Origin of the sequence: Synechocystis sp. PCC 6714, assembly GCF_000478825.2 — a bacterium.
Classification (GTDB): Bacteria; Cyanobacteriota; Cyanobacteriia; order Cyanobacteriales; family Microcystaceae; genus Synechocystis.
In genome coordinates, this window is sequence record NZ_CP007542.1 from 1211104 (window position 1) to 1268774 (window position 57671).

A 57671-nucleotide genomic window follows, 5' to 3' on the forward strand; every position below is an offset into this window, starting at 1 on the left:
TTCATGCCCACGTTGCCGCCAAACCAAGGAGTTTGCACTTTACCGGTAACTTTAATTTGGGTGAAACCATCTTCGGCCGGTTCGGTCACTCCCCGCTCCGGGATCAATTTCAGATTTTGGCACTCTTCCCGGAAAAAGCGGAGCACATTCTCTTTGCCAACAATGGGGCGTTGGAAAGGAGGCTGGAGGGCGCCGTCGGAGGTGAATAATTCAATTAAGGTATCGAAATCGTTGGCATTGAGGTTGTCCATGTAGTTCAGGACGGTGGCATTGGTTACCCCCTCAATGGTGACTTTGGTGCGGCTGGCGGTGTCCTGGGGGGGGACAACGGGTTCAGCAATGCGCTTAATATCTTTACCGACAGTGAAGCCCATATCCACCACGGCGTTTCGCAATACGGTAATCTGTTGACCGGACTCTAAACCTTGGATGGTGGCCAGTACGGCGTTGGCGTTGGCAGAAAGTTGGTACCCAGCGGGAATAGGAGCCACAAGGCCCTGCTCCATCAATTCCCCTAAACGATACCAGAAGCCTAATTTGATGTTGGGAGACCAACTAGCGTAGGTGCGGCACAGGGGAGTATCAGCCCGGTTAGCCAAGTCACACATGGCCTGGGTCTGTTGTAGGGGAGTCATGCCTTGAATTTCTTTGAGGGCATTTTCTGCTAGCTGCATACTGGCGGCCCCGGGGGCAGCAATGGTGAGGGTCTTGCCCATTTCTAGATAGGCAAACCAAATCAAAGCCAGCTGATCTTCGGCATTAAGCTGGGAAAAACGGGCAATGGTGGCAGGCACAACGTCTGCAGCTAGGGTGTTGGGGAAAATTCCACGGGCAGAGTCAATGGTGAATGGCATAGGTTTTATAGATGAATCAACTTTCCCCCGAATCTACCACGGTTTGGTGGGCCCCCTTGGGATCGGAAAACCGAATGATGACCCAGATTTTTACCAATGGTTTGTCCCAGATCAAGGACAATCAAGCCAAGTAATAGTGGTGAGATAATTATTACTTCGGCTACTATTGGTTAGGAAAATTAATTGATGGAATCAATGGATACAAATCAGATTGCCCCCTTTGTTGTTTTCTCTTAACTAACAGCGACCCCGGGATATAGGCAATAATTACCAAGGCGATCGCTCCCTGGGAATGTTTTCTTGCCGCTTGGACTTTTTCTCTAGCAATGCTTCTATGCTCTACCAATTGGTTGTTGACTCGCCTTCGTTTAAGAAGGTTATTCGTTTACAAAATTCCTGTTATTCCATTGGCCGTCATCCCAGCAATAGCATTGTTATCCCTTCCCCCCAAATTTCCCGTCGCCACGCCACCCTGATCAAGAAAATCAACCCTAACTTGGACATTTCTTTTCACATCATTGATGGAGATTTGGAAGGCCATCGCAGTCGTAATGGAGTGTGGGTCAACGGTGAATCTCATTTGGATTATGAGCTTGTCCATGGGGATGTCATCGCCCTATCGGAAGATATTCAAATTTTTTACCAGGCTATCCCCAGCGACCCCAAAGATAGCCTCTCCGGGTCCGGCGATCGCCAACGACTGACCCCGGATTTATCCGAGCATTTTCCCCAGGAACAATGGGACATCACCTTGATTGGCCAAGAAAATGATCTTTCTCAGCTGAGCCACGAACAACTAGCAAAACTGGCCGCCTGTATTGAATATAGTCCTTATCCCATGGTGGAGATTGATTACTTTGGTAATCTGACTTATTTGAACACAGCTACTAAAGAAAAATTTCCTTCCCTTCGGGAAGATTCCATGACCCATCCTCTTCTCAAGGATATTATTCCCCAGGGAGAAGATGCACCCATCTACTATCTCCGGACCAGGGAAGTACAAATAGGAGATAAATTCTATGAACAACATATTCATTACCCTGCCGAAAGCCAGTTTATTCGTAGTTATATTTTCGATATCACTGAGCGCAAAGTAATTGAACAATCGATTCATTATCAAGCTTTTTACGATCCGTTGACAGATTTACCCAACCGTTTTTTATTCAAGCAGGAACTAGGCAAAGTTTTAAGCAATGTTCAAAATCAAAACAGCGTTTTAGGATTGGTGCTTTTAGGTTTTCGAGAACTACAATCCTTAAATGATCTACTGGGGCATAGCGTTGCCGATGAAGTGCTAAAAATTATCACCGAAAGATTATCTGCCCATGTACGTTTGGAAGATTTACTTTGTCGTTGGCGGGGTGATACTTTTATTCTACTCATCCAATCTTGCCGTAATCTAGAAGAAATTGAGGTTTTTGTCCGGCGCTTGTTAGCCGTGCTCAAAAGACCTTTTTTCATTGCCAATAATCCCCTCTATCTCCAGGGCTATGCTGGCATTGCCTGTTATCCTCACCATGGCGATAACGTCGAAACATTACTAAATCGGGTGGGAGTGGCCTTAAACGAAGTCAAAGATATTGGTAGTAGGCAGTATTGCTTCTATGAAGAGTCCATGAACAGTGACCATCTAGAAAGAATTCAACTGGAGCACGCCCTACACCAGGCTTTGGAAAAAGACGAATTTTTGCTCTACTATCAGCCCATTATCGATGTGGAAGCAGGTCGTCTCTGTGGGGTGGAAGCTCTAATCCGTTGGCAACACCCAATCCAAGGTTTAGTTCCTCCAGCATTGTTTATTGGTTTGCTAGAAACCACTGGCTTGATTATTCCTGTTGGTGAGTGGATTATGCGTACGGCTTTTCAACATTTTCAGGGTTGGGCTCCGGCGGTGGACGATGATTTTCGCATTGCTATTAATCTCTCTCCTAAACAGTTCCAAGCACCGGATTTATTACCGACAATTTTACGGATCTTGGAGGAATCTTCCCTCCCTCCCCATCGCCTTGAGGTGGAAATAACAGAGAATATTGTCATGCAGAATGTGACCGCTACCCAAAATTTACTCAATGCCCTGCAATCCCATGGTATTCGCCTATCTATGGATGACTTTGGTACAGGTTACTCATCCCTTTCCTATCTGAAAACATTCCCTTTTAATACCCTAAAAATTGACCGTTCCTTTACCAAAGATATTTTACATACCCCTAAGGATGCAGCTATTATTCAGGCCATGTTGCTATTGGGCAATGGTTTTAACTTAAACATTATTGCCGAGGGCATAGAAGAGGAATCTCAGGCCCATCGTCTCCACGAATTAGGGTGCCGAGAAATGCAGGGCTATTGGTTCAGCCATCCCCTTTCCGAGGCGGAAATTACGGCTTTTCTGGCGGCTGGAAATTTCCAAAGATTTTGCCTTGGTTAGGGCACTTTGTTGATCAATGAAATTAGATCCATTTTTCTATGGCCACACTCTATTTAATACCAAAGTAAAAGCAGTGTGCTTGGCTAATTTTTATTTTCTCCATTGTCTCCATTGTTTTTGCCAGATTCTAACCGAAACAGCCAGCCCATCAGAGCTACCACCCCCAATTGCAAGGACAAATTGGGAAGAATTTCCCTGGGTTCATAACCGGCCAAAAGTCGGAGGCTGAAAATAAATACCCCAATCAGCCCAGAAGCCCCCAGGCCCAAGTAAATAAATTTGCGGAAACCTCGATAGGGAGCCTCGGCCTCGGCTTTTAAGCGTTCAAACTGTTTTTTATTGTCTGGCAAAGTTTTTCAGGAATTAGGGCAGAAAATTAGGATTTTAGAGCAATTTTTCAATATCCGCCGCAATTTCATCCGGTTTGGTCATGGAGCCATAGCGTTTGACTACTTTCCCCTGGCAATCAACCAAAAATTTGGTGAAATTCCATTTAATATCCGTTGCACTGCCCAAAAAGGGGATGGCCATGCCGGGGCTAGCTTCGGTCAGAAATCGAAATAGGGGATGGGCATTGGGGCCATTTACTTCCACCTTTGCAAATAGGGGAAAGGTCACACCATAACGGGTTTCACAAAAGCTTCTGATTTCCCCCGGACCACCGGGTTCCTGTTGTCCAAACTGATTGCAAGGGAAACCGAGTACGGTAAAACCCCGATCGCCAAATCTGTCCTGTAAAGCCTGGAGTCCTTGGTATTGGGGAGTAAAACCGCATTGGCTGGCGGTGTTCACAACTAACAGTACCTTCCCTTCAAAATTCCTTAGGGCGACGGGGGAACCATCCAAGGCATTGGCAGAAAAACCGTAGATTGTGTTATTGGCTTGGGCAGTCATAGAAATTAGTAAGGGAAAGATAGTGAAAGTGAGCTTATTTGCCTTGGCAAGTCTAATTGTGACCCATGTAGTCTAGCAAAAACCATGGCAGGGAGACGGAGGTCAATTGTAAGGGGTTTACGGGAAAGAGATTAGGCGCTGACCACATCCCCCATCAGTAATCCGGCAATTAAGAGTAATAGGAGAGCCACACAGAAATCTAAAATTTTCGGATCAAGTCTACGGGCAATCCAATAACCCAGGGAAACCCCCAATAGGCTGGTGGAAATGAGAGCCAAGGCTGAGCCGGCAAAAACTATCCAGGGGGCCTGGGACTCAGCGCTGATCAGTAGGGTACTCAGTTGGGTTTTGTCCCCCATTTCCGCTAGAAAGATGGTTAGAAAGGTGGAGAAGAATACCGGGCGAAAATAATTGGGGGAGGCGGAGTCAGGTTGCTCTTGGCTCACGGTGGTTAGTTTAACTTTAACTCAATTGCAATCACAGCAGTAGTCGGGACACGGAAGCTAATCGCCCCCACCCCTGTGGACAGCCTAACGGATTCAGGGGACAAGAAACATTTTTGATTCTTTACTGCGGCTTAGCTGTTCAAATCCAGTCTTCTTCCTCATCTACGGTATTATCTTCCTGGCTGACAGAGGAATTGGGGGCAGAATCAATTACCCGGTAAGGGGCGTCATAGACATTGCCTGTGGGGGGAGCGTTACTGGCTGATTCTTCATTTTTGCTTGCTTTAACCCCACTGGATCGGGCTGGGCGATATTGCTGAGAATAGATAGAGCCTTGCTGTGTGGTATTTCTAGGAGTTTGGGGCACTTCAAACTGGCGTAAATCCGGCAAAGGTTCCCTCGGAGGCGGGGGGGCAATTTTCTCCGGGGAAACAGGGGTAGGAGAAAAATCATTACTTTCGTTGTCCCCGGGAGTCACAGATTCCTTTGCTTCAGGTGGTTCCGGCGGCTCCGGAGAAAACGGCCTAACATTTCTGACAGTTTGACGAGGGGAGTTTTGGAGTTTCGGTTGGCTCCGGGCAGGGGGCTTGGCATCATTCCAATCGGCTAAATCTGGTTCCGGTTCATCCCAATCCCACTCTTCCTTCATGGTGGCTGGTTCCGGTGGTTGTTGGGGGCTAGGGGGAGTAGCCGGGGGGGGGCCAAAGGATTCCGGTGGCGATCGCCGGGGAGGATTGGAACGGAAATTTTGTGTTCTAGCTTTAGGCTGGCCGAGGGAGCTTAGGCCGTTAATCAAGACACTAGCCACAACGCCTAGGGTGAGAAATAGCACTACCCATAAACCCAGAGGCAGAGTGAAGCTAGCCAGGGCAGACTCGGCGGTGGTGCCGAAAAAGTTGAGTTGTATCGGTTGCCGATTTTGCAGGAAAAAAATTAATCCTGTTGCTATCAAAAAAATAAGTAGTAAACCTTGCATTGTTCACCAAATAATCGCCGGGCAATAACTCCAGCCTACAACTGGGGGGAGAGTTGCCGACTATTATCCTGCTCCACCAGCGTGGAAACCATGGCTGCCATTAACGTTTCTGGGGTAACGGTAAACGGTAAACGGTGAATGTCTGATTCAGGCAAGCAGGTAAAGTCCGCCGTTTGGCGCAATTCCTCAAGGGAAATTTGCCCTAGACCTAAATCTGCCAAGGTTTTGGGTAAACCGATCTGGTCGTAAAAGCTCAGTAATTGGCGGCGGGCGGTGGCGGCCAGTCGATTACCACTGGTCAATTCTTCCAACCGTAACTGCACCAAAATTCCGTAGGCAACTTTTTCCCCGTGGAGGGCATGGTGGGCCTGGGGCAATTGGGTCAAACCGTTGTGGACAGCATGGGCTGCGACGGTCCGGCAGTTAGCGCCCCCTAGACCACCGATAACTCCAGCCATCAGTAAGCTGGCATCTACCACTTCCCGCCAGGTTTCGCTACCTGGTTTGGCTAGGGCTTCAGCGGATTTCTGCAGCAAAATATCTCTTAGAATCCGGGCCTGTTGTACAGCGGCCACGGTGAAAGTGTCGCTGGATTGACCACTGCTGACGGAGGCTTCATACCATTTGGCGATCGCATCTCCAATGCCAGCAATTAGTAATCTCGGTTCAGCCCGTTGGATTAGTTCATAATCCACAATCAACAAATCTGGGCATCGGTCTAGGGCCACGTCATAGCGAAAAGCCCCCGCTTCGTTGTAAACATTGGCCAAGGCAGTCCAACCTGCACAGGTGGCGGCGGAGGTGGGCACAGTGGCGATCGCCAATTCTGTTTGCTGGGCTAACAATTTGGCCGTATCTAAGGCTTTGCCTCCCCCAATGCCCAAAATAAAATCCGGCTGTTCCTGACTGACTCGGCTCCGTAATTGCTCTAGGGAAGATTCCGCACAATCGGGCAGATAGCTTGCCACAGGAAAATTTAAGCCATGGTTTTTTTCCAGCATCCGCAACGGCTTTTCCACCAACTTTCCACTGTGGTTGCCCGTCACCACCAAACATTTACTGCCCAATTTTTGTAAAGCTGCCCCCGCTTCGGCCAAAGCACTACGGATCACCACCGTGGGGGCGATCGCCAGGGAAGACAACGGTTGAGGGGAGGACGACGTTAATGGGACCATGGTCAAAGGGGAATGGAAAATGCCCTGCAATCAAAGCATTACGGCTAAACCCGATGGCATTGATTAGGGAAAATCATTGATAGTAATTCGCTAAAAACTATTGTAAAGAAAAACAGAAAATTCTTGTGGCCTAGTCCCAGTTCTTCCCCCACTGACATCGACACAGCCCCAGGGGAGTTTTTTCTTTTCCCCAAGTTAAATCAATGGTTAAAACTGTTCCCAGACTATGGTTTCAGGGTATACCGTGAAGTTTTGTAACGGTTTTGTAAAGCTCTATTGCAACTTTGCCGTCCCAACGGCGATCGCCTACCCCTAAGCAAAAAGACCGTGATAGGATGCGATTCGTACTCGCTGACTTTGTTATAAGAAAAATTTAGGAGAAAGGCTTTGGTATTACGGGTAGCAGTCGTTGGAGGAGGCCCCGCTGGTTCTTCCGCCGCCGAAATTTTAGTAAAAGCCGGAATTGAAACCTACCTGTTTGAGCGTAAGCTAGACAACGCCAAACCCTGTGGTGGAGCAATTCCCCTCTGTATGGTGGACGAGTTCGACCTTCCCCCGGAAATTATTGACCGCCGGGTGCGGAAGATGAAGATGATCTCCCCTTCCAACATCGAGGTTAACATCGGCCAGACCCTCAAAGACGATGAATATATCGGTATGTGCCGTCGGGAAGTGCTAGATGGTTTTCTCCGGGAACGGGCAGAAAAACTAGGTACGAAAGTCATTAACGGCACCGTTTACAAATTAGATATTCCCAGCAAAGATAGCGACCCCTACACCCTCCACTACGCTGATCACAGTGTGGGCGGCACCACCGGGGAAATGAAAACCCTAAAAGTAGATGTGGTGATTGGGGCTGACGGCGCTAACTCCCGCATTGCCAAAGCCATTGACGCTGGGGATTACAACTATGCGATCGCCTTCCAAGAACGGATTCGTCTGCCGGAAGACAAAATGGCCTACTACGACGAGTTGGCTGAGATGTATGTGGGCGATGACGTTTCCCCTGACTTCTACGCCTGGGTATTCCCCAAATATGACCACGTAGCAGTGGGTACGGGCACCATGAAGGTGAACAAAGCCCGCATCAAAGACTTACAGGCTGGCATCCGCACCCGGGCTGCTAAAAAATTGGAAGGCGGTGAAATCATCAAAGTAGAAGCCCATCCCATTCCTGAACATCCCCGGCCCCGGCGGGTGGTTGGTCGGGTGGCCCTAGTGGGGGATGCCGCTGGTACCGTCACCAAATCCTCTGGGGAAGGCATTTACTTTGCCGCGAAATCAGCCCGCATGTGTGCGGAAACCATTGTCGCCACTAGCAATAATGGTCAACGGGTACCCACCGAAGCAGATTTGAAACAATACATCAAACAATGGGATAAACGCTACGGCGCTACCTATTTGGTATTGGATATTTTGCAACGGGTCTTTTACCGCACCGATGCCACCAGGGAAGCCTTTGTGGAAATGTGTTCCGACATCGACGTGCAAAAGCTAACTTTTGATAGTTACCTGTACAAAACCGTTGTGCCGGCTAATCCCTTGGTGCAGATGAAGATTACCGCTAAAACCATTGGTAGCCTGCTTCGGGGTAATGCCTTGGCTCCTTAATGCTAATGACTTGCTGATTTAACTAATTTTTCAATAAAGTAAAGAGGTGAGTTTCGGCTCACCTTTTTATTGTCTTATTTTTATGAAATTTTTAAGTTATGCGACTTAAGCCTAGAGATATTGAAATTAATCCTAATCTTCCTAAGTATCCTTTTGATAATGATCTGTTAGACCGCAAGGAAGAAATTGAAAACTTAACCCAGATTGTATGCAAAGTTGAAGACCCTTTTGTGTTAGCGATTGATGCTCCTTGGGGAACAGGAAAAACAACCTTTGTTAAGTTGTGGCACAACTATCTGGAAAATAAAAGTTTAAAAGTAATTTTTTTTAATGCCTGGGAAACAGACTTTGCTGAAGACCCTCTTATTGCTTTGATATCTAAACTAGATAAATGGGTACAATCTTTAGATGATGTATATCTCAAGCATGAAGTATGGCGTGATTTTAAACAAAAAATAGTACCTAAATTATTAAAACGATCTGCCATCGCGGGAGTGAAATTAGCTACTGCTGGTATTTTGGATATTGAAAAAGATTGTGAAAAAGTTTTGAGTGACTTATTTGGAGAAATTACGGGAGATTTAATAGATAAATTTAATGAAAAGTCTCAAGCAATTACGCAATTCAAAGATGTAATCAAAAAGGTGGTGGATAAGTTACCAGAGGAACAAAATAATCTAATTATTTTTGTTGATGAATTAGATCGTTGTCGCCCGACTTATGCCATTGAATTACTAGAAAGAATCAAGCATTTGTTCAGTACTGAGCGATTAATTTTTATCTTGTCAACAGATATGGAACAGCTTGCTCATAGCATTTGTGCTGTTTACGGAAATAATTTCAATTCTAAAAGATATTTGAATCGCTTTATTGACTTAGACTATTCTCTAAAAGAACCTGATTACAAAAAATATATTGAAAGTCAATTTACAAATTTGTTCATTGATGATTTTTATCAAAAAAGAAGAAATGGAGGTAATCAAAAGAAAGATTTAATTAATTTTACGCTATTTATGGCAAATACTTTTGATTTTAAGTTAAGAGACATTAATCTTTTGACGACAAGAGTAAAATTAGTATTGTCATCTACTCCTGATAGTACTTTTGTTCTCGCGCCAATTTTGATAACTCTCTTAACTTTAAGATACTACAATGAAAGACTCTACAGAGAGTATAAGCACAATCCTATACTCTTAGAACAAGTTATTGGTTTTATTTTTCGGGAATTAGAAAAATCGAGAAATAAATATATTGGATTCTCTGTTTTTATTCTGATTGATATAATTTCTTATTTGATTATTTTTGCTGATGACGCAGAAAAAGAACCAAAACTAATTACTCAATATGAATCATCCATTACATCTCATAGAAAAAACAATTCTAGTTATCCTAATTACCAACAAACTGCCGATACACAAGCGCTTTCTAATCGTATTAATGAAATAAGAGCAGAATTAAGATGGGGGAATAGCAGTGGTCGAAACTTTAGGAAGATAGTATTTGAACAAATCGAGCTATTACATCAATTTAATATTAATTGATTGTTTATTTTTAATAATTCAGTGACCAAAAATGCACAGCTTAGAATGGGTTGGAGACTCGTATTCCACTATAAAATCAATTTATATAATCTACTTTTTAAATGAGCAAATATGAAAAATTTTCAAGGAATTCTACAACAACAATTAGCTCATTTATAAACCATAAAAAGTGACCAATTACATTAAGTTCAAGAATTTAAGAATTTTCAAATAACCACTGAAACTGCCCTATTAAACATTGTCGAAAAACTTCGCAATGACCTAAAAATCGAGCTTTTACACTATGCTGAGTATTTAATGAATAAATCCTTAAATACACCTAAAAAGCCATTGGCAGGATCAATGAAAGGAACTTTTGTCTTGCCTCTGCCCTAAGACTTTGATGCTCCCTTAGAAGAATTTGATGAGTAGTGAACTCTCGATTAAGATTCAGCCCTGCCCTTTTATTTTGGCCAAAATTGTTGATGTTGTTAGCATTTTCCGTTTACGAGTTGAGTATTTCCTCAAACCATTCTTCCAGACGATCGCCATAGGCTGGTAGGGAATAACGGCGATCGGCCACTTGGCGGCAATGGCCACGGTCAATGGTGGCTATTTTTTCGACTGCGGCCACTAAACCTTGGACATCATCGGGGGTAACTAAAAAGCCCGTTTGCCCGGTTTCCACAATTTCTTTGGGGCCGCCCCGGTCATAGGAAATTACCGGCACCCCACAGGCAAGGGCCTCCAACGCCACTCGACCAAAAGCCTCCACCCATTTGTGGGTCATTAGTAGGGCTTGGCACTGACCCAAAGCCTGTTGGAATTCAGCAGTGGGCAAAAAGCCTTTATATTCCACCTGGGCTTGGGGATAATTTTGTTGGAGAGACTGCCAATATTGTTCATCTTGGAGATAACCAAAAACTTGCAAAGGCAGATTGGTTATTTGAGCCACCGCAAAGGCATCTTCTAAACCCTTTTCCGGGGAAATGCGACCGGCCCAAGCTAGAGTTTTGTCCGCTTTGGCTCTGAATTGGTACTGGTCTAAATCTATGCCACTGCTCAAAATCCGGAAAGAATCTGCCACTGAATAGGTTTCCGCCTGGGCGTGGGTGTGGGCTCCCAAAGTACCGGGACATAACTGGGCTACGCGGGCGATCGCCTGGTCCATGACGGCATTCCAGGAGCTAATGCAAACGTAGTGCAACACCGGCCGCTGTAAAAAGGGGGAGAGGTAAAAAGGTAGCCATTCGTAGCCAAAATCGACAATTAAGTCATAATTTTGCTCCACCTCCCTAACGTAGTCCCACATATGGGCCACCACTGCATCTTCCGGCATCAAGACTGGATCATGGTAGGTCGGCTCTGGAATTAACGGTTGCAATGCCCCGGTAATCTCTTGGATGGGCAAACCGGCGATCGCCGATCCAGTGGGGGCGACAATTTTAACTTCATGGCCACGGCTGACCATAGTGCGGGTGATGTTTTTTAAATTGAGAGCCACTCCCCCCAACCGTCCAGAGTTGAGGGAACTGACGGGACTAGAAACGAACAATAGGCGCATATTAATGTTCAATGTCCAAGGATTTAGGGAGCAACTCCCCTTATTCCTTTAGCTTTCCCCCTGCATAGCCCGAATTAATTCCTGCGCCACTTCGGGACGGGAGAATTCCGGCGGCGGCAATTGGCCATCCCGCAATAACGCCCTCACCTTAGTGCCGGAAAGATGGATACGATCTTCCGGGGCACTGGGGCTAGTTTTGGTGGTGGCCATTTGCAGGGTCTTTTTACAGTAGAAAGCGTGCTCGAACTTCATCGGCACAATGCCGAGGGCTTCCGGAGCAAACTCGTCAAAAATTTCCTGGGCATCGTAGGTGCCGTAATAGTCCCCCACCCCGGCATGGTCCCGACCAACGATGAAATGGGTACAACCGTAGTTTTTACGAATTAGGGCGTGGAAAATAGCTTCCCGGGGCCCGGCATAGCGCATGGCGGAGGGGTTAATACCCAGGATGACCCGCTCTTTGGGGAAATAATTTTCCAACATAATTTCATAGCAACGCATCCGCACATCGGCGGGAATGTCATCGCTTTTTGTTGCCCCCACGAGGGGATGGAGAAAGAGGCCATCCACCACTTCCAAAGCACATTTTTGAATATATTCATGGGCCCGATGGATGGGATTACGGGTTTGGAAGCCCACAATGGTTTTCCAGCCCCGCTCGGCAAATAACTGACGGGAAGCGGCGGGGTCAATTTGGTATTTGGGAAAGAGGGGATGGGGTTCCCGCTCCAGCAACCAGATAGGGCCAGCGAGGTTAACGGGGCCTTGGTCATAGACTACCTTTACCCCAGGATGGGCTTGGTCATCGGTGCGGTAAACGTTTTTGGCTTCGTGGGCTTTGTTGTAGTGGTATTTTTGGGTCAACTCCAACACACCGATAAACTTACCAGCGCTGTTGTCCAACCGCACCCAACTGCCTACTTCTAGAGGGGCGGCCACTTCCTCTGTAACCGATAAAGTCACCGGCACCGACCAAGGTAAACCATTGCTGAGTTTCATTTCTTCCACCACCAGCTCGTAGTCTTCCTGCTCCATAAAGCCCTTGAGGGGACTAAAACCGCCAATGGCAATCATAACCAAATCCGATGTGGCCCGTTCATCCAGTTGCACCCGGGGCAACTTATCGGCGATCGCCAAAAATTCCTGGCGTTCTGCTTCCGGGGCAAGGCGATTAATCAGTTGGCCGCCGTGGGGGGCAATGGCTGAGGGGGAGGTGGTCATGGTGGATTGGTAATGATTAGGGGAGGTTATCGGGAAAAATGTTAATTGGTTAAACCCCAGACTAGATTGCCATGGAGGGGCGACAAAACTCAACTCCATAAGAGCGATAGAGTTGATATTAGCTTGCATCGACTGCGGCGTACATTTTTAGTACTATCAGTATTGTTTTGTGACTAATCCTTTTTTAAATCTGACCTACGAACCTGCCTTAGAGTCCCTGGGCAACGATTTCTTCGATCCAGTGCCAGCGGCCACCTTTCCTGAACATAAACTAAGATTCCGCAACGATCGCCTGTTGCCCATGTTGGGTCTGGAACCGAGTCAGGTTAAGGATGATGATTTCGTTGAAGCTTTCGGTTTGTTCCATGGGGTAAGACCTTTTCTTGCTCTCCGCTACCACGGTTACCAGTTCGGGGAATATAACCCTAATTTGGGGGATGGGAGAGGTTTTCTCTACGGCCAGGTAAGGGGGATTAATGGAGAATTATTTGATTTTGGCACCAAAGGTTCGGGGCAGACTCCCTATTCCCGGGGGGGAGATGGACGTTTGACCCTCAAGGGGGGAGTGCGGGAGGTATTGGCCGCTGAAGCGTTACATCGTTTGGGGGTAAACACTTCCCGCTGTCTAAGTTTGGTGGAAACGGGGGATTCCCTCTGGCGGGGGGATGAACCTTCTCCCACTAGGGCTTCGGTGATGATCCGCTTTAGTCGTTCCCATATTCGCTTTGGTACTTTTGAGCGGCTCCATTACCATCATCAGACGGAACAAATTGCACAACTACTGGATCACGTAATCGCAACTTACTATCCAGAGGTTTCTGGCTCCAGCTCCGATGGGTCAGCCCATATCGTTTTTTTCCGAGCTTTAGTGGAAAGGGTGGCTAAACTGGCAGCCCAATGGATGGCAGCGGGATTTTGCCATGGCGTTTTGAACACGGACAATATGTCCATTACCGGGGAGAGCTTTGATTATGGCCCCTATGGCTTTATTCCCACCTACGATTTGAACTTCATTGCCGCCTATTTTGACTACGGTGGTCGTTATCGTTTTGGTAATCAACCCGCCATCTGTCGTTGGAATTTAGAACGCCTACAGGCGGCCCTAAGTTCAGTCATTCCCAGTAAAGCAATGACTGAAGTGTTAGCAGACTACGAAAATATTTATCTGCGCCATTACATTGATTTAATGACCCGGCGTCTGGGTTTTTCCTCCAACCTAGGCGATCGCCTAGACCCAGAATTACCGGAGAAATTAGTGGGTCAAACCCTCCAATGCCTAGCCGAAAGTCAATGGAGCTACCCAGACTTTTTTGCTTACCTACGTCGGTATTTCAGCCCCAGTTGGCGGGAGAATGCTGATTTGATTTTGGAAAATGTAGATTTACTCGGGGCAGATTGGTCCGCCTGGAGAGCAATTTATCAACGGGCATTAAAGCAACTCCCACCGGAATCCCTGGCGGAAGTACCCATCGTTCTTGAGCAGGCTAATCCCCTCACCGACCTACTCCGGCCCCGTATTGAAACCATCTGGGAGGCGATCGCCGAAGAGCACGATTGGCAACCATTTAACGAGTTGGTACAGAAACTGCAAACAGGAAATTAGTTTTCCCAATGGCAGAAATTTGCAGGATCACAACCTGGGACGGTTTGCCCCAAGGGACTGAAGCCCGATTTGGGTAAACCTTCAGAGTATGATGGGATGACGTTGTGACCATCCAGGAGCAAAAAATGTTTGGATTAGGTTGGCCAGAAATTCTGCTGATTTTAGGGGTAGTAATCATCATTTTTGGCCCTAAAAGAATCCCAGAACTGGGGGGAGCATTGGGTAAAACCCTACGGGGCTTTAAGGAAGAGTTACAAACCCAAGATGTGGATAGCACCGAGGTAGTGGACGTGGAACTAGGGGAGGGCGATCCTACGGCCAAGAAAAAATAATGAACTTTCTTTTTCTGCACCAAAATTTTCCTGGGCAATTTAAACATCTAGCCCCCGCTTTAGTAGCCCAAGGGCATCAGGTGGTGGCCATGGTCATGCAAAAAAACGTCCCCCAACAGTGGCAAGGGGTGAAGTTGATCAACTACTTTCCGGGCCGGGGCAGTACCCCCAACATTCATCCTTGGCTGGTGGATTTTGAAACGAAAACTATCCGGGCAGAATCGGTTTTCCATCAAGCCCGACAATTAAAACAAGAGGGTTTCAACCCCGACGTTATCATTTCTAACCCCGGTTGGGGGGAAAGTTTATTCGTCAAAGATGTGTGGCCCGAAACAAAATTGGGCATTTACTGCGAATTTTTCTACCATGCATCCGGCTACGACACCAGCTTTGACCCGGAATTTGCCAGCGTTGACGAAACAGAAGTTTGTCGCATTCGTTGGAAAAATCTTAACCATTATCTCCATTTTGACATTGCCGATGGCGGCTTGGCCCCCACCCAATGGCAAGCGGATTCCTTTCCCGAACCTTTTCGCTCCAAATTAACGGTTATCCACGATGGCATTGACACCAATGTTTTGCGCCCTAACGCCGATGCCAGCCTTACTTTTAACAATCAAATCACCCTCAACCGCAGTGACGAGATCATTACCTTCGTCAATCGCAACCTGGAGCCTTACCGGGGCTACCACAGTTTTATGCGCTCCCTGCCGGAAATTTTGGCTAACCGACCCCAGGCTAAGGTGCTAATTGTTGGGGGTAATGGGGTGAGTTATGGAGCCAAGCCCCCAGGCGATCGTTCCTGGCGGGATATTTTCCTCGACGAGGTTAAACCAAAACTAACGCCGGAGCAGTTAAATCGTCTCTATTTTCTCGGCACCATCCCCTATAGCTATTTCATCAATCTTCTGCAAATTTCCACTGTCCACGTTTATCTCAGCTATCCCTTTGTGTTGTCCTGGAGTTTACTAGAATCCATGGCCTGTGGCTGTGCGATCGCCGCCAGTAACACAGCTCCGGTGCGGGAAGTAATCGCCGATGGAGAAACGGGCCGGCTGGTGGACTTCTTTGACTATTCAGCCATTGCTAAAACCGTTTGTGAACTATTGGCCAATGCAGAGGAAAGGCAACGGTTGGGAAGGAATGCCCGCAATTTAATTGAGGCGAAGTACGACCTGAAAACGATCTGCTTACCCCAACAATTACAGTGGCTAGCAGACCTATAGTTGATTTAATTGAGAGTAAGACACTGACCGGCGCTAAAAGCGTCATTGGTAAAGACCCTAGTCGTCTCAATCTTACTTTGATTGACTATAGTTAATCCCAAGGGTTAGAGAGAACTCAAAAGAACTGAGTAATCCCACAGAAAAACCCCACCAATGTTGAGCAAAGGTGGGGCAGTTTTTACTTGTTTTAAAACAAAAAAAATGCGGATGGCGAGACTCGAACTCGCAAGGCAAAGCCACACGCCCCTCAAACGTGCGCGTATACCAATTCCGCCACATCCGCGTTAGTTCTAATAATATCACGGCAGTTCCCCCAGTTAAATACCCTCCAAGGGCAAATTTTTCTACCCAGCTTCAGTTTTAAGTCAGGTAATAATTGGTCACCATAGCGAAAAGAAAAACCGATAGCCCCACCAAGATTAGTAAATAGCTCAGGGGGCGCAATCTCAGGGTCACTAACCAAAGGCCGATGGTCTGTAAGTTGAAAATGCTCCCCAGTAATAGGAAACCAACCATAGATCCCCGCCACAGTTGGTCCGCCAAAGGTGTTAACAAGTCAGGATCACTAAAATTTCCCAGGGGCAAAATCAATGACCAACCCATCATCAGTATTGTTTGCCGCACCGGCCCCAGCCCAGCCCATTGCAGTAACCACTCCTGGGGTAAGAAAAGGGTAATGCCACAGGCGATCGCCGTACCGATAACTAAAACGCCGCCAAATTCCTGAAATTCCTCAATGATGTTACGGCCAAAAAGATATAACTTCTGAGGCCAAGAAAAATCCGCCACCGGGTTAACCCCACTGGCAAAAACCAATCCCCCCTGCCTTGGAGAAGTATCCATCGAAGACTCGAGCACAATTAAAGCTCCCGATCGCAATAGAGGGATATTCACCAGTGCCGTTTCCTCCTCCTCTGTCTGTTGACGGGCCAAACGGTAAGGACTAAACACCAAACCCATCACAATGGCCATTAACCAAGTAAAGGAAATACAGAGGAAAATCAAACCATACTGGGATTGGGGAGAAGACAAAATCCTGACAATGGCAAAAAAATTTAAAGTCGGCGCTGCCACCAAAAAACTGATGACCAGAGGAATGGGAGCTCCCTGCAACAATAACCTCCTCACCAAAGGCACACTGCCCACAGCCCCGAGGGGAAGCAACACGCCCAAGGCACTTCCCACCAAACTACTAAGCAGACGATTACGGGGAAAATTAGCCACCCATTTCTGCTCATCCGTCCAGATCAAAAAGGTACTGGAAATAATAATCCCCAGCAAAAGCCAGGGCAGAGACAGCAGGAGGGCACTGCCCAGCAAATTAAAAAAAAGATTAAATGAAGCCAAATTAGTCATCCGGGGGCAAAGGAAAAATCAAATTAACGCTCCCCTTGTTCCACTCCCCCATCGTGGGTCCCGTCGCCAGAGTCAACTTTCGTCAGCACCTCGAACATTGGCTCATGGATGGCAATCATTAAAGGGTCATCGTCCATTGCTACGATCGCCGGATCCAAATTGGCCTGATTCAGAGAAGGGTCCAAGGGTTTCCCCACAATACTAGAGTAGGCGGCCACCACCACAGCGGCGGCGGTCAGACTGCCCCAAAACCAAATTCCCCGCCAACGATTTTCCTGTTCTAGCTTGGCAAATACCTTTTGAGCTAATAGGTCAGCATCAATGGTCGGCGGCACCGGCACCAGGGGTAAGGCCTTTTGCAAACGAATCAAGCCTAGATAGGTCTGCTTAAACTCCGGATCATTATCGATCCAGCTTTGCACCAATTTTCTCTCCTGGGGAGTCACTTCCCCATCAATATAGGCACTCAAAAGCTCAAATCTCTCATCGAACCCAAAGTCCTCTTGCCCATCTTCAGCTTTATCCCAAAACTGCCGTGGGTAATCAAAGTCAAATTTTGAATTCATAGTAAACCTCTTCGGGGGAATCTCCACCGATAAGCAATAGTGAATTAGCTTTTTGTTAACTAACTTTGGCTGACTCACTCCTCACAAAGTTGGACACTCCCTGAACCCAAGGGTGATGGGACTAACACCAATAATCAAGACCATTACTGGTAGGGGAAAAATCAGGATTCAATGTTTGGGGTAGGCTCAGGAAACTAAATAGGGCTGTAGAAAAGTCTGTAGTTTTGCCCGGGCCCGAGCAATGCGGGATTTAACCGTTCCCAAGGAAACCCCGGTAATTTCAGCAATTTCTTCATAGGCCAAACCGTCAATCTCCCGCAGGATAATGGTGGTGCGGAAAGCTTCAGGTAAGTCCTTAATAGCCGAACGCAAACGCTCATAAAATTCAGCAGTGGATAAAGTTTCATCGGGGCTGGGATAGTCCGACTCAATGTCCCAATCAATTTCGCCGTCATCCATGCGCCGGGGAGCATCGAGGGAGATGGGATGGCTAACCCGTTTGCGCTTGCGTAACTCATCATAAAAAAGGTTAGTGGCAATGCGACTGAGCCAACCTTTGAATTTGACCGGCTCGTTTAGGCGGTGGATATTACGATAAACCCGAATCCAAACTTCCTGGGCTAGGTCGGCCCGGTCTTGCCAGTCGGGGGCTAGGTGATAGAGGATCTTATCCACATGGGACTGGTAGCGCCGGAGCAACTCATTAAACGCAGTGCTATCGGGGCGGGTCTTTTGCTGACAAAGTAGAATTAAGTCAACATTAGTCAACGATTCCGGGGAAAGGGCGCTTAATTTGCCTCCATCTCCTTCGATCGCCCAGTTGGCATTGATGGCTTGATTCATGGATTTACCCAACACGGCTGACTCCTCACATAGGCTAGTTGACGTAAGGATACCGTAAGAGTTTCTAGAATGACAGGCTTTTGCCAAAAAATTTAAAGGTTTTGTAAAGTTAGACCAATTTTCTTCCCGTTCAAGGTTTTCCAGTCAAATATTCGCAAAAAAATAACACCCAGTATCAAGGGTGTTAGTGATGCTATGGCAAAGAAATCTTTTATTCGATCGCGACGGGCCATGATTCTAGAGAAAATCAGCCCAGCGGCTAAAGAAGTAGCCCCAAATAAAGGTGGCAGTACCGATCGCCAGGAGAGTATTAGTGAAAAAGCGGCCTAATTCAGGACTGTTGCCCAACTGTTTATCTTCTTGCCCGGCAGTAAAGAACAAAGACCAGGCTTGGTTGCCGTTGATGGGGGCAAACTCGTTAAAATCTCTGCGGAAGACAACGGGGGCGAACAAATCTTTATTTTGATAAATATCGGTATCGGCGTTCATAGTTTTACCTCTTACTTTTTTTCACTTTTAGTGGGGGAAGGAGAGTCCTTCGGCGATCAGGGGGTTCCTGTAGGCGAGTCTGGCGTTGGCAAATCGCCTATGAAACTTAATCGGAAAATTGCAAAAAATTACAGGGACAGTAACCAACCCACAATGCCGTGGCCAGTAACCACTTCCATTGCCAGGAGGGAAATAAAGCCGATCATGGCAAAACGACCATTCATTTTCTCTGCATACTCAGTCCAGCCAGCCTGAACACTGCTGTCAACGTACACAGGGGGTTCAATGGCGAAGTTGTTGAGACGGTTGTCTTGATCCAGGCGAAATCCGCGGCTAGTCATAATTGTTTTCCCTATAGATTAGGAGATTGGTGTTTTGGTTTTGTAACCTTATGTAAATAAATGTAACGTATTGTTAAGATTTTTGTCAAGGTGATTGACCAAGAAGCTTTCTTGTGGATGGGCTTATCCCTTATTCCGTCTAAGTTTGGGCTTTTTATCTAAATTCTGAGAGGAGACATATTTTTAGCTACATTTACGTAACCTCAGCAATGTCCAGTCGGCAGCACCGGAGCTGATCCAGCAGAGAGAGGAGCAGCCCTTTGGAGGATGTTCTTTTTCTCTGGTTGGCTTCCTTTCCCCAGCATTTTTGCTATAAACTGACCAGAAGTGCGTCCCATTTCGTGTGCCAGGAGTCCGTCATAGTAATGCAGGCGACCCAACCGCTGCAAACCGTTTCCCAAGCTGTCCCAAAGCAATTTTTACAGGCGGACGGCGGCTTTAATCCCAACGTGGCCATGTTCGGGATAGCCATTCTCTTAATGCTCGTTAACATTTTTGGTTACTGGCAATGGGGACTCCCCCACTGGCTCTGTTTTAGTTGTTCGGTCTTGGCATTGCACCTTTCGGGCACAGTAATCCACGACGCTTCTCACAATGCTGCCCACCGTAACACTGTCGTTAATTCAGTACTGGGCCACGGTAGTGCCTTAATGTTAGGCTTTGCCTTCCCAGTGTTTACCCGGGTACATCTGCAACACCATGCCAACGTCAATGACCCGGAGAATGACCCAGACCATTTTGTTTCTACCGGTGGTCCCCTGTTTCTGATTGCGGCCCGGTTTTTCTACCACGAGATCTTTTTCTTTAAACGGCAACTATGGCGCAAATACGAGTTGCTGGAGTGGTTTCTAAGTCGTCTGGTGCTATTTACCATTGTTTTTCTCGGTATTCATTACGGCTTCATTGGCTTTGTCATGAACTACTGGTTCGTGCCAGCCTTGATTGTTGGTATTGCCCTGGGGCTGTTTTTTGATTACCTGCCCCATCGACCTTTCCAAGAGCGCAACCGCTGGAAAAATGCCAGAGTTTATCCCAGCCCCATTTTAAACTGGCTCATTTTCGGGCAAAACTATCACCTCATCCACCACCTTTGGCCTTCTATCCCCTGGTACCATTATCAGAACACCTACCGCATCACCAAGCCCATTTTGGATGAGAAGGGTTGTGAGCAGTCCCTAGGATTGCTGGAAGGGAAAAATTTCTGGAGTTTCCTATACGACGTTTTCCTTGGCATTCGTTTTCATGGCCATCAAAAGTCCCCATCCTCCGATAAATTCAGCTAGGCTGTTTGGCTTCTAAGGCCAATATTTCGGGAGAAAACCGGGTTATTAACTGCCAGCCAAGATAGGCCACTAGCCCCAGCATGTAGGAGACGAGGGAAAACCAAAGCAAATTGTTGCTCTGTTGCCAAATGGCTAGGCCCAGACAGGGTAGATAAATGAGTAGGAAAGAAAATAACACTGCGTTCCGCAGGGGTTGGGAAGCTTTGAGCCCAATAAAATAGCCTTCCAGCATAAAAGCTAGGGCGGTGGTTTCCAACAGGGGCAATAGCCAGATGGTGTATTGACGAACACTGTCGTTAATTTCTGCGTGGTTGGTTAAAATTCCGAATAGGGTTTCCGGAAAAATGATCGCCACGGCGGCAAATCCTAGGGCCATTACTAAGGTGGTACCAATGGCGGTGAGTAAAACCGGCAATAGTAGTTGATATTCCCCTTTACTTTTGAAATTACCAGTCAGGGTTTGGTTGGTCATGCCTACCCCCTGGATGGTGAATTGACTGAGTAGGGCAATTTGCAGGAGTAAACCGTTTTGGGCCAAGACTTCCGTGCCAAAACTTGAGCTGATATTGGTGAATAAAGAATAGGTGGTGATCAACACCACAAAGCGGATCAAAATATTTCCTTTCAGGGCAATGGTGGCCCGCAACGCTCCCCAATCCGACAATTTGGCGATCGCCGCTTTAAACTCTCCCTTCTCTTTTTCCCCTTGGGCTAGGACCACAATGGAGATCAAACCTATGGCCAGAGCTAAATACTGACTACTGGCAGTGGCCCAACCGGCCCCCGCACTAGCCCACCCCCAACGGTTAATCATCAAATAGTCCAGACCAACGTTGGAAAAATTAGCCACCAGGGAAATGAGCAAAACTAAACCATTGCGTTCTTGTCCCAATAGCCAGCCCAAGATGACAAAATTGAGCAGCACCGCCGGAGCCCCCCAAATCCGGCCGTAAAAATAATCCATTCCCGATTGTTCTACCCCTGGAGCGCCGGTTAACAGGGCAAAACCGAATTTCTGCAAGGGATATTGCAGGGCTAAAATGCCCAAACCCAACAATAGGGCTACCAAAGCACTCCTTAATCCCGCCACCCATATCTCCGCCTGGTCTTCTTCCCCCACTGCCTGGGCTGTGAGGGCTGTGGTGCTGGTGCGCAAGAATTTTAGGACCCGGTAGAGGTAATCAAACAAAATCGAGCCGAGGATCACCCCTGCTAAATAATCAATGTCTTCTAGATGGCCCAAAAAAGCTGTGTCCACTAACCCAGCTAAGGGCACCATCATATTGGAAAGAACAGCAATAGTGGCTAGGCGAAAAAAGCGGGGTAAGAATTGATACTGGCTAGGCAGGGCAAGATTCATAAAGACTTCTAAACTGGTCAGCGGCCAAGCAAAAATGCGGTCAAAATTCACGGGGCAGATTAGACTGCTCTTCTCACATTTTGCAACAGGCAAACCGTAACAACCTTTACCAGTGGCATGGATAGGACAAGAATCTTCTACCCCATAGTCCGGTGTTTACCCTTCTTTGATCAACAAAGCCACGCTGTAGGCGGCAATACCTTCCTCCCTTCCCGTGGGGCCCAAACGCTCGTTGGTAGTAGCTTTAATGCCAATTAAATCCGGATCAATGGTCAAAACTTTAGCTAAATTTTCCTTCATGGCCTGGATGTGGGGTTTAAGTTTGGGTTGTTCTGCCACAATCACATTATCCAGATTATTGATTCGCCAACCCCGTTCAACAATAAGTTGATTGACCTGGGCCAAAAGTTTGAGGCTATCGGCCCCCTGCCACTGGGCGTCGCTGGGAGGGAAGTAGTGGCCAATGTCCCCCAAACTCAATGCCCCTAGGAGAGCATCCATTAAAGCGTGGGTCAGCACGTCGGCATCGCTGTGGCCATCCAGTCCTAAATGGTGAGCAATGGTCACTCCCCCCAAAATCAAGGGGCGATCGCCTACGAGGCGGTGGATATCGTAGCCGTTGCCGATGCGTAGAGCAGTCATAGAAATTTAGTGAGTTTAAATAATCTAAATAAATTGGGCAAGTAGAGAATAATTAGCTTACTAAGGGTTACTTGAATAACCCCCAAAAAACCCGGTTGATCCGTTAAATCTTTACCAGAGTTTAGGCTCAAAATCAGGTGGAGTCTCTGCCAACTCAAAAACTTCATCGTGGATGCTGGCCACATATAAACCCTCCCGTAACGCCTGTTGCTTTAAGTCATCTGACCAATCCACCGCCGCCAGAATGCCATACAACTTTTTATCTTTGTGTTCAGGAAAGAAAGTACGAAATTTCTGGAGCAAATTTTTTAGTTGGGTAATGGACTCTTCCCTGGGATGGCTTTTTACTTCCACCACGTAAGCAGTATTAATGTCACTGTTGGCATAGGCTAGAACGTCAATTTCTAGGTGTTGCCCTCCTTTGCTGGCTCTGACACTAGGACTAATAATTTCCATGCCAAAACGGTCCTGCAGAATCCGCTCCATGGAAGGCAGGGCTAAGCCTTCGGTAAAACTACCAAATTTTTTCCCTAACCCACCAATTTGTTTCCCCAGTTCTTTGATTTGACGATCAGTTTGTTGCATACGGCGATCAGTTTCTTTTTGGGACTTAATTAACTCCCCCAGTAGGGCCCAAACTTCGTCGGCAGTGGTGGCCATTATGTTCTTCCTTTACTCTCAGTAATAGTTAACTGATCAAAATGTTGTGAATATTGGTATTGGGTAAACTAAGTTAACTGAATGCCAGGATTTGCTCGTCCAGGTCAAAATCTCCTTTTTCTTCCCCCTTACCGGACGGCAGATAATCCAGTTGAAAGCTATTTTTTAAGCCTTCTACTAAATCATAATTGGGATGCCAATCTAAATGGTCTTGGGCTTTTTGAATATCGGCAAAAAAGTGTTGTTGACGCAGGGGAAAAGCCTTGCGTTTACCAAAGTCAAAATCCTTGGGGTCATAGTGGACTAATTTAACGTCCTGGGGATCAAGGCTCGCCGCACTGGCACAGGCTTGAGCTAGACCATCCATGGTGACGTATCGATCGCCGGAGATGTTATAAATCTGCCCGATCGCCGCCGGAGTAACGATGGTTTTGGCCATGGCGATCGCCAAATCTTCCACATGGCCTAGTTGGGTAATATATTGGCCATTGCCAGGGATGGGAATGGCCCGACCCCGCACTAAACGGTCAAAAAACCAGGATTCGAGGGCGTTGTAATTGTGGGGACCGTAAATATAGGTGGGGCGGATAGCAGTCCAAGGAATACCACTCTGGGCTAAATAGCGTTCTGTTTCAAATTTTCCTTTATGGCGGCTCTGGGGATCCACCGCATCGGTCTCCCGGTGGGGCATTTGGGGCGATGCTTGGTAAATTCCAGCGGAGCTCATATAGACGAATTGTTGCACCCGACCATTGTACAAATCCACCAGGGGCTGGGTGTCGCTCAACTCCCGGCCATTGTTGTCAAAAATTACATCAAATTCTTCTGTTTCTAGCTTGGAACGCAACTGTTCAGAGACCCGGCGATCGCCATGGATTTGGGCCACGCCATTGACCGGGTCAGGGCGATTTCCCCGATTGAATAGGACCACTTCATGACCTTGGGCCACCAGCACCCGGCAGAGATGGATACCGATAAAACGGGTTCCCCCCATAATTAAAATCCGCATGGTCGACTGTCTCCCTCTGGTCAAATGGCAACTGTCCCATTATCCCCCAGGCTGTCCCTCCCTGGAATTGACCAGTTTTATTCAACCTGACCAAAATCATTGGGATACAAGCCTTGCCCTTCAGAGCTACTTTCATTAGGGCGATAACAGCAGCAAAACCACGAAATCTAATGAAGTGAATTCTTTATTACCCAAAGCTTGTCTATAAGAGCAAATGCCTTAGATGAAGTTTGACAGAGCAAGCTGGGATTTTGCGAATAGACTCTAGGCTGCTAACTGAGCATCCTTTGCTCCATAAATTACCTGTTGGTAGTAGTCCACCAATTGTTTTGTGGCCGCTGGCCAGCCCCAACGTTCCGCTTCCTGGCGAGCGTTTTGCCGTAAAATCTCCCGATCACCATGGGTGGACATTAGCCTCTGGGTTGCTTGCACTACCCCTCCTTCCACGCTGGGGTCAAACAGATAACCATTTTCTCCGTCGGTGACGATGTCCAAAATGCCTCCGGAAGCCGCCGCCACCACTGGACAGCCCCCCGCCATTGCTTCCAACAACACTAAGCCAAGGGTTTCAGTACGGGAAGGGAAAATAAAAGCATCGGCCGAAGCAAACGCCGCCGCCAATTCTAACCCTTGCATGTAGCCGGCAAAATAGGTGTTAGTTCCGGCAAAATGGGCTTCTAAATTTTTTCGGTTGGGCCCATCTCCTACGATCGCCAGTCGGGCCTGGGGAATAGCTTCGAGTACGGGCTTAATTTCATCAATTTGCTTTTCCGCCGAAACCCGACCAACATATAGAAATAGAGGATCATCGGGGTGACCTTGGGACAATTTTTGCCGCATTTGGGTTGATTTCAGGTGGGGCTGAAACAGTTCCGTATCCACCCCCCGTTGCCAGAGATCCACCCGTTCAATGCCGTGGCTTACCAACTCCTCCACCATGGCCGAGGAAGTGCAAAGATTTAGTTCCGCTTGATTATGGGCCAGCTTTAACAGTTCCCATAGCACCCCTTCTAAAGCACCTAGGCCGTAATGTTGCAGATATTGGGGTAAATGGGTGTGGTAGGAAGCCACCAGGGGAATATGGAGATTTTTGGCATAATAAATGCCCCCTAACCCTAATACGGCCGGATTGATTACATGGATTAAATCCGGTTGAAATTTCAGCAAAGCCTGTTTAATTTGGGGCGAAGGAAAGGCTAACTTCAGTTCTGGATATAGGGGTAGAGGGATCCCTTTCACCCCATGGATTTTCGCCCCTTTATATTCCTTCAGCCCTCCCTCCGGACAAAAGATCAACACCTGATGCCCTTGCCGTTGCAGATTTTCCACTGTGTGCTTGAGACGGGTAACAATTCCATCAATTTTGGGCAAAAAGGTTTCCGTAAACAGGGCAACACGCATGGTTAAATCGGGGGTAGATCTAGAAAATTGGCTGGGGATATCTGGAATTTGCTTTGGCGATCGCCCTTAACAACAAAACTTTACAATCCGGCAATGGGCCAACCTAGAATACTATATCGGCAAAGCTTCCCCTTGCTCCCGCCAATAAAAAGCTAAATTGCTCAAACCATATTTTTTCTGGCGAATTAACTCCAACCCTGCAATCCTTTCCGGTGGTTGCCAATGGCGTTGGTCATATTCCACTGCCATTTCCCCCGACTCGTCTAACAATCCCAGCTCTCCCACCAGGTCCAAAACCGGGTCGTACAGCCCACTGCCATAGGGAGGGTCAAAGTAAATCCGGTCGAAGTTTTGACCTTGCAGATCTGGCAAAAGCGTCAAAACATTACCCTGTAAAACTGCCCATTTTTGCTCTATTTGAGCTATTTTCTGCCAATTTTCCCTGATAATGGCGCAAACTTTCGGTGACTGCTCGATCGCCACTACTTTTTCGGCTCCCCGACAGAGGGCCTCTGCTCCAAGGGTGCCATTCCCAGCACAAAGATCTAACCAGTGGCAACCCCGAATTTCCCCCCGCCAGATATTAAATAGAGCCATGCGAACCTTGCCCGTGGTGGGTCGAGTTTGTTGCCCAGGCAGGGTTTTCAAGAGACGATTACCGTAAATACGCATAGCAGCCAGAAAATTAGAACTAACTGTTTACTGCCATTCCAATGCCGCCGCCACTGTGGGAAAGTGGTGCATAAAAATGGCCCGGGCGGCCAGGGCAATTTCCCGGTGTTCCTTTTGGGTTGCTTGGTCGCACCGGACGCTGAAGTAGTGGATCCAACTGCGGACAGAGCCTTTCATGTATAGACGGGTGACAGTGTTGAGGGGCAAAAGAGAACGGGCGCATTCTTTGGCAATGCCTTTGGCCAACGCTTCTTCGTAAAGTTGATAACTTTTTTCCCACACCTCCGCTTGGGCCTGGTTAAACCAGTGTTTAGTGTCTTGATCAAAATCATCGAGGGAATTTTGACGGTTTTTCACATCCTGTCTACGGGCTTCGTACTGCTCATATTCTGTAGCACACGAGTACCTTAAACTGAACTCCTGAAAGCAGAATGACCTATGACGTAAAATCTGGGGGGCGATCGCCCGGGTGGTGGTAATTTCCAGGGTCATATCCACCATTTCAAAGATGCTCCAGTGGCCTTCCCGGATGCAAAACTGCAACAGCTTAGTGTAGTTTGGATTCTCCTGATTGGGGCTGGAAACCCTGGCACAATAGGCAATTAAACCTTCTGGGGAAAGGATCTCCCCATCAATGATAATTTCGGGTTTGGTGAGGGAAATGAAACGAACATCCATAGCTAAAAAATAGGTTACTGGTGGAGGAGGTTTGCCGCCGAATATGGGCTAATACAAGGTAAAAATTGGGACTGGGGGGAGTATCTGCCCAGGAATCTAAAACTGCCCCCATAAAAAAATTCCCCAGCGATGACCAACGGGGGACAACTAGGGGATATCAGCTTAGTTTTGGTCAAATGAATTTTCTTGAGCAACCGGGCACAATGCCAAGCCCCAAAGGCGATCGCCAGTTTATTTAAAACCAACCGCCGCTTGCCAAACAAAGGCCAGGGCTAAGAAGAATAGGGGAATAATCGGCAGTACATCCACCAGGGGATCAAAAATCTGATAGGCTTCCGGTAACTTAGCGAGCAAATAAATTGTTTCCATTATTTGAGTTTCCTGACTGACGAAGAATAAAATCTTAATTTACGGTAAATCTTATCACGATGGCCCGTTTCCCCATTAGCCGTTTTAACTAAATTCCCGAAGCGGCAATTGCCCGACACAAATGCCCTTCCTCCGGGCTGTAAAGGCTTTGCATTCTCTGGGCTAAACAATGGGTGAGCTTTTGGGAGCTAGCTTTGATGGTGCTGGGATCATAGTCCTTCGCGGCAATGCCCCGGCCAAAATTAATTTCTACCGTAGTTCCCTTATGGGGGTAAGGATCACCATAGGCGATCGTCACCGGAATCACCTGAACCGGATTGCTGGGGTCCTGTTTACAAACTTCCATGGCAATGCGACCAATGCCCCGCTTGAGGGGATGGACCATTTGTTGATCCCGAAAAATTCCTCCTTCAGGGAAAATAACCAACATCTCCCCTGCCTGGAGCAACTGCACGCTGTAGCTCAAACTACTGATTTCTGGTCTTTTCACGTCGACGGGAAAGCCCCCCAAATGACGAATAAACCAGCCTTGTAAACCCTGCACCTCCGTTACTGCCACCATAAAACGCAGATCTCTCCCGGTAACACCCCGGCCTGCGGCCAAAGAAAGCAAAATTGCATCCCAACGGGAACGGTGGGTGGGAGCAAGAATGACTGGGCCACTGCGGGGCAAGTTTTCCTGACCATGGATATTAATAGAGCCAAAATACCAATGTAAAAACTTGGTACCCAAGGGATAAATTAATTTGATCAGCCAAGGAGAAACCCGGGAAGGGCCAATCACAGAGGGATCGATCGCCAGGGGAGAATGGGTCATGGTTACGAAAAAACAGTATGGGGTTGGTCTCTGTTTTTAACCTAAATCAACCATTCCAGTTTGAGGCCGGGCCATAGGACAGTTAAACAACAGTTGGAGGAGGAGATCACCTCGGTTATGTTGGGCACTGGACCTTTCAGCTACAGTGGTTACTGTGGGAAATATGCGCCCATTTTTCCTTTGCCCATTGCCAAAAATAACCATGATTAGTTTGGATCAAGTCAAACACAAAATTCAAGCCGCCTTGCCTGATGCTGAAGTAATGGTCAATGACCTGGGGGGAGGAGATCACCTAGAAGCAGTGGTAGTATCCTCAGCTTTTGCCGGCCAGTCCCGGGTTAAACAACACCAAATGGTCTATGGTGCCCTCAATGATGCTTTGGCTTCGGAAGCGATCCATGCCCTGGCCTTGAAAACTTTTACCCCTGAAGCTTGGGCCACAGTCCGACAGACTGCCTAAACCCAGCTATTGTTGTGGATTGATAGAATCCCCCTCAGTTCAGTCCATTCAGTCCATCGGGTTTTTTCCCCTGTTTGCCAATCGTCAAACTCCATGGAGTGTTTTGGCTTTGGGGCCGAGTGGGGAAACTTAAACAACATAAAAGTTGCTAAACTAGCAAAATTCTCAACCTGTCCTTGGAGAGGAGTCCAAAATGAATCCAGAAACAAAAGCAAGAATCGATCAATTGGTCAGCCAGAATAAAGTGATGGTTTTTATGAAGGGCACTAAACTGATGCCCCAATGTGGTTTTTCCAACAATGTGGTGCAAATTCTCAATATGTTGGGAATCCCATTTGAAACCCTAGATGTGTTGGCAGACCCGGAAATTCGCCAAGGTATCAAAGAATACTCTAATTGGCCTACCATTCCTCAGGTTTATGTTAACGGCGAGTTTGTGGGGGGCTCTGACATCTTGATCGAACTGTATCAAAATGGCGAGTTGCAAGAAATGTTAGAGGTGGCTTTAGCGTCCTAGGCCACAGAACTTTGAATCGTGCAATCATGCCGGTGATCGCCGGGGGAGTAAGGCTCCACCAATGGGGTTCTTCCCCCGACCAGCCAAAAAGATTGCAGAGCGGTGGGATATAATCGTACAGGCTTTGGCTGGGGCATAGTTTAGCCCTCAGCGATTGTCCCGCTTGTTTAAGCCTAAACTCTAACTATTGTTTAATTACTTAGAAATCAATTCCCATGGCACAAGGTAAAGGTTTCGGATTCGGCCTCGGTAAAATTAAGGAATTACAGGAAGCTTTCCAAAAAGCCCAACAAGTTCAAGAAGGGGCGAAAGTGCTCCAGGAAGAACTAGAAAGAATGGAAATTGCCGGCAAAAGTGCCGATGGGTTAGTGACAGTGTTAATGAGCGGCAACCAAGAACCCCTGAGCATTCAAATTGACCCCAGCGCCCTGGAAAAAGGAGCCGACGGTTTATCCGCCTCCATCACCGAAGCCATGAAAGCGGCCTATGCCGAGTCCACGGAAACCATGCGCTCTAAAATGGAAGAGTTAACCAGCGGTTTGAACCTGCCCGGTATGTAATCGGTTCGCCGCATTTGCCCCCAATCGGAGAGGGATCTGTGACTCGTATTCTGAAACTCTCGCAACTCAGCCCCCAAGAATTAAACCAACTCAAGCGTCGCTCGGAACAAAACATTGACCAGGCATTGGCGATCGCCAAAGACGTAATTGAGAAGGTAAAAACGGAGGGAGATGCGGGGGTTTTGCATTACAGCCGCCAGTTTGACTTTGCCGGAGCCACTGCGGAAAACTTACGGGTAAGCGAAGCGGAATTTGCTGAAGCAGAAAAGTTGGTAGATCCGCAACTACGCCGGGCGGTGGAACACGCTTTCCGCAACATCGAAAAAGTCCACGCCGGACAAATGCCTCCCCCCATGCACCTGGCGGAGATTGAACCGGGGGTATTTGCGGGGGAAAAAATTACTCCCTTGCCCACCGTTGGTTTGTATGTACCGAGAGGGAAGGGGGCTTTCCCTTCCATGATGCTGATGTTGGCGGTGCCAGCCCGGGTGGCGGGGGTGAAAAAAATTGTGGTCTGCACTCCCCCGGATAAGGAAGGAAAGGTAGAGCCGGTTTCCCTGGTCACAGCCCGCATGGCCGGAGTAAATGAGGTTTACAAACTGGGTGGTGTTCAGGCCCTAGCGGCGATCGCCTACGGTACTAAAACCGTTTCTAAAGTCGATAAATTAATTGGCCCCTGTAGCATCTACGGCGCGGCGGCAAAAAGATTATTGTCCGGCATTGTGGATGTGGGTTTACCGGCCGGGCCCAGTGAATCCATTGTACTGGCCGATGAAACCACTGATCCCCGACTAGCGGCCTTGGATTTGTTAATTGAGGCGGAACACGGCTCCGACTCAGCGGCATTGTTAGTCACCCACAGTCAAAGCTTTGCTGAAAAAGCGTTGGGGTATTTAGGGGAATATCTGGAAAAACTTCCCCCCTGGCGCCAAAAGTTTTGTCAAGAAGGCCTAAGCTCCTATGGCGGTATTTTACTCACCGATAGCCTGGAAGCTTCCCTGGATTTTATTAACGACTATGCCCCGGAACATTTGCAAGTATTAACCGCTGACCCCCTGAAATTAGTGGGTAAAATTGACAATGCGGGGGAGATTCTTTTGGGCAATTACACCCCTTCTTCAGCGGCCACCTATGCCATTGGCGTTAACGCCGTTCTACCCACCGGCGGCTTTGCTCGCTCCTATTCAGCGGTGTCGGTGTTCGATTTCCTCAAACGTTCCACCCTAGCTTATCTAACGGCGGAAGGGTTTGCCGGAATAAAGCAAACGGCCGCCATCCTAGCAGATTACGAAGATTTTCCTGCCCATGCCCTGGCTATCCGGGAACGGGAAAAATTACTCTAGCTATAATCGTTTCTAGTAAGACTTAGGCAGTCAAATTCACCGAAAAGCTTGTCAATAAAGACTTAAGCAGTCCCGAAATTATTTGAAATGACTATAGGTCCATCACTTCAGCTTAATTTCCCCGGTCTACTGGTTATTGCGCCCTGCTTCCTGATTATGATTACTTCAGCTAAAGCGTGGAGTCATGCAATAGGGACAATCAAGCCATTCCTGTTGTAGCTCTGCGGAGCAAACCCGGCAGGATAGGGCGCTCTTACGCTTGGCCCGCATTTCCGACTCCAGCCCGGTGTCGGTGAAGGTGACCCGTTCCACCTCTTCCAGGGTAGTATAGCCCTCTTGTACTAAATTAAGACTGTAAGCTAGGAGGGTGATCATACCTTCCTCCACAGCACAATCTTTGATGCGATCGGTGGTGGCTCCTTGGTTAATTAACTCGGCAATGCGCTCGGAATTACGCATTACTTCATAGACTCCCACCCGGCCTTTGTAGCCGGTGCCACTGCATTTTTGACACAAATTGCCCTTTTGCCGAGCCAGATGGATTTCGTCAGGGCTGAGGGTATTGGCTTTGTAGAATGTAACCACGTCATCGGCGGAGGAGGATAAACCAAAACGGGATAATTCTTCCTTGCTAGGATGGTAAGCAATGCGACATTCAGTGCAAACTTTCCGCATCAGCCTTTGGGCCAGTACCCCCAGTAATGACCCTGATACCATAAACGGTTCCACCCCCATTTCATCTAAGCGGGCGATCGCCCCGGCGGCATCATTGGTGTGGAGGGTAGTTAAAACTAAGTGACCAGTTAGGGCTGCCTCAATGGCCGTTTTAGCCGTTTCCTTATCCCTGGTTTCCCCCACCAGAATCACATCGGGATCCTGACGCATAAAAGCCCGCAGAATATTGGAAAAATCCATCCCTTTTTCCCGAATCACCTGCACCTGAGTAATACCGGGCAGAGCATACTCAATGGGGTCTTCCGCTGTGTTGATATTCACCTCGGGACTATTGCGCTCCGCCAAGACTGAGTAGAGGGTGGTGGATTTCCCCGACCCCGTAGGTCCCGTCACCAACATCAAACCATAGGGCCGGCCAGCCAATTCCCGTACTGTTTGTAACGTTTCAGGGTTAGTAATCAAGAAATCCAAGCCCAACTGGGTGGCGGTATTATCCAAAATCCGCAAACAAACCTTTTCCCCATAGCGGCTAGGCAAAGTGTTTACCCGAAAATCCACCTTTCTGCCTTGGTAAATACGGCGAATTTTGCCATCCTGGGGAGACCGTCTCTCGGCAATGTCCATATCCGCCATAATTTTAAATCGGGCCACCACCGCCGGGGTAATTTTCCGAGGCAGGGGATCAAAAGCTTGATTCAAAACTCCATCCTTGCGGAAACGGATTCTTAGGGTTTCCTCCTGGGGTTCAACGTGAATGTCGGACGTCCCTTCCTGGAGAGCCTTGGCCAAAATCTTGTTGACCAGGTTAATCACCGGGGCTTGATTGGCATCATTGGAGTCCAGAGCACTATCTGTATCGTCCTTGACTTCCCCCAGATTCATGTCGATGGAACCGACAATGTCCGTCAGGTCATTGAGTTTATCTAAGGCTTTTTCCTGGTCTTGCTTTTCCTGGGCCGCTTCCCACTCTTCCCGAATGGCATAGTACTGGTCTAGAAGTTGGTTAAAATCATCCTGGGTAACCACCAAACGTCTCAACTCAAAGCCCTTGACCCGCAAAATTCGGTTCAGCTCGTCCTGGGCAGCCAAGTTATCGGGGTCCACCATGGCCACCAACACGCTGGGAGGTTCTCCGTCCTGTTGGGCTAGGGGCAAAAACTTAAACCGCCGGCAAGTATCCAGAGGGAAGAATTTACCAATTAACTCCGCCATCTCCCTTGTGGCGATCGGAGCTACTTCTGGATCAACGCTATCTACCCCGTAGAGCACTTTGAGCTCAAACAACTGATTCTTTTTGTACTGCCGCAGTAGTTCTGGGGATAATTCTCGGCCAGTTACTGCTTTGATCTCCTCCGGTAAGGATCGTCCAGTTTTTTTGACCTGCACTAGGGCCTGTCGTAACTGTTCCGGTTCCACATGGCCCCCCGCCACCAGTTTGTTACCAAAGGGGGAAAAATAATTCCGTAGGGCAACGGCACGGCTTTTCTTGGAAGAGGAAGAAGATGTCATAAGCAGGACCTACCCAGATTCGTATGATGTAAACTATTCCCTAGCCAATGGTAACCATCGGTGATTATTAACAATCATAATCCCCCGGTTCAGTTAACTGGCAGCAGCAACTTGCCTGAGTTGAAATAACATTGTTATAACTCCCTAAATCAGATTCGGAGTTTTTTTCAGGTCAGGTTAGGCTTAGTAAAGTGTACAACTAGGTTTCACCTTACAAGATGAACGAAGATCAAGTTTCCCTCGAAAATCAAACCAACCCTGTTTCCCCAGAGGCCGCTGATATTCCCGCCGCAACTCCGGAGGAAGGTTCCCAGCCGAACAATGCCGTCTTAGGGGAACAGTCGGAGGATCCGGGGATTGATACTGGCACCGAAACGGAAGGAAATTCCCTGGAAGAAGAAAAAAGTAGTGAAGAAATAATTGCCATCCTGCAAAAGGATTTGGCCAGCCATCGCCAGGAATTGGCGGAGCAGTCGGAGCAACTGGATTCTTTCAAAAAACGTTACGTGGCCCTGGCTGCGGAGTTTGACAACTTCCGTAAGCGTACCCAACGGGAGAAAGAAGAACAGGCAAAGGTTATTAAGGGTAGAACCATCACAGAGCTTTTGCCAGTGGTGGATAATTTTGAGCGGGCCCGCACCCAAATTAAACCTAATTCAGAGGGGGAAAACCAAATCCATAAGAGTTACCAGGGGGTCTATAAAAACCTAGTGGACAGCCTCAAAAGTTTGGGGGTAGCCCCTATGCGTCCTGAAGGAAAACCCTTTGATCCCAAATATCATGAAGCTATGCTCCGGGAACCCACAGCTGAATACCCTGAGGATACGGTGATCGAAGAACTAGTACGGGGTTATCTTCTGGATGACATGGTGTTGCGCCATTCCATGGTCAAGGTGGCGGTGGCTCCGGAGGAAGGAACTGAGTTAGAGAATGGAGAAGAGAGAGCCGACGGCTAACATTGTGTTATTTTGGGGGGCATTTGATTGCCCCTCATCTTATTTTTTTGGAGTGTTGGCCTTGGGAAAAGTTTCTGTTTATCCAAAGTTTGGGGAAAACTGGGACAAAATTCTCTAATGTTCTTTAATTTGAAGCCTAGGGTCAGACGGAACAAAACAGTTCTGAGGGCGACAAAAAGAAGCACAATAGTCTAAATTTGCATCAAAAGAGCGAATTTTTCCTAGAAAATACTGGAAAATACTTAAAAAAGTTACAAAAATTTTTCGGGGTTAGCGGTTATGGGCAAAGTCATTGGCATTGATTTGGGAACTACCAACAGTTGTGCTTCTGTGTTGGAAGGGGGCAAACCCATTGTGATTACCAATACGGAAGGGGGACGCACTACCCCGAGTATTGTCGGTTTTAGTAAAGGTTCCCAACGGTTGGTGGGGCAATTGGCCAAGCGTCAATCGGTGACCAATGCAGAAAATACGGTGTACAGCATCAAACGCTTTATTGGCAGGCGCTGGGATGACACGGTAGAAGAACGCTCCCGAGTGCCCTATAACTGTGTCAAAGGACGGGACGATACTGTCAGTGTGTCTATCCGGGGCCAGTCCTATACTCCCCAGGAAATTTCCGCCATGATTTTGCAAAAACTGAAGACAGATTCAGAGGCGTTTTTGGGGGAACCGGTAACCCAGGCGGTGATCACGGTACCGGCTTATTTCACCGATGCCCAGCGTCAGGCGACGAAGGATGCGGGCACCATTGCTGGGTTGGAAGTGTTGCGGATTATCAATGAGCCAACGGCAGCGGCTTTGGCCTATGGATTGGATAAGCAAGAAACGGAGGAGTTGATTTTAGTGTTTGATTTGGGGGGAGGAACATTTGATGTTTCCCTTCTACAGTTGGGCAATGGGGTATTTGAGGTGGTGTCCACTTCCGGCAATAACCATTTGGGGGGAGATGATTTTGACAATTGCATTGTCCAGTGGATGGCGGAATCTTTTAAGCAGAGGGAAAATATTGATTTAAGTACCGATAAGATGGCAATTCAACGACTGCGGGAAGCGGCGGAGAAGGCCAAAATTGAGCTTTCGAGTATGTTGAATACGTCCGTCAACCTACCCTTTATTACAGCGGATGAGACGGGGCCAAAACATTTAGAAATGGAACTTACCCGGAGTCAGTTTGAGGAGTTGACTAAGCAATTGTTGGAGGATACCCGCATTCCCCTTACCCAAGCTTTGGACGATGGAGAAATTAAGGCCAGTCATGTTAATCGGGTGATTTTGGTGGGCGGGTCCACCCGTATTCCTGCCATTCAAAGGGTAATTCAGGAGTTTTTCCCCGATAGTCAGTTGGAGCGTTCCGTAAACCCGGATGAGGCGGTGGCGCTGGGGGCGGCGATCCAAGCGGGGGTAATTGGTGGTGAGGTGGAAGATGTGCTGCTGTTGGATGTTACTCCTTTGTCCTTGGGTTTGGAGACCCTAGGGGAGGTGACGACAAAAATTATTGAACGTAATACTACTATTCCCACTAGCCGTTCAGAGGTTTTTTCCACGGCGATCGACGGACAGACATCAGTGGAAATCCATGTACTCCAAGGAGAAAGGGCTATGGCCAGGGATAATAAAAGTCTGGGTAAGTTTTTGTTAGCGGGTATTCCCCCTGCGCCCCGGGGTATGCCTCAAATCGAGGTCAGTTTTGAAATTGATGTCAATGGCATTCTGAAGGTTTCTGCCCAGGATCAAGGTACGGGGAAAGAGCAGAGCATTGTCATTAGCCACACTGGGGGGTTAAGCGGTGGTGAAATTGAAAGGATGCGTCAGGAGGCGGAGCAGTATGCGGCCCAGGATCAACTGCGCCTGCGAATGATGGAGCTCCATAACCAAGCAGATAGTCTTTTCCATACCTATGAAAGTACCCTCCAGGAAAGTGGTGATCTGGTGAGGGAGGAACTGAAGTCTTCCAGCCGACAGAAGAAGGATCAATTGGCGATCGCCTTGCGGACCCCCAATACACCAGTGGAAAAACTACAGACTTTAGTGGAAGAATTCCGGCAGGCTATTCTGCTGATTGGAACGGAGGTTTACCAACATGGCAAGGGTGCTAGCAGTAATGAATTTGCCAATTTTGCTTTGGGGACAGCCAGTGGAGTTAGTCAAATGATTGAGCCCCTGGAAACCCATTTGAAGACGTCCCATGGTTCCCCTGCGATTACTATGACTCCGGGAACGATGATTAATGCCACTGTGGATGCTGGAGGCATGGACTATGTGGAAACAGCTCCAGTTTATGGCTTAGATGATGACGAGGAATTTGACTTTGACTCTGACGAAACGGTTTACAGCGACTATGAAGCCATTGATTAGCTAGTACTGTTTTCGCCGGAGGGATTGTTTTTTATTCTATTTGCCTGATGAATTGGCCCAATATACCCCCTGGCGATCGCCGTTGGTTGTGGATTAGTCTGACCTTGCCCCTGTGCCTACTGAACGGTTGGGTGCTGTTGCAAATATTAGATTATTTCCAATCCCCCCTAAGAATTTTTATCATTGCCAACTTAGTTGCTTTTATTCTCAGCTATCCAGTCCGGTGGCTCCAGAGATATCCTCGTCTCAAGTTGCCCTATGCAGTGGCTTTGGTGTTGGTCACCACGGCGATAATTTTGGCTGTTATCGGTCTGCTGGTAATTCCCAAACTAATTGACCAAATTCGTACTGTTTTACAATTTTTACCCCATTTAAATTCCCTTGGAGATCAACACCTAGAAAGCCTGGATAAACTGAGTAGTCAGTGGCAAATTCCCACTAATTTCCGTGCTTGGGGTCGGGAATTGTCCAATGAGTTTCCTAACCAAATGCGCTCCATCGCCAACCAATTAGTAGATTTATTAATTTGGACAGCGGGTAGTTTAGTGGAAGCGGGTTTTATTTTCATTATGACGGTGTATTTGTTACTCCGGGGTCAAAGTTTTTGGGATGGCATTTTCCGCTGGTTGCCAATTAATTGGCGCCATAAAGTACGCCAAAGGCTACGACATAGTTTTCAAAATTATTATATTGGCCAGGCTACTGTGGCTTGTCTGCTAGGGGTTAGCCTAATTGTTGCTTTCAGCATTTTTCAAGTTCCCTTTGCCCTTCTGTTTGGATTATTCGTGGGAATGATGGCTTTTTTCCCCTTCGGCGGTGGCACCAGCATCGTTTTAATTAGTATCATTGCCAGTTTTAAAAGTATTTGGTTGGGTATTAAAGTTCTGGCGATTGCCACTGTAGTCGATCAAATTATCGAAAATGGTCTAGCGCCAAAATTATTGGGTAGCTTCACTGGGGTGCATCCGGTCTGGATTTTACTTTCCCTCATGATTGGAGCTAAAATTGCCGGTTTACTAGGAATTTTGGTAGCCATTCCCATTGCTAGTTTTTTTCAGGATATCCTCAATGATTTGATCTGAATACAACAACGCAACTAATCAGATAACGGTGGAGATAATTCCCGTTGGGCATTAACTTGTAACCGCATAGTTCCATCTTGGATTTGCAGGTCTTCTAAATCTAAATCATTAACATTTATTTGCAGTAATCCATTTAATTTTTCCCGGGGAATATTCAATCGTTGGGCAACATCATCAACGCTAAAACTTAAATCGCCAATTTTAATGCGGGAATTTTCTGCTAATAATAATTGCCCTTGTTGTACCTGGGGATTTCCTTCTATGCCTATATAAAAAGGCTGATTTTGATTCGGCAATAGAGGTAAAACCCTATCTATAATCCGCTGTTGGTCGGGGGATAGTTGGCTATTGTTTAGCATCTCCGGATCCAACACGGTACCTACTTCTAACCGCTCTTCTTTAATCCGGGTTTGGATTCGTGGCACAGACTGCCCATGGCTGAGTTGATTACCCACTTTAGTTTGCAAAACCTGGCCCAATTCTTTTTCTGTCAAAGTAACCTCAATGGGTTTCTGGCGATCGCCTGCTTGGGCTACTTCTTGATGAATCTTCTCTTGCAGTAGATCTTCCGGCACAGACATCGGCAAACTGGACTTTTCCGCCTCAAACCAAGCCGGGATGCGAGTAGCCCTTTGCCAAAAATAGTAACTAACCCCAACTCCGGCGATCGCCGACAGAACAAGGAAAATCAAGATTTTTTTCAGCATATCAACGGTGAGCTGTGGGTTTACCCTTGGGTTGGCTAACCATCATAGCCAATGTTCACCCTTAACTAAAAAAACAGAGATTCTACTGATCAAAGTTACGAGAGAAACCCTCCTGTTTGAGAAATACAAACCGGGGAGACAAAGGCGGCAAGTTTTTGGCATTGTTAAAACGAGTGTCATAGCGCCAATCCCGATTGGGGGCACCATACACCTGATCACTCCATCGTCCCGTAACCCGCTCCGGTAATCCTGTACTCACAAAGGATCCTCTATATGTGAGAGTTCTTCCACCCCAGTTTTCGTGGAAACGGGGATAATTTTCTAGCCCACCATTGTAGCCTGGGGTCAGGGTTGAGTTAGTAATGTCTGTCCCGGCCAAAAATGCGGTGTTAACCGTTGTGTCCTCAGCAACTGGGGCAGTTGTGGTGGAACCCTTATTGAGTTGAATATTGTTATTAATACGTAGTCCAGAAAGAACGTTCAAAGAATCGGCCAGTACACTTGCCGGTTGCCAGTTGACAGTGTTGTAATTCCCCACCACATAGACTGCTTGGTCACTAACAAAGGTTAGACCTGTGGGATCAGAATTGTTGCTAGTTTCTGCCAATCCAGGCAATTGTCGACCTCCCACCACCACAAATCCATAGGGGCTAGCACTTGTGGTGGGGCTAGGGGTAGCAGCACCACTAACAGTGGCATGGAAAACTAAACCATTACTGCTGGTATCAGAACTAGCCAAACCCAGCCTTTGGAAAGAATTTGCCGGAGCCGCATTATCCGCTGTGGCCGTGGCAAATAATAGTTGATTGGCGGAAACTAAACCTGTGCCAGTGTCATTAAGGTAAACCCCCTGAAAATTCCAAACAGTAAGACTCTCCAAATTTATTTGAAGCAGACGCATAGTTCTTGGATTACTTCCATCACGTTCACGGTTATTCACAAAACTTAACCCGGTGGTGGTGTAGCCAGTGGCACTGGGATCTCGGTACTGAATAGGCGCACTGATAAAACACCCTCCGGCCAAGGCGGCAATTTGATTGGGAGTATAGCCTCGTATTCGGTTGCGTTGGGCTGTGGTTAGAGTGCCTAGGGTGGTTTCCAACACTGCCCTTACTCCATTAGCGGCATTGAGGGGAGCGGTATTGAGGGTTACTCCCGTGGCCGAAAAGGGAACAGGGGTAGTTTGGCTGACAATTGCCCGACGGAGTGCATTTGGCAGATCGGCAATTTGAGTGGGAGTCAAATCTGTGGTTGCTGGTTCAGCCACCGGTGAACAAACCCCGGCTGTGACTGCGGCCCCCGTGACCAAGATTGGTTGACGTAAACTGGCTAGTTGAGCATTAGTCAGCGTTGTGGGAGTTCCAGAACCAAGCGCATCACGTTTAGTAGCTGTGACATCAAATGGAATGATGCCCATGCCAACACCGGAGACACTAGCTTTCTGCGGAGCATATACAAAGCTGATATCTGCCTGGTCGTAATAATTACCGCCAACTCCCAAGGTGCTAATGGTAGGGATAGATAACGCCTCCACCCCCAGTTGTACCTGACTCCCCCAACTGGCAGTGACATTGGCCGGTGTCATCGCCGCCGTTGTGGCCGCAGTTCCCCCGGTTCCTCCCGATAGCAGATTAATCAAAGTCCCCGCACCATTGGCAATGCGGACGTGACCATTAGCGTAGGTAGAATTATCGTTTTTACGGCTATTAAAAAGCTGATTCCCCACCGTAACTTGCCCTGTAATTGTCAGACCATTAGGCGCATTATTGTTAGCTCCCAGAAAAAGATTGCCATTGGTATGAACTGGCCCTTCTAGATCCATACGGGCGCCGGGCAAAATTTCCAGATCATTGGCGTAGAAAGCCGCAAACTGAAACATCGGGATTTGCCGACTTTTCACCACCATTTCGGTCATGGCGATCACATCGTCCGGATTGGCATTCTCCTTGGCACTAACAGCACTGATGGCATAACGGGTTTCGAGCATATTCAGCCCCTGAAAAGTGTCCCCCGGGGGCACTGTGCCCTGGGTAGCCAAGCCGTTATTCTCCGGTACGACATAGCTGTAAGCCAGAATATTTGCTGTGGAATCATCGGGGGAGACAAAACTTGCCACTTGACAACGGAAATCTCCAGTCCCCAAATTGGTTTGTTGCAGACACTGATTCAAGGATGTAGGACTGGTGCCGTTCGGACTTCTATCACTGAGGAAAACTTCCCGCAATTCTTCCACACGCATATTCAGTGCCCCTTCTGCGCCATAGAAGCCACTACTTCCTATTGCAGTTCCCTTGGATGATAGGGTGTAAAGCTTAGCTAAAATCGCATAGGCCACCAATAAGCCGGATAGGGTAATTAATAGGGATACGACTAAAAAGAGCATATATCCCTTGGGATTACTCTTGGGATTTCTAGAAAATAAAAATAGAGTAAGGCGGATATTACCAATAGCTTTAGTTTTCATAATTTTTCTGAGTAAAAATAGCTGCAAACAGAGTTAGAAAAAGATAAAATAGACAAAAATTCAGGCTATATCGCTCTAGAAATTAATCAAATTTCGGGGATAAAAAGTCTGAGTTTGGGATTTACTATTAATTTGGGTAATATTGTTGGCGGATAAGCCAGGAGCATTGTCACCAACATTGGGACGACTGGTAACATTAATGCCATTAATTTGAGACCAGTTATAGGTTGTGGCTAAGCTAGGGGTACAGGTAAAAGTATTTGTCTGGGGTAGAAGAGTGGTACAAACAGAATTAGCATTGTTTTGTCTAACTGTGGCCGTAACAGTAAACTGACCGACGTTATCAATAACATTAATAGAAACCCCATCAATAGTTGCTTGGAGGGTAGTTTCATTAAGACGATAACCCCGCTCTTCCAGAACTAGCAATTGGGTTGATCCGCCGGCAGTATAATTATTAGTCAGGTTTCCCGTAACTCCAATGGCAGCCGAAGCTACCTGCCCTAGGCTTGGAGTCCCTGCGATTGCACTTCCTCCTGTATCGTAAATCGCTTCACTGGCATAATTGAGGAACTCTCCTTGCCCGTTGCCGTTGTAGATATAAACCCGCAGATTGCCACCATTGCTCTCTCGATAGCTTTTCCATTGAGCTAAATCATCGGGGTAATTGTCTCCATTGCCGTCCACTGGAGCACACCCAGCCGGCGCTGTTACATCGGCACTTAAAACAGTAATTTCTGTCTGTGTTCCAGCAGTTATATCTTCACAAACCCTCAGTCTGGTAGCTATTTTTAACTGACGGATAATAATTTCTGAATTAGTCGAGCCATTGGGAAAAGGTCGAATGGAAATAACCGGAAAATTAGGATCTGTGCCAATGCCTTCCCCTGCTTGAGTAATGGTCGGGCCCACCACTTCAAACACCGTTTTTAGATTTTGATTACTGTTATTTTTAGCGGCATCTTTCAAATACATTTCACGATTTACTGAGAAAGCAAAGTAAGCTAGCTGAATTAAAATACCGCCAATGATTACCCCGACAATTAATTCAACCAAGCTCACACCGCGATTATTGTGTTTGGTAAACTTAGGACCGGAGACGGGCAAAAACAGTTTGTACACGGTAGATAGTTTCATTAGCATTATGGGGGGCTTTAACTTCAATTAAAATTTGTCGGGCAAAGTCATTTTCTCCCACCGCAGTAGAACAGGTTCCGTTGGGATTAGCTGGATTCAAAGTACTACTTTTTGTGCAAATATACTGGTCAACTTGGTAGGTATTGCCGTTTTGTTCGGGCAGATTGGTTAATACTGTTTTGCCCAACTTGGTGTTCAGCTCATCCATGGTTTGACTACGGAGGTCATTGATCAGGGTATTGGCCACTGCTGTGGCTCCGGTGAGCTGACGATTCTTAGCATTCTGAAGGCCGAAGTTCATAAAAGCGGGCAACATGACCGTGAGGGTAATGCTTAGGATGATCAAGGAAACTAGGTTTTCCGTGAGGGTAAATCCACCTGCCATAGGTTTGGGATTAAAGATTTTCCATAGTTTTTTTGTCTGCATAAATAGAATCCTTTGACTAAAATTTGATGTACTATCTTCTGTTGTTGCCACCTCTGTTGCCATTGCCCCCTGCCCGACCAGGATTACCGGGGGCAGCGTCGGGGCTGTCATCATTGGAAGGTTGATTGTTATCAGAATTGCCGGGGGAGCAACCATCGGAACCATTGCCCAAGCCTTGGTTACATCCCGGCCGGTTATTACCGTTGTTGCCATTGCCTGGGCCCCCTCCAGCAACTTCCTCTGGCTCTGAACCACCACCGCCACCCCCTGTCGGGCTTTCACTACCAGTGGGACTTTCAGAACCTGCACCGCCACCACCAGACCCAGAGCCCATGGCGATCGCCGTAGCGTCCATAGCCCCACCGGGAAAAATAATTACTTTGGCTTCTTCATTGGTGCGGGTATTGGTCAAAACCAAATTGAGTTCGTCGGTAACCATACCGTTAGCATCAAAAAGACTTACTAGCCCCCTACTGTTAATGCAGATAGACCAGTTATCTGTGGCAGCATTGCCAAATTTCCCGGCCATGTGGATATCTGGGCTACCCTGGGACGTTTTTTTGTTGACGTTGAGGTCCTCCTCCATGAAGGCACCGTCATTCTTCCAGTTTTTGATGGTTTCTACTTTAGTACCCGCCGCTTTTGCCCCCACTGGGGCCCCCAGAGTTATGGTGCTATTGCCAAAATTAACTGAGAGCGCATCTGCTTCTGTGCCCCCTACCTTGAGGCGATCGCCAATGGCAAATCCACTGACATCATTCAAGGCAATGGTGTTATCCGTAGCAAGGGCATCTTGGCGGAGAGTGGCATTGGCCTGGCAACTACCACTTCGGATTCTTTGTACTTGAATAGCTTCCTGAGGACTGTTGGGATTAACAGTAATACGGTAGGTGGAAGTACTTGTCATAGCCCGGGTTCTAGTAGTCTTGACCACACTCTGCAGACGATCTTGACTATTTTTGAGGGGATTTTCGTACCAAGGCTTGGCATTGATCACCACCCCAGACAGAATACCAATCACTACCACCACCACTGCCAACTCCATTAGGGTGTAACCCGCTGGCAATCTGGGTCGGGAACTTCGTGCCAAGGGGAGAAATGAGCGGAGCTGGGGAAATTGCAGTTTATACATGGTCAATGGCGATATTGGGCAGGGAAGGCAAGGAAACTCTCATCTATTTTTTGGGGTTAGATTCAAGCTAAAAGTAAAATTTAAAGCTTAAATAAAGGATTTTTAAAGCCCTTTTAAAGCAGGGGAGAATAGCTAAGTAGCTACCACACAAATGGGGGGCAGGGGGATTTTTTTATCTCAACTAGACAGATCGTAACGAGATTTCCAAGAGAATTTTCTGGATTATCAATGGCGTAATTAGGCACAGACGATCATAGTATGGAAGATAATTAACTTCCCCTAAATGTTAATTTAATTTAGAGATAATTATTGTTAACCAACTCACTAAAACCTGTGACAGTAAACACCAAAGTAGTTTACAAGTTTGCCTATTTTTTCTTGTAACAGGGCGTTTGAGGATAATTTCGGGGGTTAATTTATGCATTATTTGGTTACATTGATATGACACCACAAAAGCCCTCGGGAAAACAACTCAAACAGTTGGCCAACGAAATTTCTTTTTTCCGAGCCATACCAAAAGATTTGTTGATGGAAACTATCACTTATTTGAGTTTCCGTAATTATCCTTGTAGTCAGTCGATTTTATTTGACAACTATTACGGCGGGTCAATTTACTTTATTGCTGAAGGTTGGATAAAAGTTTGTGTTATTGGCGAATGTTCAAAAAACAGCGTCTATACTATCTACGGCAGTGGCGAAATGGTTGGGGCGATCGCCGCGGTGGAGGAAGACTGGAACCCCAGGGAAGCCGTCACCCTATCCCCGGCAAAGATTTGGAGTATTCCCACCCAAGATTTCCTAAATTTACTTAACCAGCATCCCCAAGCTGGCATTCAAGTAGCAATTTTTGCGTCCAAACGTCTTAGAAAACTGAACCAATATTTCCGCTTACGGGAAGCGGATAGTGTGGCGAAAGTAGCTCATATTCTGCTGGAACTAGTTAACCACAGAGACAGGCGAATAAATCCCAAAAAATATAGAGTATTAATACCGAACTTACCTCACCGAGAGATGGCCCTGCTCAGTGGAGTTACGAGGGAAACTGTCACCCGGACACTAATTAAGCTAGAGAAAAAAGGATTGATCCTCCGCCAGGGAGCAACCATTGAAATTGTTGAATTGGATGCCCTGCAACAATTGGTCAGCGGTGATCCCACCTCGGTCTGATTTCGGCCAATTAACCCATGGAACCAAGAATCTATTGGAGCCGTTGAGTTGCGGCAGTTAAATCCTGCCAGTTCGCCTTGGTACGAGTGGTTAATCCTCCCTAACCCCCTTAATAAGCGGGAAATTGATGGTGATTCAGGAGGATAGAGTCATTACTCTGAACCGTTCAAATACATATCAAGGAACTAAAGGAGGGTGCGAGCTTTGAGTTGTAGATAACGATCGACCAACTGTTCACTGACTTTGTCCGCTGGAGCATCCAACACTAACACCCCTTTCTGTTTTAGCTTGGCCAGAGCCAACTGCCTTTGTTGCAACAGATTAATGGCCACTGCCTGTTGGTAGGCATTGCCAACGGTGATGGCATTGGAATGGGCTAACTGATCCACCTGGGGATCCCGTAGGGCGACGCAAAAGGGTAAATAACGGGGGGCTAATTGGCCAAGGGCAGTGAGTAATTCTCCCGAAGCAGTGGGATCAATCAAATCGGTGATGCACACCACTAAGGCCCGCCGGGTTTGTTGTTGCACCAATTTACCGATCGCCGCGCTGTAATCGGGTTCCTGTAATACTGGTTGGATGGGACTCAGGGTTTTTAATAATTTGGGTAAATACTGCAAACCCCGCTCCGGGGGTAACCAACTCACCACTTCCCGGTCAAATACCCCTATGCTCAGGCGATCGCCTCGATGGAGGGCCGCCACCGCCAGGGACAGACTAGTATTCAGCCCCCAATCAAATCGCTGTAGCCCCTGCACCCAAGCGGTCATCAGCCGGCCCCGGTCAAGCAAAATAATCACCGTCTGTTCCCGTTCCGGTTCCAACACCCGCATGAGGGGAATGCCCCGTCGAGCACTGGCTTTCCAGTCTAAGTAACGTAAATCGTCCCCCGCTTGGTAATCCCGCAGTTCCCGAAATTCCGTACCTAAACCGAGCTTCCGCATTTGTCTTAGGTTGCCCGTGGTAGCTTGGGCCAGGCGAATAGTGAGGGATTTCAGCCCCATTAAATCCGGATGGACGGTCACTGTTTCCTGCTGCCCCACCGTCCATTGGTACCAAGTTAATTGCCAGGGACATAACTGTCTTATATTCAACTTCCCCCAAACGTATTGCCCTCGCTGACGGGGTTGCACGTGATAACTTAGCTGGATGGTTCCCTGGGGGAGCATTCGGGCCGCCCTCAGCTCATCTGTGGCCAAAAATGGGCCAGGGTAGTCGTCCTTAATCTTGGCGATCGCCGTGGGGCCAGAATTTTCCACTGAGATGGCCACAGGATTTTCTCGACCAATGGAAAGGGGTCCCAGGGGTTGCCGTTGCACTGTTATTTTTTGCTTTTTGCCCCGCCCATAGTCAATTACCGTCAACAGCAACAGTGCGGAATCTGCTATGACCAAAGCCACCACTGCTGTGGGAATGGTGTAGATTTGAGCCACCACCATAGCTCCGCCGCCAATGAGCATTAGGCAAATATAGAAGCGGAGAGTGGGAACCATGGCCTTACCGAAAATAGGGAAAAAATTTGATTACAACACCATCTTGAGTGGGGAAATTGCTTGGTAAGTAACCCCAGACCAATGGATCTCAACTCACAATAACCCCCGATAGCGGATAAAGACCAAAATCGCCCCCCAGGAGCCGATCGCCACTTTCAGAGCCACCACCATATTTAACAGAGGAATCCAGCCAGCATCATCCAAAGGAAAATTAATGCCCAGCAAACTCAGGGCGGCCAGGGCGAGGAAAACCAACACCGATAACTTTTCCACCTTGGCAGCCTGCCATTTTTCGTACAATTGATGCAACCATTCCGGCGAAGAAATAATGGCCACTAGGCCAATGGCGGTTCCTCCCGCTACTCCGGCCGCAAAGCCTCCCCCTGGACTGAGGTGACCCCGAATGGCCAATTCTATGCCAATCAGCAGGGCAATCATAGCCCCCAACCGGGCCAGCACCACCGACGGAGCATCGCTCACTTGGTACACTATGGTGGCCGGTTTTTCCTCCGCCATCAAAAAGCGCACCCCCATAATGGCAATGGTAAACACCACCACTTCCAGCATGGTGTCGTACAAACGGTTGCGGAAAATAATCCCCGACACCACATTGGGGGCTCCCGTTTGCTCCAACAAATTCTCCACCACCGCCACTTCTTCCAATGGTTCAACAGCATTGCCCGTAATAAATAACATTTTGCCGTAGAACAATAGGGCCGCAATTAGGTAAACAATTTTCACGGGGCAACCTCCTGGGAGTATAGGGGCGGAACGGGGCTAGTACTAGCAGGCACAAATTTAACGGCGATCGCCTGGGGAGCCAGGGCCGGAGCGAGAATTTCCTGCAGCCGCACAACGGGGGTATTTAAAATGGCCACATCGGCCTCGTACCAACAATGGATGGCCCGGGTTTGCCACGCTTCTGTCAAACTAGCTAAATCTTCATAGTTCAATATTTCCAACCGCAAATGGTAAGGGGCGATCGCCTGGGTAATGGCCTGTTCATCCTCCGGAGCAATTAACCTCTTACCGTCATCACTGCCGCAGGGAGCAAGTATCCCTAAACGGAGCACCAGGGAAGAGCGCACCGCCACCGCAAAGAGGGTGACAGATAACATAGTCCCCACCAATGCCTCCGTCAGGGCCACATCCGCCGCCCCCAGAAGGGTATAAATTAGGGCCGCCACCGCCCCCAAAATGCCCCGCATCACCAACGCCTGGTAGGGATTCCCTTGAACTACCACCAACAGGGCGCAAAAGGGTAACAGGGGGGTAAAAGCTAAAATTTCCGTTTGGTCTGCCAAATTAAACATTAGTGCGTTTCTCCCCGGTGGCACAGTAGGCCAACACGTAACCCAGAATGGTATTCCATAGACAAAGACAAATAATAGCTAAGAGCAGGAGCGGCCATTCCCGGGGCAGTTTTAGAAATAGTCCCACCACGATCGCCATGGAGCCGAGGGTGTCCGACACCGTTAAAAGATGCAGTTTAGTAATGACCGATCGCCGGCTTTGAAGCAGGGGAAAAGTCCCAAAGAGCCAAAAAAGAATGCCCATGGCCAGAAAACCATTGGTCAGCCAGTTAATGATAGTGGTGCTTATGGTGCTCATAAAGTCTCCATCCGGCGAATCAACTGGGCCAGCAACATCAAAGCAGCATTGCCGGCGCTGAGGATTAAAACCCCCACCATGCCAATCATCCAATCGTCCCGCAACACCGACACCACCAAAATAATGATCGAAGTCTTGGTGGCCACACTGGCAAAGGAGAGCATTTTTACCCAGATATTGCCCCGTTGGATGGTGGCCAAGAGTGGAATAAACACCGCCAGCAACATAGTCCAGAGTAGAACCGTCATTTTTCCTCCTTAGGGCCAAGATAATGAACTTCGTACCATCCCTCTTCGTGGTATTTCAAAACTATGGTTTTTGGAGTAAAGGTAATCAGGAAAATATCCAGAAAAATTAGCCCCCTGCTTCGTTGGGATGAAAATTCCTGTCTTTCAATCCAAGTTCTGGTGTGGGGTTGGAGAATCATTTGCCAAGCTTCGATGTAAGCCTGGGGAATGGCCAGCAGAATTTCCTTAAACACCCTCAGCCCATCCCGCAACACGTAAGGGGGCACGGGACGACGGGGAATTAACAGGGCCACAATCAGGCCAATGAGAATATTGCCTGGGCTAAGATTACCCGTTAACAAAAACCAAATGCCTAGCCGTAAACTAATATCAAGGAGTCCAGTCATATTAATACCGAGCCGAAAAGTAACATCAACATTATGGCCATGGTTCCGATCAGATGATCTAATCTTTCCCCCCAATCCGGCGGTTGCCAAGGGATTTTCCGCAAACCCCACCAATAGATGGCCGAGCCAAGCAGAAAACTAGCGGTGGCTTTAATGCCGTTCTCCCAGGAAAAGGCGGCCGGATAAATGGCATTGCCCAGGGTCAAAGCTCCCAGCAGGAGAAGCACCGCTAAAACCAGGCCCCAGGGGGATTTATCCAGGTCAAGGTTGTTATCAAAGCTAGGGGTAAGGAAAATAAATTTGGCCAAAATAATCGCCGTGCCCACCCCCGCCAAGTTCATCAAAATTCCTGTCCAGGGCAGTTCATTAAGGCTGATGGTTTGCAGGGTCAGGGTTTTCGCTTCAAAGCCCGCCAGGATGGGTAGGCCAATGATGGAAGAACTGGCCAATACCATGGGTAACCACAATTTGTAGGAAATTGGTTGGGCCTGGAGTTTGTCCAAGTTCCTTTCCGGCAGCCTGCCCACCAACAGAAATAGGCAAGCCTTAGCAAGGCCATGGGTTAACGCATAAACACCGCCCACCGTCGGAGCCACCAGGATAAAGCCCATCTGGGAAATGGTGCTGTAGGCCAAAATCCGCCGACTGTCCCGGGCAAAAATGCCTAGGCCAATGCCTAACAGGGCGGTGCCAATGGCCAGACCCCACACCATAGTGGCCAATCTTTCCGACAGGGAAGCAAACCGCAACAGGGGTAAAATTCCCGCTTTGACCACAATGCCCGACAACAGGGCCGCCACGGGGGCACTGGCAATGCTACTGGTTTGGGGCGACCATAACCCGGAGAGAAAAATTTCCCCCTTAATTAACAGTCCTAAAAAAATTAAGGCGATCGCCTCGTAGGGGGCAGTGGCTAAACCTTGGAAATTGAGGGAATGGGCGGTTTGGTAAACCAACATCACCCCGATCAAATAAAACAATAAACCTGTGTTAGTAACGAATAGATAACGCAATCCAATCCAACTGCTGGCGGCCTGGCGGGGATAGATAATTAATAAAAATGAGGATAAACCCACCACCTCTAAACAGACATATAAACTAATTAAATCCGTAGATAAAAAAGCGGCATTGAGACTAACGTGGAGCACCATTAATTGGACGTAAAAAAAAGTTGTCCTTGGGGAAGCCCAACAGTAGAGCAACACCGCTAGGGTAACTAAACCATTGGTGAGCAGAAAGTAACTACCCAAATTATCCAATTGCAGAAGAATGCCAAACCCATCCATCAACTGCCATTGCTGGGTACTGGGCAGGGAAAAACCCACCGCCGCCAAGAGAATGGTGCCCAGGGTCATTAGTAGGGCCGATGGTCGCACCAGGGGAGGAAATAGATAGCCACCAAAGGCCCCCATTAGTACCAGGATCAGGAGGGCGACGATGGCAATTAATAAGTTGTTGGGGGCGATCGCCGTGGGGAAATTCATGGAGACAATGGGTTTAAAAGCCTGATGTTAGACAATAAATTAACCTTGGTTAGGACCAGTATTCCCTTTCGATGGCGGCAATTTCTAGGGTGGGGTTTTCCTTGGCTAATTTCATAGCGATGACCAACATTAAAATTTGGGTGGAGAAGCCAATCACAATGGCCGTAAGAATGACTGCCTGGGGCAAGGGATCGGCGTATTGTATTGGCCCTGGGGAAACTTCTGCTCCCACAATGGGGGTGGTGACTCCGGTGCGGGCAGCAACGAAACAGTAATAGCCAATTACTCCGGTGCTAATTACATCCATGGCCACTATTTTCATCAGTAAATTGCGCTTATAAATTAAGCCTAAAAAACCAATCATTACGGTTGCGAAAATACAGGCTTCTGGGCCTACCATTACCCACCTCCCTTGGTTTGATTAATCTCCCCAGGTTATCAAATGCCATCCGTCTTTGCTTAACGGAATGGTTACACTCCAGAGTCTGAGTTGTCGTAGTTGCAAAAATAGTCATACCAAAATCCAGGCAAAGAGAATGGTTAAACTGATGCTCATCATGCCGATCAGATGGTCGACCTGTTCTCCCCCATCGGGCAGTTTTAGAGTTAGCCTTTTGACCACGCCCCAATATAGTCCCGCCCCCACCCCGCAGGTCAGGGTGGCTTTGAGCAAATTACTGGCCGTAAAGGCTTGCCAGTAAACCACATTGCCCACCGCTAAACCCCCCAATAACACTGCCAATGCTATGCCTAAGCCCAGGGGATAGGTTTTACCGACAAAGGTTGGTTTAAGGAAAACGAATTTGGAAAAGGAAATGGCTGTACCCACCGCGGCAATGTTTAAGGCGATCGCCAACCAGGGGGGGAGTCCTTTGAGGGTCAGGGTTTTTGCTTCAAAGCCCGCCAACAGGGGAAAACCGGCAATGGAAGAACTGGCGAGGAGTAGGGGAACCCAAAATCCAGCGGCAATGGGGGTTTTCTGTAAAATTTTGAAATCCCGACTGGGCAAATTCCCCGCCAATAGGAACAAACTGGATTTCACTAAACCGTGGGTGAGGGCATAAAATCCCCCGGCCACTGGAGCCGCCAAAACAAAGCCCATTTGGGAAACGGTGTGGAAAGCTAACATCCGCTTGGTATCTTTGGCCAGCATGGCATAGGCCACTCCAAATAAAGCCGTGGCTACTCCTAAACCTTGGACTAGCAAGAGTAACTGATCCGATAACAGACCACAGCGTAACAAACCCAAAATGCCGGCTTTTACCACCACCCCAGACATCAGGGCCGACATGGGGGTGGCCGCTTCCCCGTGGGTTTGGGGCAACCACAGTCCGGCCAGAAAAATGCCCCCTTTGGTCAGTAAACCTAAAAATATCAGCGCCGTTGCTTCCGGGGGAGCCTGGGTTAAACCGCTAAAAGCAAAGGATTGACTATTGCTGTACACCAACGCCACCCCGATGAGGTAAAACAACATAGCAGTGTTGCTCAGCAATAAATAGCGCAGTCCCAGCCAAATAATTCGGGGTTCCCGGGGATAGGTCATCAGGCAAAAAGCGGCGATCGCCACCACTTCCAAGGCCACATAAAGACTCATAAAATCCGCACAAAGAAAAGCGGAATTGAGACTGGTGTGGAGAATAATCAGTTGGGCATAAAAAAAGGCTGAGCGGCCGGTATTCCAGCAATAGACCAACACAGCCAAAGTTACTAGGGCATTGGTCAGGAGGAAATAACCCGATAGGGCGTCCAGTTGGAAGGCAACGCCAAAACTGTCTAATAAATACCAAAATTGAGCTTCTGGCAAAGAAAATGCCAAGTATGCTAAAAATCCCGTGCTAAGACAGACGGCCAAAGTCAAAAAATGAATGGTGGCGGGCAATAAATAGCCGGTGAATCCCGCCATCAGAGCCAAGCAAATGACCACCGTCGCCCAGGGTGCCGCATTAAATTCCGCTGAAACTGCAAATAGGGTCATGGCCAGTACTGTTTTTCAATCGCCTTTACTTCTAGGGTGGGATTTTCCCGGGCCAGTTTCATGGTGGCCACCAGCATCAAAGCCTGAATCGATAGACCAATGACAATGGCTGTGAGGATAACCGCCTGGGGAACGGGATCTGCATAGGGAATGGTTGATTCTTTATCCGTGACTATGGGAGTAAGAAAACCAGTACGAGCAGCCATCAAGCAATAGTAGGCAATGACCCCTGTGCCCATCACATCCATGGCAATGATTTTCATAAACAGATTGGGCTTATAAATCAGCCCTAAAAAGCCGATGATCACAGTCACAAAAATGCAAGCCTCTAGGGCGACCATGGCCCGCTCCTCCTTATTTGACTCGGTTACGCCAGCGCAAACCTAGACCAATGGGGCCTGAAAAACAGCTTGGCGAGCATTCACCTTTGGTTATGTAATTTGAGTTTTAGATTGCATAGATTCTATCCTTATCCCGGCAACAATAGCAATGGCGATCGCCATAAATTCCCCGAATGGGGTCAATCAATCTGGGATAACTGGGCTGAATTGTTCTCCGTAGCCGAAAATAGCTGGTAATGGTTTTGATCACTTTGACCACCCCGATTTGGGACTATGCACCATGTTTGAAAGCACGACTAACCCCACCTACCAAGGGCAATTTGGCCCTTTCACCATCGATGACCACGATCGCCGGGAAGTAATTCTCTACCGCACGGGGCTAGCTTTGGCCGCTGGGGCATTTAGCCTGGGGACCACACTAGTTTTGACCCAACCCTTTCAGCCCTTGGCGATCAATTTTCACTTGGCCACCGCTTGCTTTTGGTTGATAACGGCGGGTTTGGGACTGAGCCTCTGGACGATTCACATTTACCTAGTCCCACTGCACCGCACCTTGCAAATTTTTTGGGCGATCGGTACCTCGGCGGCCCTCTACTTGAGTTTTGCCTACCCCGGTCCATTAGTGATTACAGTCTATGATCAGCCCTGGACTGTTTTGGGCATTGGCTTCACCTTCGCTGCCCTAACGGGAATTTTCTTTAAGGAAGCCTTTTGTTTCAATCGCTTGGAAACTAAATTTTTGACCGCTATTCTCCCCCTACTATTGCTAGGTCATTTAGCGGGAATCTTACCCGTAACTGTGGCCAAGGAAGGCCTGACTGCCGTCAGTATTTTGTTCTTGATTTTTGTGCTTAGGAAAGCAATGCAACCCATCGACCCCGACATTGGCGATAAATCTGTCTTCACCTATCTAGCGGAGCAACGGAAAGCGGTATAAGGTTCTTCACAATCCAAGAGGGTGTTCAAAAAGCCCCCTCAAACATAAATTTTAGGGGAAATCAGATTAAACTCTGCTGCATTGGGTGATTGATAGGTCAAACTGTAACTATGTCGGCATTTTCCTAGAAATTACTTGCTTAGCCATTCCCTTCCCGGTCAGGATTTCAGCAGTAAAAAAGTGATACTACCCAATCCGGCGATCGCCAAGTAGAGCCCACTGGTCCACCGGGGCCCAGAGGCCATTGCCAGAATAGTTAACAAAAAAACGTCGAGAAAAACCCGGCTGTAGTTGAGGTAATAGTTCAAGATGTAAAAGCTAGCCACCAGTAACAATCCCCCGTAGAGCCCACTGGCATAGGTGAGGGTTTTAGGGGTGGGGGGCCGGGTAAACCAGATTAATAGAGCAAAGGTTAACCAAAGGAGAAACCATAAATAGCCCTCGTAGACGTTGTTACCGTTGAGTCCCCCTTGAATCAAACTCTGAAATTTTTCGCCAATGCCCACAAACGGCCAGCCAAAGTTGCCACTGCCACTGCCGCCGGGCAACTGTCGCCAACGGATATAGCCTAACCAAACTGTTATGGGGATCAAGCTGGTAAGTAAAACTGCCATCGATCGCCATTGCCGATTTTGCGCCAAGGTTAAAGCAATGGCCAGCCAGATAATTAACGATGTTTCCCTGGTTAATAACCCTAGGGCTAAGAGAATAGGCACCAGCCACCATTTTTTACTTCGATTAGGGGGAAATATTTGCTGACAGACCACTGCCCCCAAACTGAAAGCACTGGCCAGCAAGTCCGCTGTGGAGAGAAATAGCACCATCCAAACCCCTGGAATGGCCAGCATGGCTAAGGCTCCAATGGCTTTCTGTTTTTGATATTGAAAATAAAGGGCGGTTAACCCTGTACAAATGGCGATCGCCACAATATTGATCAACACCAAAGCCCAGGGAATTAACACCGGATTGCCCAAACCGAGCACATAGCCCAGCAGGGGATAGAGAATGCGGCGGTAACGGTAGCTGGGATGGTCTAGGGCCGCAATGGAACCGTCATTTTGCAAACCCGGATCCAGGGCAATGGTTAAAAATTGTTGACCGTCGTAACCCAATTCCCCTTGGTAAATTAATGTTTCCGCCGGGTTCAGCAACGGTGACAGGGGCAACACCGAACCAATGCGGAAAAAGCCCGTGATCTGCCCATCAAATTTAAACCCATAGAAATAGCCCGCCACGGCGATCGCCAGCCCCAAGGCCACCAACATCGCCTTATAAATCTCTTTACGACCAATGTTTTGAGCAATCTTTTCCACGGCGATCGGATTGGGATGGTAACAGTGACGGCCACAGTTAATCAGTTTCCCCATTGCTTCACAGAAGGAAAACCAAGGCCGACAGCCTCTGATGCTATGCTAGATCGAGTCTATTTTTAACAATATTTTTTAAGTTTCATGACTGTTTCGACCTCTGCTCCCACAGTTCGGATAGGCTCACGGAAAAGCCAACTAGCCCTGGTGCAAACCTATTGGGTGCAGGAAGAATTGCAAAAACACTTCCCCGATCGCCAATTCGATGTCGAAACCATGAACACCCAGGGAGACATTGTCTTGGACGTGGCCCTGGCCAAAATTGGCGATAAGGGACTGTTTACCAAGGAATTGGAAGACGGCATGCTGGCCAAAAGAACGGATTTGGCCGTCCATTCCCTCAAGGATTTACCCACCAATTTACCCGCGGGCTTAATGCTCGGTTGCGTCACTAAACGGGTTAACCCCGCCGATGCTTTAGTCTTGAACGCCAAACACCAGGGCAAAGACCTGGCTTCCCTACCGGAAGGGGCCGTTGTTGGCACTTCTTCCCTGCGACGTTTAGCTCAACTGCGGTACCACTTTCCCCACTTAACCTTTAAGGATGTGCGGGGCAACGTTAATACCCGTTTGGCTAAGTTAGATAGCAATGAGTACGATGCTATTATTTTGGCCGCCGCTGGCTTGGAACGGTTAGATATGGCCAATCGCATTGACCAATTAATCCCCCCGGAAATTTCTCTCCATGCGGTGGGGCAGGGGGCCCTGGGCATTGAGTGTCGGGACGGAGATCAGGAAATTCTCAGCCTGCTGAAGGTATTGGAAGACGAAGATAGTCGGGATTGTTGTTTGGCGGAACGGGCCTTTTTGCGGCAACTAGAAGGCGGATGCCAGGTACCCATCGGCGTTAACACCCATTTAAACGGTGATAATTTAACCCTGACCGGCATGGTGGCCAGTTTGGATGGCCAAAGACTGATTAAAGATAGTCTCAGCGCTCCCCGGAATGAAGCGGAAAAATTGGGACAGGATCTTGCCCTCAAGTTACGGGAACAGGGAGCAGGGGAAATTTTGGCAGAAATTCTAGCGGAAGTAGGGCGGGGCTAAACTTTAACAGTTCTAGACAGAGGCTCAATTTGAGATATTGACCTGTAAAGTTGCCTATTTTTCGTTTGGAGAGATAATCTGGCCTTGATGGGGGAAGGTGCCTAAGTTATATCTTCCCTGGTCAGGAACTATGCTCAACCCAGATCGCCAAGCACAGTTAGCCCAATTGCAAAGCCAATATCCCCAAAAGTTCGTCCCCACCACTGAAATTTTTAGTCATATTCACCGGGGCGATCGCCTATTTATTAGCACCGCCTGTGGCGAACCTCAATATTTAGTGCAGGAGTTGGTTAACTATGTGCAGGCCCATCCCAAATCCCTATTCGATGCGGAAGTGCTCCAAGTTTGGACTCTAGGTTTAGCACCCTATACGGATAGCAAATTTGCCAAAAACTTCCGCCATAATTCCTTTTTCATTGGCCACCACACCCGTAGCGCCGTCAATAAAGGCTTAGCGGACTATACCCCTATTTTTCTTTCCCAAGTGCCGGGGTTATTTGAGCAAGGGTTTGTACCCATTGATGTGGCCCTAATTCAAACTTCCTATCCCGATGACCATGGCTACGTCAACCTGGGGGTGAGCGTGGATATCGTTAAAGCGGCGGTGGAGCAGGCCTCTTTGGTAATCGCCCAAATGAATAGTCAAGTGCCCAGAATTCATGGGGATGGGTTCATTGCCATAGAAAAATTGGACTATATCATTGCCCACGATGAACCACTTTTGGAATATCAAATGGAGCGGGATAATATTCTCGCCGGACGCATTGGCAAATATGTAGCCAGTTTGATCCAGGATGGGGACACCATTCAAGTGGGCTATGGTAGTATTCCCGATGCGGTATTGAGCTATTTAAATAATAAGAAAAACTTGGGGGTGCATACGGAATTAATTTCCGATGGTTTGGTGCAATTGCTCAAAAGTGGAGCGGTGAATAATAGCCAAAAAACTAGAAATCGGGGCAAAGTGGTGGCAACTTTTTGTATGGGGAGTCGGAGCACCTACGACTATTTAAATGATAATCCCGCGGTGGAATTCCGCACCGTTGATTACACCAATAACCCCATTACCATTGCCCACCACGACAATATGGTGGCCATTAATAGTGCCCTGGAAATTGATTTGACGGGCCAGTCCACCGCCGAGTCCCTGGGCAGTAATTTTTACAGTGGCATCGGTGGCCAAGCAGACTTTATGCGGGGAGCAGTGATGGCCAAGGGAGGCCGCACCATTTTGGCTCTGGAATCCACCGCTGAAAATGAAACCATTTCCCGCATTGTGCCGTTTCTTCGGGAAGGGGTGGGCATTACCCTCAATCGGGGGGACATTCATTACGTGGTCACAGAGTATGGCATTGCCTATCTCCACGGTAAAAATATTCGGGAACGGGCCATGCAGTTAACGGCGATCGCCCATCCCAAATTTCGTCCCTGGTTGATTGAGCAGGCGAAAAAGAATCATTTAATCTATGCTGACCAAGCTTTCATTGCTGGGCAACAGGGGGAATATCCTGAAAATTTGGAAACCTATCGCACCACCCGCACCGGATTGGAATTATGGCTCAGACCAGTGAAATTTAACGATGAACCTAACTTAAAAAATTTCTTTTATGCCCTTTCCGACGAAAGTTTAGTGCGACGTTTTATGTCTGTCCGTACTGATATGCCCCACCAGAGATTACAACAATTTTCGGTGATTAACTACAACGAAGAAATAATCATTCTGGCGATCGTCAAACAACCACACCAAGAAGCCATTGTCGGTGTAGGCCAGTATGCCCTCAATGAAGATAGCCATACAGCAGATATAGCTTTTGTCGTGCGGGATGATTACCACAACAAAGGCATTGGTGCTCTGTTATTAAACTATTTGACCCAATTAGCGAAAAAACAAGGTCTACTCGGCTTTACCGCCGACGTTTTACTGGAAAATCGAGCCATGTTGCATCTGTTTGAGA

Annotated in this window: 60 protein-coding genes and 1 tRNA gene (2 of these 61 only partly in view); 19 read left to right on the forward strand and 42 right to left on the reverse strand. The window is 47.8% G+C overall.

What is annotated here, in order from left to right; genetic code table 11:
- Nucleotides 1-854 carry the 5' portion of an orange carotenoid-binding protein gene (locus tag D082_RS05435; protein WP_028948705.1) on the reverse strand. It extends 100 nt beyond the left edge of the window, so only the first 854 of its 954 coding nucleotides appear in the window; the start codon lies at nt 852-854; its stop codon lies off the left edge, out of view.
- A 334-nt stretch (nt 855-1188) separates the two neighbouring features.
- Here D082_RS05435 and D082_RS05440 point away from each other — a divergent pair, with 334 nt between their 5' ends.
- A complete protein-coding gene (locus tag D082_RS05440) occupies nt 1189-3279 on the forward strand; it encodes an EAL domain-containing protein (RefSeq protein ID WP_028948706.1) in 2091 nt (696 codons plus the stop codon).
- Nucleotides 3280-3362: 83 nt separating this feature from the next.
- Here the strand turns inward: D082_RS05440 and D082_RS05445 are convergent, their stop codons facing one another.
- From D082_RS05445 to D082_RS05465, 5 genes are all read right to left on the reverse strand, one after another.
- On the reverse strand, nt 3363-3629 hold the full coding sequence (locus D082_RS05445; protein WP_028948707.1) for a DUF3493 domain-containing protein: 267 nt from the start codon (nt 3627-3629) through the stop codon (nt 3363-3365).
- Between the two features lie 34 nt (nt 3630-3663).
- Nucleotides 3664-4173: a glutathione peroxidase gene (locus D082_RS05450; protein WP_028948708.1), complete on the reverse strand. Its 510-nt coding sequence runs from the start codon at nt 4171-4173 to the stop codon at nt 3664-3666.
- 131 nt (nt 4174-4304) lie between these two features.
- Nucleotides 4305-4619: a TMEM165/GDT1 family protein gene (locus D082_RS05455; RefSeq protein ID WP_028948709.1), complete on the reverse strand. Its 315-nt coding sequence runs from the start codon at nt 4617-4619 to the stop codon at nt 4305-4307.
- A gap of 139 nt (nt 4620-4758) precedes the next feature.
- Entirely contained in the window at nt 4759-5595 is an 837-nt protein-coding gene (locus D082_RS05460) for a lipopolysaccharide assembly protein LapA domain-containing protein (RefSeq protein ID WP_038530313.1), read from the reverse strand.
- Nucleotides 5596-5630: 35 nt separating this feature from the next.
- The gene (locus D082_RS05465; protein ID WP_028948711.1) at nt 5631-6770 is read right to left on the reverse strand and encodes an iron-containing alcohol dehydrogenase family protein; all 1140 of its coding nucleotides are present in this window, start codon (nt 6768-6770) and stop codon (nt 5631-5633) included.
- A gap of 387 nt (nt 6771-7157) precedes the next feature.
- Here D082_RS05465 and chlP point away from each other — a divergent pair, with 387 nt between their 5' ends.
- The 3 genes from chlP (at nt 7158) to D082_RS17630 (ending at nt 10297) form a co-directional block, all read left to right on the forward strand.
- Complete coding sequence (gene chlP, locus D082_RS05470) at nt 7158-8381, forward strand: geranylgeranyl reductase (protein ID WP_028948712.1); 1224 nt, start codon at nt 7158-7160, stop codon at nt 8379-8381.
- 98 nt (nt 8382-8479) lie between these two features.
- Nucleotides 8480-9922, forward strand: a complete 1443-nt coding sequence (locus D082_RS05475) for a P-loop NTPase fold protein (protein WP_051738689.1) — start codon at nt 8480-8482, stop codon at nt 9920-9922.
- Nucleotides 9923-10159: 237 nt separating this feature from the next.
- Nucleotides 10160-10297 carry a DUF2281 domain-containing protein gene (locus D082_RS17630; protein ID WP_255356948.1) on the forward strand — a complete coding sequence of 46 codons (138 nt, stop codon included), beginning with the start codon at nt 10160-10162 and terminating at the stop codon, nt 10295-10297.
- Nucleotides 10298-10406: 109 nt separating this feature from the next.
- On the opposite strand, the gene D082_RS05480 is transcribed toward D082_RS17630, so the two are convergent.
- The gene (locus D082_RS05480) at nt 10407-11477 is read right to left on the reverse strand and encodes a glycosyltransferase (RefSeq protein WP_238546857.1); all 1071 of its coding nucleotides are present in this window, start codon (nt 11475-11477) and stop codon (nt 10407-10409) included.
- 36 nt (nt 11478-11513) lie between these two features.
- Nucleotides 11514-12686 carry a sulfate adenylyltransferase gene (sat, locus tag D082_RS05485; protein WP_028948714.1) on the reverse strand — a complete coding sequence of 391 codons (1173 nt, stop codon included), beginning with the start codon at nt 12684-12686 and terminating at the stop codon, nt 11514-11516.
- Nucleotides 12687-12855: 169 nt separating this feature from the next.
- On the opposite strand from sat, the gene D082_RS05490 reads away from it, so the two are divergent.
- From D082_RS05490 to D082_RS05500, 3 genes are all read left to right on the forward strand, one after another.
- Entirely contained in the window at nt 12856-14289 is a 1434-nt protein-coding gene (locus D082_RS05490; protein WP_028948715.1) for a YdiU family protein, read from the forward strand.
- 125 nt (nt 14290-14414) lie between these two features.
- Nucleotides 14415-14621 (forward strand): twin-arginine translocase TatA/TatE family subunit, encoded by a 207-nt coding sequence (locus D082_RS05495; RefSeq protein ID WP_038531364.1) that lies wholly within the window; start codon nt 14415-14417, stop codon nt 14619-14621.
- On the forward strand, nt 14621-15847 hold the full coding sequence (locus tag D082_RS05500; RefSeq protein WP_028948717.1) for a glycosyltransferase family 4 protein: 1227 nt from the start codon (nt 14621-14623) through the stop codon (nt 15845-15847). The genes D082_RS05495 and D082_RS05500 overlap by 1 nt, the downstream gene beginning before the upstream one ends.
- A 202-nt stretch (nt 15848-16049) precedes the next feature.
- On the opposite strand, the gene D082_RS05505 is transcribed toward D082_RS05500, so the two are convergent.
- The 6 genes from D082_RS05505 to D082_RS05530 form a co-directional block, all read right to left on the reverse strand.
- A tRNA-Leu gene (locus D082_RS05505) sits at nt 16050-16130 on the reverse strand.
- Nucleotides 16131-16207: 77 nt separating this feature from the next.
- The gene (locus D082_RS05510) at nt 16208-17203 is read right to left on the reverse strand and encodes a permease (RefSeq protein WP_028948718.1); all 996 of its coding nucleotides are present in this window, start codon (nt 17201-17203) and stop codon (nt 16208-16210) included.
- 23 nt (nt 17204-17226) lie between these two features.
- Nucleotides 17227-17769 carry an anti-sigma factor gene (locus D082_RS05515; RefSeq protein ID WP_238546858.1) on the reverse strand — a complete coding sequence of 181 codons (543 nt, stop codon included), beginning with the start codon at nt 17767-17769 and terminating at the stop codon, nt 17227-17229.
- A gap of 186 nt (nt 17770-17955) precedes the next feature.
- The gene (locus tag D082_RS05520; protein ID WP_202963101.1) at nt 17956-18627 is read right to left on the reverse strand and encodes a sigma-70 family RNA polymerase sigma factor; all 672 of its coding nucleotides are present in this window, start codon (nt 18625-18627) and stop codon (nt 17956-17958) included.
- Between the two features lie 222 nt (nt 18628-18849).
- Entirely contained in the window at nt 18850-19101 is a 252-nt protein-coding gene (locus D082_RS05525; protein WP_028948720.1) for a hypothetical protein, read from the reverse strand.
- Nucleotides 19102-19229: 128 nt separating this feature from the next.
- Nucleotides 19230-19442, reverse strand: coding sequence for a chlorophyll a/b-binding protein (locus D082_RS05530; RefSeq protein WP_028948721.1), 213 nt, complete (start codon nt 19440-19442; stop codon nt 19230-19232).
- 341 nt (nt 19443-19783) lie between these two features.
- Here D082_RS05530 and crtR point away from each other — a divergent pair, with 341 nt between their 5' ends.
- Nucleotides 19784-20725: a beta-carotene hydroxylase gene (crtR, locus tag D082_RS05535; RefSeq protein ID WP_202963108.1), complete on the forward strand. Its 942-nt coding sequence runs from the start codon at nt 19784-19786 to the stop codon at nt 20723-20725.
- On the opposite strand, the gene gntT is transcribed toward crtR, so the two are convergent.
- The 9 genes from gntT to D082_RS05585 form a co-directional block, all read right to left on the reverse strand.
- Entirely contained in the window at nt 20718-22085 is a 1368-nt protein-coding gene (gntT, locus tag D082_RS05540) for a guanitoxin biosynthesis MATE family efflux transporter GntT (protein WP_051738918.1), read from the reverse strand. The two genes, crtR and gntT, sit on opposite strands and share 8 nt — an antisense overlap.
- 156 nt (nt 22086-22241) lie before the next feature.
- Nucleotides 22242-22727, reverse strand: coding sequence for a 2-C-methyl-D-erythritol 2,4-cyclodiphosphate synthase (ispF, locus tag D082_RS05545; protein ID WP_028948724.1), 486 nt, complete (start codon nt 22725-22727; stop codon nt 22242-22244).
- A 111-nt stretch (nt 22728-22838) separates the two neighbouring features.
- Nucleotides 22839-23387: a DUF3782 domain-containing protein gene (locus tag D082_RS05550; protein ID WP_028948725.1), complete on the reverse strand. Its 549-nt coding sequence runs from the start codon at nt 23385-23387 to the stop codon at nt 22839-22841.
- A gap of 73 nt (nt 23388-23460) precedes the next feature.
- Nucleotides 23461-24396 (reverse strand): NAD-dependent epimerase/dehydratase family protein, encoded by a 936-nt coding sequence (locus tag D082_RS05555; RefSeq protein ID WP_028948726.1) that lies wholly within the window; start codon nt 24394-24396, stop codon nt 23461-23463.
- Between the two features lie 264 nt (nt 24397-24660).
- Nucleotides 24661-25797 carry a glycosyltransferase gene (locus D082_RS05560; protein WP_028948727.1) on the reverse strand — a complete coding sequence of 379 codons (1137 nt, stop codon included), beginning with the start codon at nt 25795-25797 and terminating at the stop codon, nt 24661-24663.
- Between the two features lie 111 nt (nt 25798-25908).
- Nucleotides 25909-26469: a 16S rRNA (guanine(966)-N(2))-methyltransferase RsmD gene (rsmD, locus tag D082_RS05565; protein WP_028948728.1), complete on the reverse strand. Its 561-nt coding sequence runs from the start codon at nt 26467-26469 to the stop codon at nt 25909-25911.
- 27 nt (nt 26470-26496) lie between these two features.
- On the reverse strand, nt 26497-27147 hold the full coding sequence (thyX, locus tag D082_RS05570; protein WP_028948729.1) for an FAD-dependent thymidylate synthase: 651 nt from the start codon (nt 27145-27147) through the stop codon (nt 26497-26499).
- Between the two features lie 231 nt (nt 27148-27378).
- Nucleotides 27379-27516 (reverse strand): photosystem II reaction center protein K, encoded by a 138-nt coding sequence (locus tag D082_RS05580; protein WP_028948731.1) that lies wholly within the window; start codon nt 27514-27516, stop codon nt 27379-27381.
- A gap of 88 nt (nt 27517-27604) precedes the next feature.
- Nucleotides 27605-28333: a 1-acyl-sn-glycerol-3-phosphate acyltransferase gene (locus D082_RS05585; protein ID WP_028948732.1), complete on the reverse strand. Its 729-nt coding sequence runs from the start codon at nt 28331-28333 to the stop codon at nt 27605-27607.
- A gap of 202 nt (nt 28334-28535) precedes the next feature.
- Between D082_RS05585 and D082_RS05590 the strand changes: the two genes are divergently transcribed.
- Nucleotides 28536-28793, forward strand: coding sequence for a BolA family protein (locus D082_RS05590; RefSeq protein ID WP_028948733.1), 258 nt, complete (start codon nt 28536-28538; stop codon nt 28791-28793).
- A gap of 193 nt (nt 28794-28986) precedes the next feature.
- Nucleotides 28987-29310 (forward strand): Grx4 family monothiol glutaredoxin, encoded by a 324-nt coding sequence (gene grxD, locus D082_RS05595; RefSeq protein WP_028948734.1) that lies wholly within the window; start codon nt 28987-28989, stop codon nt 29308-29310.
- Here grxD and D082_RS18515 read toward each other — a convergent pair.
- The gene (locus D082_RS18515; protein WP_158506493.1) at nt 29307-29447 is read right to left on the reverse strand and encodes a hypothetical protein; all 141 of its coding nucleotides are present in this window, start codon (nt 29445-29447) and stop codon (nt 29307-29309) included. The two genes, grxD and D082_RS18515, sit on opposite strands and share 4 nt — an antisense overlap.
- A 78-nt stretch (nt 29448-29525) precedes the next feature.
- On the opposite strand from D082_RS18515, the gene D082_RS05600 reads away from it, so the two are divergent.
- Both D082_RS05600 and hisD read left to right on the forward strand, forming a co-directional pair.
- Nucleotides 29526-29870: a YbaB/EbfC family nucleoid-associated protein gene (locus D082_RS05600; protein ID WP_028948735.1), complete on the forward strand. Its 345-nt coding sequence runs from the start codon at nt 29526-29528 to the stop codon at nt 29868-29870.
- 38 nt (nt 29871-29908) lie between these two features.
- A complete protein-coding gene (hisD, locus tag D082_RS05605) occupies nt 29909-31213 on the forward strand; it encodes a histidinol dehydrogenase (RefSeq protein WP_028948736.1) in 1305 nt (434 codons plus the stop codon).
- Between the two features lie 165 nt (nt 31214-31378).
- On the opposite strand, the gene D082_RS05610 is transcribed toward hisD, so the two are convergent.
- Nucleotides 31379-33397, reverse strand: coding sequence for a GspE/PulE family protein (locus tag D082_RS05610; protein ID WP_028948737.1), 2019 nt, complete (start codon nt 33395-33397; stop codon nt 31379-31381).
- A gap of 218 nt (nt 33398-33615) precedes the next feature.
- Here D082_RS05610 and grpE point away from each other — a divergent pair, with 218 nt between their 5' ends.
- From grpE to D082_RS05625, 3 genes are all read left to right on the forward strand, one after another.
- Nucleotides 33616-34353 carry a nucleotide exchange factor GrpE gene (grpE, locus tag D082_RS05615; RefSeq protein ID WP_028948738.1) on the forward strand — a complete coding sequence of 246 codons (738 nt, stop codon included), beginning with the start codon at nt 33616-33618 and terminating at the stop codon, nt 34351-34353.
- A 279-nt stretch (nt 34354-34632) separates the two neighbouring features.
- Nucleotides 34633-36711 (forward strand): molecular chaperone DnaK, encoded by a 2079-nt coding sequence (gene dnaK, locus D082_RS05620; RefSeq protein ID WP_028948739.1) that lies wholly within the window; start codon nt 34633-34635, stop codon nt 36709-36711.
- A 47-nt stretch (nt 36712-36758) separates the two neighbouring features.
- The gene (locus tag D082_RS05625) at nt 36759-37793 is read left to right on the forward strand and encodes an AI-2E family transporter (RefSeq protein WP_028948740.1); all 1035 of its coding nucleotides are present in this window, start codon (nt 36759-36761) and stop codon (nt 37791-37793) included.
- A gap of 14 nt (nt 37794-37807) precedes the next feature.
- Here the strand turns inward: D082_RS05625 and D082_RS05630 are convergent, their stop codons facing one another.
- The 5 genes from D082_RS05630 to D082_RS05650 all read right to left on the reverse strand — a co-directional run bounded on the left by D082_RS05630 (nt 37808) and on the right by D082_RS05650 (nt 43660).
- Nucleotides 37808-38500, reverse strand: coding sequence for a hypothetical protein (locus tag D082_RS05630; RefSeq protein ID WP_051738690.1), 693 nt, complete (start codon nt 38498-38500; stop codon nt 37808-37810).
- Between the two features lie 82 nt (nt 38501-38582).
- Entirely contained in the window at nt 38583-40964 is a 2382-nt protein-coding gene (locus tag D082_RS05635) for a hypothetical protein (RefSeq protein WP_028948741.1), read from the reverse strand.
- 75 nt (nt 40965-41039) lie between these two features.
- On the reverse strand, nt 41040-42101 hold the full coding sequence (locus D082_RS05640; protein ID WP_028948742.1) for a Tfp pilus assembly protein FimT/FimU: 1062 nt from the start codon (nt 42099-42101) through the stop codon (nt 41040-41042).
- Nucleotides 42052-42486 carry a type II secretion system protein gene (locus tag D082_RS05645; RefSeq protein ID WP_238546859.1) on the reverse strand — a complete coding sequence of 145 codons (435 nt, stop codon included), beginning with the start codon at nt 42484-42486 and terminating at the stop codon, nt 42052-42054. Before D082_RS05645 ends, D082_RS05640 begins: the two co-directional genes overlap by 50 nt.
- 73 nt (nt 42487-42559) lie before the next feature.
- On the reverse strand, nt 42560-43660 hold the full coding sequence (locus D082_RS05650) for a Tfp pilus assembly protein FimT/FimU (RefSeq protein ID WP_051738693.1): 1101 nt from the start codon (nt 43658-43660) through the stop codon (nt 42560-42562).
- A 441-nt stretch (nt 43661-44101) separates the two neighbouring features.
- On the opposite strand from D082_RS05650, the gene D082_RS05655 reads away from it, so the two are divergent.
- Nucleotides 44102-44827 (forward strand): Crp/Fnr family transcriptional regulator, encoded by a 726-nt coding sequence (locus D082_RS05655; RefSeq protein ID WP_028948744.1) that lies wholly within the window; start codon nt 44102-44104, stop codon nt 44825-44827.
- Nucleotides 44828-45012: 185 nt separating this feature from the next.
- Here the strand turns inward: D082_RS05655 and D082_RS05660 are convergent, their stop codons facing one another.
- The 11 genes from D082_RS05660 to D082_RS18520 all read right to left on the reverse strand — a co-directional run bounded on the left by D082_RS05660 (nt 45013) and on the right by D082_RS18520 (nt 52615).
- A complete protein-coding gene (locus D082_RS05660) occupies nt 45013-46320 on the reverse strand; it encodes a DUF58 domain-containing protein (RefSeq protein ID WP_028948745.1) in 1308 nt (435 codons plus the stop codon).
- 93 nt (nt 46321-46413) lie between these two features.
- Nucleotides 46414-47061: a Na(+)/H(+) antiporter subunit B gene (locus D082_RS05665; protein ID WP_028948746.1), complete on the reverse strand. Its 648-nt coding sequence runs from the start codon at nt 47059-47061 to the stop codon at nt 46414-46416.
- On the reverse strand, nt 47058-47657 hold the full coding sequence (locus tag D082_RS05670; protein ID WP_028948747.1) for a DUF4040 domain-containing protein: 600 nt from the start codon (nt 47655-47657) through the stop codon (nt 47058-47060). The genes D082_RS05665 and D082_RS05670 overlap by 4 nt, the downstream gene beginning before the upstream one ends.
- Entirely contained in the window at nt 47626-47922 is a 297-nt protein-coding gene (locus D082_RS05675; RefSeq protein ID WP_028948748.1) for a monovalent cation/H(+) antiporter subunit G, read from the reverse strand. The genes D082_RS05670 and D082_RS05675 overlap by 32 nt, the downstream gene beginning before the upstream one ends.
- 5 nt (nt 47923-47927) lie before the next feature.
- Nucleotides 47928-48179 (reverse strand): hypothetical protein, encoded by a 252-nt coding sequence (locus D082_RS05680; RefSeq protein ID WP_028948749.1) that lies wholly within the window; start codon nt 48177-48179, stop codon nt 47928-47930.
- On the reverse strand, nt 48176-48565 hold the full coding sequence (locus D082_RS05685; RefSeq protein WP_028948750.1) for a Na+/H+ antiporter subunit E: 390 nt from the start codon (nt 48563-48565) through the stop codon (nt 48176-48178). Before D082_RS05685 ends, D082_RS05680 begins: the two co-directional genes overlap by 4 nt.
- A complete protein-coding gene (locus tag D082_RS05690) occupies nt 48562-50049 on the reverse strand; it encodes a cation:proton antiporter (protein WP_028948751.1) in 1488 nt (495 codons plus the stop codon). Before D082_RS05690 ends, D082_RS05685 begins: the two co-directional genes overlap by 4 nt.
- A 49-nt stretch (nt 50050-50098) precedes the next feature.
- On the reverse strand, nt 50099-50449 hold the full coding sequence (locus D082_RS05695) for an NADH-quinone oxidoreductase subunit K (protein WP_028948752.1): 351 nt from the start codon (nt 50447-50449) through the stop codon (nt 50099-50101).
- Between the two features lie 111 nt (nt 50450-50560).
- Nucleotides 50561-52024, reverse strand: a complete 1464-nt coding sequence (locus D082_RS05700) for a cation:proton antiporter (protein WP_028948753.1) — start codon at nt 52022-52024, stop codon at nt 50561-50563.
- Nucleotides 52021-52365 (reverse strand): NADH-quinone oxidoreductase subunit K, encoded by a 345-nt coding sequence (locus D082_RS05705; protein WP_028948754.1) that lies wholly within the window; start codon nt 52363-52365, stop codon nt 52021-52023. The genes D082_RS05700 and D082_RS05705 overlap by 4 nt, the downstream gene beginning before the upstream one ends.
- 106 nt (nt 52366-52471) lie before the next feature.
- On the reverse strand, nt 52472-52615 hold the full coding sequence (locus D082_RS18520; RefSeq protein ID WP_158506494.1) for a hypothetical protein: 144 nt from the start codon (nt 52613-52615) through the stop codon (nt 52472-52474).
- A 30-nt stretch (nt 52616-52645) separates the two neighbouring features.
- Between D082_RS18520 and D082_RS05710 the strand changes: the two genes are divergently transcribed.
- Complete coding sequence (locus D082_RS05710; protein WP_051738695.1) at nt 52646-53302, forward strand: DUF2301 domain-containing membrane protein; 657 nt, start codon at nt 52646-52648, stop codon at nt 53300-53302.
- A gap of 158 nt (nt 53303-53460) precedes the next feature.
- Here the strand turns inward: D082_RS05710 and D082_RS05715 are convergent, their stop codons facing one another.
- Nucleotides 53461-54669, reverse strand: coding sequence for an AZOBR_p60025 family cell surface glycopolymer formation protein (locus D082_RS05715; protein ID WP_028948756.1), 1209 nt, complete (start codon nt 54667-54669; stop codon nt 53461-53463).
- Nucleotides 54670-54753: 84 nt separating this feature from the next.
- Between D082_RS05715 and hemC the strand changes: the two genes are divergently transcribed.
- Nucleotides 54754-55716, forward strand: a complete 963-nt coding sequence (gene hemC, locus D082_RS05720; RefSeq protein ID WP_028948757.1) for a hydroxymethylbilane synthase — start codon at nt 54754-54756, stop codon at nt 55714-55716.
- A gap of 97 nt (nt 55717-55813) precedes the next feature.
- A protein-coding gene (locus D082_RS05725) for a GNAT family N-acetyltransferase (protein ID WP_238546860.1) crosses the window boundary here: on the forward strand, nt 55814-57671 show its 5' portion. It continues 68 nt past the right edge of the window; only the first 1858 of its 1926 coding nucleotides appear in the window; its start codon is at nt 55814-55816; the stop codon falls past the right edge of the window.

Excerpts from the sequence above, each read along its gene's own strand:
- D082_RS05440 (WP_028948706.1), top strand. The coding sequence starts at position 1,189 with ATGCTCTACCAATTGGTTGTTGACTCGCCTTCGTTTAAGAAGGTTATT.
- D082_RS05450 (WP_028948708.1), bottom strand. The coding sequence starts at position 4,173 with ATGACTGCCCAAGCCAATAACACAATCTACGGTTTTTCTGCCAATGCC.
- D082_RS05460 (WP_038530313.1), bottom strand. The coding sequence starts at position 5,595 with ATGCAAGGTTTACTACTTATTTTTTTGATAGCAACAGGATTAATTTTT.
- D082_RS05465 (WP_028948711.1), bottom strand. The coding sequence starts at position 6,770 with ATGGTCCCATTAACGTCGTCCTCCCCTCAACCGTTGTCTTCCCTGGCG.
- D082_RS05475 (WP_051738689.1), top strand. The coding sequence starts at position 8,480 with ATGCGACTTAAGCCTAGAGATATTGAAATTAATCCTAATCTTCCTAAG.
- sat (WP_028948714.1), bottom strand. The coding sequence starts at position 12,686 with ATGACCACCTCCCCCTCAGCCATTGCCCCCCACGGCGGCCAACTGATT.
- D082_RS05495 (WP_038531364.1), top strand. The coding sequence starts at position 14,415 with ATGTTTGGATTAGGTTGGCCAGAAATTCTGCTGATTTTAGGGGTAGTA.
- D082_RS05500 (WP_028948717.1), top strand. The coding sequence starts at position 14,621 with ATGAACTTTCTTTTTCTGCACCAAAATTTTCCTGGGCAATTTAAACAT.
- D082_RS05510 (WP_028948718.1), bottom strand. The coding sequence starts at position 17,203 with ATGACTAATTTGGCTTCATTTAATCTTTTTTTTAATTTGCTGGGCAGT.
- D082_RS05515 (WP_238546858.1), bottom strand. The coding sequence starts at position 17,769 with ATGAATTCAAAATTTGACTTTGATTACCCACGGCAGTTTTGGGATAAA.
- D082_RS05525 (WP_028948720.1), bottom strand. The coding sequence starts at position 19,101 with ATGAACGCCGATACCGATATTTATCAAAATAAAGATTTGTTCGCCCCC.
- D082_RS05530 (WP_028948721.1), bottom strand. The coding sequence starts at position 19,442 with ATGACTAGCCGCGGATTTCGCCTGGATCAAGACAACCGTCTCAACAAC.
- gntT (WP_051738918.1), bottom strand. The coding sequence starts at position 22,085 with ATGAATCTTGCCCTGCCTAGCCAGTATCAATTCTTACCCCGCTTTTTT.
- ispF (WP_028948724.1), bottom strand. The coding sequence starts at position 22,727 with ATGACTGCTCTACGCATCGGCAACGGCTACGATATCCACCGCCTCGTA.
- D082_RS05550 (WP_028948725.1), bottom strand. The coding sequence starts at position 23,387 with ATGGCCACCACTGCCGACGAAGTTTGGGCCCTACTGGGGGAGTTAATT.
- D082_RS05555 (WP_028948726.1), bottom strand. The coding sequence starts at position 24,396 with ATGCGGATTTTAATTATGGGGGGAACCCGTTTTATCGGTATCCATCTC.
- D082_RS05560 (WP_028948727.1), bottom strand. The coding sequence starts at position 25,797 with ATGCGTGTTGCCCTGTTTACGGAAACCTTTTTGCCCAAAATTGATGGA.
- rsmD (WP_028948728.1), bottom strand. The coding sequence starts at position 26,469 with ATGCGTATTTACGGTAATCGTCTCTTGAAAACCCTGCCTGGGCAACAA.
- thyX (WP_028948729.1), bottom strand. The coding sequence starts at position 27,147 with ATGGATGTTCGTTTCATTTCCCTCACCAAACCCGAAATTATCATTGAT.
- D082_RS05580 (WP_028948731.1), bottom strand. The coding sequence starts at position 27,516 with ATGGAAACAATTTATTTGCTCGCTAAGTTACCGGAAGCCTATCAGATT.
- D082_RS05585 (WP_028948732.1), bottom strand. The coding sequence starts at position 28,333 with ATGACCCATTCTCCCCTGGCGATCGATCCCTCTGTGATTGGCCCTTCC.
- D082_RS05590 (WP_028948733.1), top strand. The coding sequence starts at position 28,536 with ATGATTAGTTTGGATCAAGTCAAACACAAAATTCAAGCCGCCTTGCCT.
- grxD (WP_028948734.1), top strand. The coding sequence starts at position 28,987 with ATGAATCCAGAAACAAAAGCAAGAATCGATCAATTGGTCAGCCAGAAT.
- D082_RS18515 (WP_158506493.1), bottom strand. The coding sequence starts at position 29,447 with ATGCCCCAGCCAAAGCCTGTACGATTATATCCCACCGCTCTGCAATCT.
- D082_RS05600 (WP_028948735.1), top strand. The coding sequence starts at position 29,526 with ATGGCACAAGGTAAAGGTTTCGGATTCGGCCTCGGTAAAATTAAGGAA.
- D082_RS05610 (WP_028948737.1), bottom strand. The coding sequence starts at position 33,397 with ATGACATCTTCTTCCTCTTCCAAGAAAAGCCGTGCCGTTGCCCTACGG.
- grpE (WP_028948738.1), top strand. The coding sequence starts at position 33,616 with ATGAACGAAGATCAAGTTTCCCTCGAAAATCAAACCAACCCTGTTTCC.
- dnaK (WP_028948739.1), top strand. The coding sequence starts at position 34,633 with ATGGGCAAAGTCATTGGCATTGATTTGGGAACTACCAACAGTTGTGCT.
- D082_RS05625 (WP_028948740.1), top strand. The coding sequence starts at position 36,759 with ATGAATTGGCCCAATATACCCCCTGGCGATCGCCGTTGGTTGTGGATT.
- D082_RS05630 (WP_051738690.1), bottom strand. The coding sequence starts at position 38,500 with ATGCTGAAAAAAATCTTGATTTTCCTTGTTCTGTCGGCGATCGCCGGA.
- D082_RS05635 (WP_028948741.1), bottom strand. The coding sequence starts at position 40,964 with ATGAAAACTAAAGCTATTGGTAATATCCGCCTTACTCTATTTTTATTT.
- D082_RS05640 (WP_028948742.1), bottom strand. The coding sequence starts at position 42,101 with ATGAAACTATCTACCGTGTACAAACTGTTTTTGCCCGTCTCCGGTCCT.
- D082_RS05645 (WP_238546859.1), bottom strand. The coding sequence starts at position 42,486 with ATGGCAGGTGGATTTACCCTCACGGAAAACCTAGTTTCCTTGATCATC.
- D082_RS05650 (WP_051738693.1), bottom strand. The coding sequence starts at position 43,660 with ATGTATAAACTGCAATTTCCCCAGCTCCGCTCATTTCTCCCCTTGGCA.
- D082_RS05655 (WP_028948744.1), top strand. The coding sequence starts at position 44,102 with ATGACACCACAAAAGCCCTCGGGAAAACAACTCAAACAGTTGGCCAAC.
- D082_RS05660 (WP_028948745.1), bottom strand. The coding sequence starts at position 46,320 with ATGGTTCCCACTCTCCGCTTCTATATTTGCCTAATGCTCATTGGCGGC.
- D082_RS05680 (WP_028948749.1), bottom strand. The coding sequence starts at position 48,179 with ATGACGGTTCTACTCTGGACTATGTTGCTGGCGGTGTTTATTCCACTC.
- D082_RS05685 (WP_028948750.1), bottom strand. The coding sequence starts at position 48,565 with ATGACTGGACTCCTTGATATTAGTTTACGGCTAGGCATTTGGTTTTTG.
- D082_RS05690 (WP_028948751.1), bottom strand. The coding sequence starts at position 50,049 with ATGAATTTCCCCACGGCGATCGCCCCCAACAACTTATTAATTGCCATC.
- D082_RS05695 (WP_028948752.1), bottom strand. The coding sequence starts at position 50,449 with ATGGTAGGCCCAGAAGCCTGTATTTTCGCAACCGTAATGATTGGTTTT.
- D082_RS05700 (WP_028948753.1), bottom strand. The coding sequence starts at position 52,024 with ATGACCCTATTTGCAGTTTCAGCGGAATTTAATGCGGCACCCTGGGCG.
- D082_RS05705 (WP_028948754.1), bottom strand. The coding sequence starts at position 52,365 with ATGGTCGCCCTAGAGGCTTGCATTTTTGTGACTGTGATCATCGGCTTT.
- D082_RS05710 (WP_051738695.1), top strand. The coding sequence starts at position 52,646 with ATGTTTGAAAGCACGACTAACCCCACCTACCAAGGGCAATTTGGCCCT.
- D082_RS05715 (WP_028948756.1), bottom strand. The coding sequence starts at position 54,669 with ATGGGGAAACTGATTAACTGTGGCCGTCACTGTTACCATCCCAATCCG.
- hemC (WP_028948757.1), top strand. The coding sequence starts at position 54,754 with ATGACTGTTTCGACCTCTGCTCCCACAGTTCGGATAGGCTCACGGAAA.